The sequence below is a fragment of the Larkinella ripae genome (assembly GCF_054780775.1).
Genome location: NZ_BAAGVR010000001.1, coordinates 228,756 through 286,426, shown reverse-complemented (window position 1 = coordinate 286,426; position 57,671 = coordinate 228,756). Strand labels below are relative to the sequence as shown.

The 57,671-nt window shown below is 53.8% G+C and carries 50 protein-coding genes and 1 pseudogene (1 of these 51 only partly in view); 27 read left to right on the top strand and 24 right to left on the bottom strand.

Features of this window, described 5'->3' with window-relative positions; genetic code table 11:
- Window positions 1-24 precede the first annotated feature (24 nt).
- A complete protein-coding gene (locus ACYVHX_RS01285; protein ID WP_460669781.1) occupies window positions 25-1,440 on the bottom strand; it encodes a RagB/SusD family nutrient uptake outer membrane protein in 1,416 nt (471 codons plus the stop codon).
- A gap of 13 nt (window positions 1,441-1,453) precedes the next feature.
- Window positions 1,454-4,537 carry a SusC/RagA family TonB-linked outer membrane protein gene (locus ACYVHX_RS01280; RefSeq protein WP_460669780.1) on the bottom strand — a complete coding sequence of 1,028 codons (3,084 nt, stop codon included), beginning with the start codon at window positions 4,535-4,537 and terminating at the stop codon, window positions 1,454-1,456.
- Window positions 4,538-4,943: 406 nt separating this feature from the next.
- Here ACYVHX_RS01280 and ACYVHX_RS01275 point away from each other — a divergent pair, with 406 nt between their 5' ends.
- The 16 genes and pseudogenes from ACYVHX_RS01275 (at window position 4,944) to metK (ending at window position 26,074) form a co-directional block, all read left to right on the top strand.
- Entirely contained in the window at window positions 4,944-5,975 is a 1,032-nt protein-coding gene (locus ACYVHX_RS01275; protein ID WP_460669779.1) for a LacI family DNA-binding transcriptional regulator, read from the top strand.
- 10 nt (window positions 5,976-5,985) lie between these two features.
- Window positions 5,986-6,381: a hypothetical protein gene (locus ACYVHX_RS01270; protein ID WP_460669778.1), complete on the top strand. Its 396-nt coding sequence runs from the start codon at window positions 5,986-5,988 to the stop codon at window positions 6,379-6,381.
- Between the two features lie 80 nt (window positions 6,382-6,461).
- Complete coding sequence (locus ACYVHX_RS01265; protein WP_460669777.1) at window positions 6,462-8,573, top strand: right-handed parallel beta-helix repeat-containing protein; 2,112 nt, start codon at window positions 6,462-6,464, stop codon at window positions 8,571-8,573.
- Between the two features lie 332 nt (window positions 8,574-8,905).
- Window positions 8,906-10,174 carry an SGNH/GDSL hydrolase family protein gene (locus ACYVHX_RS01260; RefSeq protein WP_460669776.1) on the top strand — a complete coding sequence of 423 codons (1,269 nt, stop codon included), beginning with the start codon at window positions 8,906-8,908 and terminating at the stop codon, window positions 10,172-10,174.
- Between the two features lie 370 nt (window positions 10,175-10,544).
- Complete coding sequence (locus tag ACYVHX_RS01255) at window positions 10,545-12,188, top strand: TldD/PmbA family protein (protein ID WP_460669775.1); 1,644 nt, start codon at window positions 10,545-10,547, stop codon at window positions 12,186-12,188.
- A gap of 99 nt (window positions 12,189-12,287) precedes the next feature.
- Window positions 12,288-13,637 carry a TldD/PmbA family protein gene (locus tag ACYVHX_RS01250; protein WP_460669774.1) on the top strand — a complete coding sequence of 450 codons (1,350 nt, stop codon included), beginning with the start codon at window positions 12,288-12,290 and terminating at the stop codon, window positions 13,635-13,637.
- A gap of 214 nt (window positions 13,638-13,851) precedes the next feature.
- The gene (locus ACYVHX_RS01245) at window positions 13,852-15,492 is read left to right on the top strand and encodes a TldD/PmbA family protein (RefSeq protein ID WP_460669773.1); all 1,641 of its coding nucleotides are present in this window, start codon (window positions 13,852-13,854) and stop codon (window positions 15,490-15,492) included.
- Window positions 15,493-15,629: 137 nt separating this feature from the next.
- Window positions 15,630-16,967 carry a TldD/PmbA family protein gene (locus ACYVHX_RS01240; protein WP_460669772.1) on the top strand — a complete coding sequence of 446 codons (1,338 nt, stop codon included), beginning with the start codon at window positions 15,630-15,632 and terminating at the stop codon, window positions 16,965-16,967.
- 115 nt (window positions 16,968-17,082) lie between these two features.
- Window positions 17,083-17,700: a DUF4159 domain-containing protein gene (locus ACYVHX_RS01235; protein WP_460669771.1), complete on the top strand. Its 618-nt coding sequence runs from the start codon at window positions 17,083-17,085 to the stop codon at window positions 17,698-17,700.
- A gap of 3 nt (window positions 17,701-17,703) precedes the next feature.
- Window positions 17,704-18,681 carry an AAA family ATPase gene (locus ACYVHX_RS01230; protein WP_460669770.1) on the top strand — a complete coding sequence of 326 codons (978 nt, stop codon included), beginning with the start codon at window positions 17,704-17,706 and terminating at the stop codon, window positions 18,679-18,681.
- A 98-nt stretch (window positions 18,682-18,779) separates the two neighbouring features.
- On the top strand, window positions 18,780-19,640 hold the full coding sequence (locus ACYVHX_RS01225) for a DUF58 domain-containing protein (protein WP_460669769.1): 861 nt from the start codon (window positions 18,780-18,782) through the stop codon (window positions 19,638-19,640).
- Window positions 19,640-19,852, top strand: a pseudogene (locus ACYVHX_RS01220) (BatA domain-containing protein); the annotation flags it as partial. The gene ACYVHX_RS01225 and the pseudogene ACYVHX_RS01220, both read left to right, overlap by 1 nt.
- Before the next feature lie 45 nt (window positions 19,853-19,897).
- Complete coding sequence (locus ACYVHX_RS01215) at window positions 19,898-20,833, top strand: BatA domain-containing protein (protein WP_460670421.1); 936 nt, start codon at window positions 19,898-19,900, stop codon at window positions 20,831-20,833.
- Window positions 20,830-23,106, top strand: coding sequence for a hypothetical protein (locus tag ACYVHX_RS01210; RefSeq protein WP_460669768.1), 2,277 nt, complete (start codon window positions 20,830-20,832; stop codon window positions 23,104-23,106). The genes ACYVHX_RS01215 and ACYVHX_RS01210 overlap by 4 nt, the downstream gene beginning before the upstream one ends.
- Window positions 23,103-24,764, top strand: a complete 1,662-nt coding sequence (locus ACYVHX_RS01205; RefSeq protein WP_460669767.1) for a hypothetical protein — start codon at window positions 23,103-23,105, stop codon at window positions 24,762-24,764. The genes ACYVHX_RS01210 and ACYVHX_RS01205 overlap by 4 nt, the downstream gene beginning before the upstream one ends.
- Before the next feature lie 56 nt (window positions 24,765-24,820).
- On the top strand, window positions 24,821-26,074 hold the full coding sequence (gene metK, locus ACYVHX_RS01200; RefSeq protein WP_460669766.1) for a methionine adenosyltransferase: 1,254 nt from the start codon (window positions 24,821-24,823) through the stop codon (window positions 26,072-26,074).
- Between the two features lie 80 nt (window positions 26,075-26,154).
- Here the strand turns inward: metK and ACYVHX_RS01195 are convergent, their stop codons facing one another.
- From ACYVHX_RS01195 to ACYVHX_RS01160, 8 genes are all read right to left on the bottom strand, one after another.
- A complete protein-coding gene (locus ACYVHX_RS01195; protein WP_460669765.1) occupies window positions 26,155-26,529 on the bottom strand; it encodes an HPF/RaiA family ribosome-associated protein in 375 nt (124 codons plus the stop codon).
- Between the two features lie 261 nt (window positions 26,530-26,790).
- Complete coding sequence (locus tag ACYVHX_RS01190; RefSeq protein WP_460669764.1) at window positions 26,791-27,651, bottom strand: SDR family oxidoreductase; 861 nt, start codon at window positions 27,649-27,651, stop codon at window positions 26,791-26,793.
- A 15-nt stretch (window positions 27,652-27,666) separates the two neighbouring features.
- Complete coding sequence (locus tag ACYVHX_RS01185; RefSeq protein ID WP_460669763.1) at window positions 27,667-28,521, bottom strand: SDR family oxidoreductase; 855 nt, start codon at window positions 28,519-28,521, stop codon at window positions 27,667-27,669.
- A gap of 238 nt (window positions 28,522-28,759) precedes the next feature.
- Entirely contained in the window at window positions 28,760-30,154 is a 1,395-nt protein-coding gene (locus ACYVHX_RS01180) for an alkaline phosphatase family protein (RefSeq protein WP_460669762.1), read from the bottom strand.
- 159 nt (window positions 30,155-30,313) lie between these two features.
- Window positions 30,314-31,549 (bottom strand): metabolite traffic protein EboE, encoded by a 1,236-nt coding sequence (gene eboE, locus ACYVHX_RS01175; protein WP_460669761.1) that lies wholly within the window; start codon window positions 31,547-31,549, stop codon window positions 30,314-30,316.
- Window positions 31,546-32,694 (bottom strand): 3-dehydroquinate synthase, encoded by a 1,149-nt coding sequence (locus tag ACYVHX_RS01170; RefSeq protein WP_460669760.1) that lies wholly within the window; start codon window positions 32,692-32,694, stop codon window positions 31,546-31,548. Before ACYVHX_RS01170 ends, eboE begins: the two co-directional genes overlap by 4 nt.
- Before the next feature lie 93 nt (window positions 32,695-32,787).
- The gene (eboC, locus tag ACYVHX_RS01165) at window positions 32,788-33,663 is read right to left on the bottom strand and encodes a UbiA-like protein EboC (RefSeq protein ID WP_460669759.1); all 876 of its coding nucleotides are present in this window, start codon (window positions 33,661-33,663) and stop codon (window positions 32,788-32,790) included.
- An 84-nt stretch (window positions 33,664-33,747) separates the two neighbouring features.
- Complete coding sequence (locus tag ACYVHX_RS01160) at window positions 33,748-34,680, bottom strand: TatD family hydrolase (protein ID WP_460669758.1); 933 nt, start codon at window positions 34,678-34,680, stop codon at window positions 33,748-33,750.
- A 197-nt stretch (window positions 34,681-34,877) separates the two neighbouring features.
- Here ACYVHX_RS01160 and ACYVHX_RS01155 point away from each other — a divergent pair, with 197 nt between their 5' ends.
- Window positions 34,878-35,525, top strand: coding sequence for a DUF4136 domain-containing protein (locus ACYVHX_RS01155; protein WP_460669757.1), 648 nt, complete (start codon window positions 34,878-34,880; stop codon window positions 35,523-35,525).
- 83 nt (window positions 35,526-35,608) lie between these two features.
- Complete coding sequence (locus ACYVHX_RS01150) at window positions 35,609-36,280, top strand: hypothetical protein (RefSeq protein ID WP_460669756.1); 672 nt, start codon at window positions 35,609-35,611, stop codon at window positions 36,278-36,280.
- Window positions 36,281-36,346: 66 nt separating this feature from the next.
- Here the strand turns inward: ACYVHX_RS01150 and ACYVHX_RS01145 are convergent, their stop codons facing one another.
- The 3 genes from ACYVHX_RS01145 to rpsU form a co-directional block, all read right to left on the bottom strand.
- Complete coding sequence (locus tag ACYVHX_RS01145) at window positions 36,347-37,099, bottom strand: EboA domain-containing protein (protein ID WP_460669755.1); 753 nt, start codon at window positions 37,097-37,099, stop codon at window positions 36,347-36,349.
- Window positions 37,100-37,135: 36 nt separating this feature from the next.
- A complete protein-coding gene (locus ACYVHX_RS01140) occupies window positions 37,136-38,023 on the bottom strand; it encodes a tyrosine-type recombinase/integrase (protein WP_460669754.1) in 888 nt (295 codons plus the stop codon).
- A 112-nt stretch (window positions 38,024-38,135) separates the two neighbouring features.
- Window positions 38,136-38,333 carry a 30S ribosomal protein S21 gene (gene rpsU / locus ACYVHX_RS01135; RefSeq protein ID WP_038120545.1) on the bottom strand — a complete coding sequence of 66 codons (198 nt, stop codon included), beginning with the start codon at window positions 38,331-38,333 and terminating at the stop codon, window positions 38,136-38,138.
- A gap of 253 nt (window positions 38,334-38,586) precedes the next feature.
- On the opposite strand from rpsU, the gene ACYVHX_RS01130 reads away from it, so the two are divergent.
- Window positions 38,587-39,510, top strand: coding sequence for a Ppx/GppA phosphatase family protein (locus ACYVHX_RS01130; protein WP_460669753.1), 924 nt, complete (start codon window positions 38,587-38,589; stop codon window positions 39,508-39,510).
- A gap of 82 nt (window positions 39,511-39,592) precedes the next feature.
- A complete protein-coding gene (locus ACYVHX_RS01125; protein ID WP_460669752.1) occupies window positions 39,593-40,081 on the top strand; it encodes a PaaI family thioesterase in 489 nt (162 codons plus the stop codon).
- Window positions 40,082-40,168: 87 nt separating this feature from the next.
- Here the strand turns inward: ACYVHX_RS01125 and ACYVHX_RS01120 are convergent, their stop codons facing one another.
- Window positions 40,169-40,921: an SDR family NAD(P)-dependent oxidoreductase gene (locus tag ACYVHX_RS01120; RefSeq protein ID WP_460669751.1), complete on the bottom strand. Its 753-nt coding sequence runs from the start codon at window positions 40,919-40,921 to the stop codon at window positions 40,169-40,171.
- Between the two features lie 139 nt (window positions 40,922-41,060).
- Between ACYVHX_RS01120 and ACYVHX_RS01115 the strand changes: the two genes are divergently transcribed.
- Together ACYVHX_RS01115 and ACYVHX_RS01110 are read left to right on the top strand one after the other, a co-directional pair.
- Window positions 41,061-42,254, top strand: coding sequence for a dipeptidase (locus ACYVHX_RS01115; RefSeq protein WP_460669750.1), 1,194 nt, complete (start codon window positions 41,061-41,063; stop codon window positions 42,252-42,254).
- Window positions 42,255-42,461: 207 nt separating this feature from the next.
- Window positions 42,462-44,294 carry an LTA synthase family protein gene (locus tag ACYVHX_RS01110; RefSeq protein WP_460669749.1) on the top strand — a complete coding sequence of 611 codons (1,833 nt, stop codon included), beginning with the start codon at window positions 42,462-42,464 and terminating at the stop codon, window positions 44,292-44,294.
- A gap of 71 nt (window positions 44,295-44,365) precedes the next feature.
- Here ACYVHX_RS01110 and ACYVHX_RS01105 read toward each other — a convergent pair whose 3' ends face one another.
- The 7 genes from ACYVHX_RS01105 to sufC form a co-directional block, all read right to left on the bottom strand.
- Window positions 44,366-44,791 carry a BrxA/BrxB family bacilliredoxin gene (locus tag ACYVHX_RS01105; protein ID WP_460669748.1) on the bottom strand — a complete coding sequence of 142 codons (426 nt, stop codon included), beginning with the start codon at window positions 44,789-44,791 and terminating at the stop codon, window positions 44,366-44,368.
- Window positions 44,792-44,955: 164 nt separating this feature from the next.
- On the bottom strand, window positions 44,956-45,267 hold the full coding sequence (locus ACYVHX_RS01100; protein ID WP_460669747.1) for a DUF59 domain-containing protein: 312 nt from the start codon (window positions 45,265-45,267) through the stop codon (window positions 44,956-44,958).
- An 11-nt stretch (window positions 45,268-45,278) separates the two neighbouring features.
- Entirely contained in the window at window positions 45,279-45,728 is a 450-nt protein-coding gene (locus tag ACYVHX_RS01095) for a SufE family protein (RefSeq protein ID WP_460669746.1), read from the bottom strand.
- Window positions 45,725-45,976, bottom strand: a complete 252-nt coding sequence (locus ACYVHX_RS01090) for a type II toxin-antitoxin system RelE/ParE family toxin (protein ID WP_460670406.1) — start codon at window positions 45,974-45,976, stop codon at window positions 45,725-45,727. Before ACYVHX_RS01090 ends, ACYVHX_RS01095 begins: the two co-directional genes overlap by 4 nt.
- A 95-nt stretch (window positions 45,977-46,071) precedes the next feature.
- Window positions 46,072-47,310 (bottom strand): SufS family cysteine desulfurase, encoded by a 1,239-nt coding sequence (locus tag ACYVHX_RS01085; protein WP_460669745.1) that lies wholly within the window; start codon window positions 47,308-47,310, stop codon window positions 46,072-46,074.
- Window positions 47,311-47,455: 145 nt separating this feature from the next.
- On the bottom strand, window positions 47,456-48,775 hold the full coding sequence (gene sufD / locus ACYVHX_RS01080; RefSeq protein ID WP_460669744.1) for a Fe-S cluster assembly protein SufD: 1,320 nt from the start codon (window positions 48,773-48,775) through the stop codon (window positions 47,456-47,458).
- A 92-nt stretch (window positions 48,776-48,867) separates the two neighbouring features.
- A complete protein-coding gene (gene sufC, locus ACYVHX_RS01075; protein WP_460669743.1) occupies window positions 48,868-49,623 on the bottom strand; it encodes a Fe-S cluster assembly ATPase SufC in 756 nt (251 codons plus the stop codon).
- A 202-nt stretch (window positions 49,624-49,825) separates the two neighbouring features.
- Between sufC and ACYVHX_RS01070 the strand changes: the two genes are divergently transcribed.
- The 5 genes from ACYVHX_RS01070 (at window position 49,826) to ACYVHX_RS01050 (ending at window position 54,887) form a co-directional block, all read left to right on the top strand.
- Complete coding sequence (locus tag ACYVHX_RS01070) at window positions 49,826-51,289, top strand: arginine deiminase family protein (RefSeq protein WP_460669742.1); 1,464 nt, start codon at window positions 49,826-49,828, stop codon at window positions 51,287-51,289.
- 18 nt (window positions 51,290-51,307) lie between these two features.
- Entirely contained in the window at window positions 51,308-52,240 is a 933-nt protein-coding gene (gene ctlX, locus ACYVHX_RS01065) for a citrulline utilization hydrolase CtlX (RefSeq protein WP_460669741.1), read from the top strand.
- A 334-nt stretch (window positions 52,241-52,574) separates the two neighbouring features.
- Window positions 52,575-53,018 carry a MarR family winged helix-turn-helix transcriptional regulator gene (locus ACYVHX_RS01060; protein ID WP_460669740.1) on the top strand — a complete coding sequence of 148 codons (444 nt, stop codon included), beginning with the start codon at window positions 52,575-52,577 and terminating at the stop codon, window positions 53,016-53,018.
- A 178-nt stretch (window positions 53,019-53,196) separates the two neighbouring features.
- On the top strand, window positions 53,197-53,916 hold the full coding sequence (locus ACYVHX_RS01055; protein WP_460669739.1) for an SDR family NAD(P)-dependent oxidoreductase: 720 nt from the start codon (window positions 53,197-53,199) through the stop codon (window positions 53,914-53,916).
- A gap of 47 nt (window positions 53,917-53,963) precedes the next feature.
- On the top strand, window positions 53,964-54,887 hold the full coding sequence (locus tag ACYVHX_RS01050; RefSeq protein WP_460669738.1) for an SMP-30/gluconolactonase/LRE family protein: 924 nt from the start codon (window positions 53,964-53,966) through the stop codon (window positions 54,885-54,887).
- Between the two features lie 115 nt (window positions 54,888-55,002).
- Here the strand turns inward: ACYVHX_RS01050 and ACYVHX_RS01045 are convergent, their stop codons facing one another.
- The 3 genes in view from ACYVHX_RS01045 to ACYVHX_RS01035 are tightly spaced (at most 27 nt apart) and all read right to left on the bottom strand, a layout consistent with a single transcriptional unit that may run on beyond the window.
- Window positions 55,003-55,506 (bottom strand): hypothetical protein, encoded by a 504-nt coding sequence (locus tag ACYVHX_RS01045; RefSeq protein ID WP_460669737.1) that lies wholly within the window; start codon window positions 55,504-55,506, stop codon window positions 55,003-55,005.
- A gap of 27 nt (window positions 55,507-55,533) precedes the next feature.
- Window positions 55,534-57,015 (bottom strand): SusD/RagB family nutrient-binding outer membrane lipoprotein, encoded by a 1,482-nt coding sequence (locus ACYVHX_RS01040; protein WP_460669736.1) that lies wholly within the window; start codon window positions 57,013-57,015, stop codon window positions 55,534-55,536.
- 23 nt (window positions 57,016-57,038) lie between these two features.
- On the bottom strand, window positions 57,039-57,671 hold the end of the coding sequence (locus ACYVHX_RS01035) for a SusC/RagA family TonB-linked outer membrane protein (RefSeq protein ID WP_460669735.1). It continues 2,499 nt past the right edge of the window; only the last 633 of its 3,132 coding nucleotides appear in the window; its start codon lies beyond the right edge, outside the window; it ends in the stop codon at window positions 57,039-57,041.

Below are 57,671 nucleotides of genomic sequence, written 5' to 3'. Positions count from 1 at the left end.
TACCGCTGCGCGGCTGCCGGCGGATCAGTAGCCCGGATTCTGGGGCAGTAGATTGGGATTGAGCATAATCTCGGTGATGGGCACGGGCAACAACGGTTTTTTATCGACGCCCAGCACGGTTTTGGCCCGGCCCGTTCGGAGCAGGTCATACCAGCGGTGCCCTTCGAAGCACAATTCCACGAAGCGTTCCTGCTCAATGGCCAGCAAAACCGCATCGCTGGCGGTGGCCGTCGTATTGGGCAGCCCGGCCCGGTTTCGGATGCGGTTCACCAGCGCCACGGCTTCGGCGGTTTTGCCCAGTTGGGCCAGGGCTTCGGCCTGCATCAGCATCACGTCGGCCAGCCGCAGGAACAGGTAGTTGCTGTCGCCAAAGCGGGCGTTGCCGACCACCGTTCCCGGGTATTTGGCCACCGTCGGCAGGTTCGGAAACTGGTCGGTTTGCGGATTGCTCAGAAAAAAGCTGGCGGCTTTCCGCACGTCGCCCGGTTCGAAAGCGTCCACCAGTTTAGGCGACGGAATCAGCGTCTGGTTGCCACCGGTCTGAACCTTGCTGCTGCGGGGCAGGAAGTAGGCCGACAACCCGTTGGTTTCCTGATTGGCGTTGCTGTACTGCAATTCAAAAATGGATTCGGTCGTGTTTTTCGTCGTAAACAGCGTACCGTAATTGGCTCCCGACACCAGCGAATAGGTCGGATTGGCGAGCACTTTGGCGGCATAATCGGCGGCCAGTTGCCACTCGTTGGTCTGGTTGTACGAACTCCGCCACAGATAGACTTTGCTCAACAGCGCCTGCGCGGCTCCCTGCGTGGCCCGGCCCCGGGTTTCGACGGCCGACGCATACGAAACCGGCAGCATTTTCTCCGCTTCCGTCAAATCGCTGATGATCTGATCCTGGATCTTGTCGGCGGGCGTGCGGGGCAATTGCAAATCCTTGTCGAGCGAATTGGTGGGTTCGAGCACGAGCGGCACCGCACCCCACAGCCGGACCAGAAAGAAGTAGTTGAACGCCCGCAGAAAATACGCTTCGCCCATGATCCGGTTTTTAACGCTGGTGATGGACGGACTCTGGATGGTGGGCACCTGCGCCAGCACGTTGTTCACCCGGTTGATGCCTACGTAAAAGCTGCCCCAGGTCGCAAAACCGCTGCTGTTGCTGATGTTATCGTTCTGAAAGTCCAGCACACCCGGATCGGTCACGCCGATGGTTTCAACGGGCACTTTGAGGTTGTCGGCGCGGGCATCACCCCAGACCACCCGGCGCGTGTCGTCGCCCTGCAGGGCGTCGTAGGCGGCAAGGATGGCGGCTTCGGCATCGGCGGCATTCTGGAAAAAGGAGCCCGAGGTCAGGGCGCTGGGCGGCACCTGATCGAGCACGCCGGAACAACCGCCCGCCAGACTCAGCAAGCCGGTGGTCACTAGGGGATAGAGGAATTTTTTCATGGTCGAGGGTTGGTTAAAAGCCCAGATTGACGCCAAATGTGAAGGTGCGAACCTGCGGGTAGGTGCCCAGGTCGATGCCCTGCAGCAGGGGCAGGCTGTTGCGGAAGTTTACTTCGGGGTCTAAGCCGAGGTAGTTCGTGAACGTGAACAGGTTCTGGCCGGAAACGTACACCCGCAGGCTTTCGGCTTTGATGCGTTTCAGCAGGGCCGAGGGGACGCTGTAGCCCAGGGTAGCGGTTTTGATGCGCAGGTACGAACCGTCCTCAATCCAGCGGCTGGACGGTACGCCGTTGCGGGCGATGGTGCTGGGTGTGCCGCGCGGCACGTCCGTGATGTCGCCCTGTTTCCGCCAGCTCCGCAGCACTTCGGTGGTGGCCGCGTTGTACACGAAACTGCGGTTGGATGCCTGCCGGGTCTGGTTGTAAATGTCGTTGCCGTACGACCACTGCATGAAAACCGACAAATCAAAGCCTCTGAACGAGAAGCTGTTGGTCAGTCCGCCGGTGAATTTCGGGTTGGCGTTACCGATGATGGTGCGGTCGTCGGCGTTGATCACCCCGTCGCCGTTCAGGTCCACGTAAATCATGTCGCCGGCTTCGTAGAGCGGCCCGGTTTTGCTGCCGTCGCGCAGGTTGGCGGCTTTGGCTTCCTCCGAAGTCGCGTAGACCCGACCCGTATAAACCAGGCCGTAGAAGATGCCGATCGGTTCGCCCACGCGCCCGATGCCGACGGGCCGTTCGCTGAAATAAACCGCATCGGCGCTGGCCTGAATAATGTCGGCGTTGTTGTTGGAGAGCGTGACGATCTTGTTCCGGTTGAACGACAGGTTGAAATTCGTGCTCCATTTAAAACCGCCTGCCGATCCGGTGAAATTCTGGCTGAAGATGCTGAATTCCAGTCCTTTGTTTTGCGTATTGCCCACGTTTTGCAGCGCCGAACTGAAACCGGAGGTCGTGGGTAAATTCACCGACAGCAGCAGATCGTTCGTCTTTTTCAGGTAGGCGTCGGCGGTGAACGCGATGCGGTCGTTCAGAAATGAAACGTCAATCCCGATGTCCGACTGCGTGGTCGATTCCCAGCTCAGCGACGGATTCGGCACCGCCGACAGGGCAATTCCGGACTTGCCGATGTAATTGCGCCCGGTGCTGTACAGGCCCTGCGCCCCGTAATCGCTGATGGACTGGTTGCCCACCACGCCGATGCTGGCCCGCACCTTCAGATCGTTGATGAAAGGCAGTCCCTGCATGAATGGTTCCTGCGAAAGCCGCCAGCCCGCCGAAACCGAGGGGAACAAACCGTATTGATTATCAGCCCCGAAGCGCGACGACCCGTCCCGGCGCAGGGTGGCCGCCAGCAAGTATTTATCGTTGTAGCTGTAGTTCACGCGGGCATAATACGACACCAGTCCCCAGGCCGATTTGCTGCTGGACGCGCCCGTGGCGGTGGCGGCTGCGTTCAGGGTCGGAATGTTGTCGGTGGCGCCCTGATTGGCCGCTGCCGACAGGTTGAACGAGCGCGTTTCCTGCACGCTGTAGCCCACCAGCCCCGATAGGTTGTGCTGCCCGAACGCCCGGTTGTAGTTCAGCGTGTTCTCACTGATCCAGCTAAAACCGTCGCCGTAGGAAGCCGTTGCGGGCCGGGCGGCCCCGCCCTGAATGGTGCTGGGGATGAAATTTTCGTCGCGGGTGCCCGAATAATCGATGTTCAGCGTGGTGCGGAACGTCAGGTTTTTCAGGATTTCATAGTCGGCGTAAACGTTGCCGAGCAGCCGGTTCACGACCGCAAACGAAACGCTCTGCGTCGCCAGCGCGACCGGATTCGGGCGCTGAATCTGATCGACGAATGTATACGAACCGTCGCGGTTGTAAACGGGCGAGAAAGGCAGCATCCGGAGCGCATTGGTCAACACCGCATTGTTGTCGTCGCCCTCCGGAACGCGGTCGCGCTTGGCGGTGGATACCAGAATATTTGCACCGGTTTTGAAGCGCGACGACGCCTGGTGGTCGATGCTGAACCGCCCGCGGTAGGTTCGGTAGCCGGAACTGATGACCACGCCTTTCTGATCGTAGAGCCCCAGACTGGCCGCGTAAGTGGTTTTGTCGTTGCCGCCCCGCAGTGAGAGTTCGTAGTTGGAAACCGGGGCGGTGCGGAACAGTTCGTTTTGCCAGTTCGTATCGTAAACCGGCGCGTTGCCGTTGAACAGCGTATCCAGCCCCAGCCGGACTTCGGCCACGCCCGCGTTTTGCACCGCGTTCAGGATGTAATCGCGTTCCTGCGCGGCATTCAGCATCGGAATCTGTTTGCGGACTTCCGCAAAACCGGTGTACGCATTGAAGTTGACGGACGTTTTGCCCGCCTTGCCGCGCTTGGTCGTGATGATGATGACGCCGTTGGCCCCGCGCGCGCCGTAGATGGCCGAAGCCGAGGCATCTTTCAGCACTTCCATCGACTGAATGTCGTTGGGATTCACCACGTTGATGTTGCCCGTAATGGGCACGCCGTCAACGATGTACAACGGGCTGTTTCCGGCGTTCAGGGACGTGATGCCGCGTACTTTGACGGTAGAGCCACCGCCCGGCGAACCGCTGTTCTGCACAATTTCGACCCCGGCCACCCGGCCCTGCAAGGCTTCGACGGGACCCGCCACGGGCAGGTTTTCGAGGTCTTTGCCTTTTACCGACGCCACCGAACCGGTCAGGTCCCGGCGCTGCTGCGTGCCGTAGCCAACCACCACGATTTCGCCCAGGGCTTTGGTGTCGGCTTTCAGCGTCACGTTGATCGTGCTGCGGTTGCCAACGGGCATTTCCTGTTTTTCATAGCCCACGGAACTGAACACCAGTACGGCTTTTTCGTCGGGAACGCTCAGGCTGTACTGACCCGATTCGTTGGTGGTGGTACCGAGCGTGGTGCCTTTCACGGCAATGGTAACCCCCGGCAGCGTTTCGCCGGTTTCGGAAGCAACCGTTCCCTTAATCAGCAGCGCACGGGGGTTGGCGGTGGAGAAAGCCGGTTTTCGGGCCAGCAACGGGTGCCGGACGGCGGATGAGAGCAGGAGCGCAACAAGCAACCACCTTGCCGTTTTTAAAGGTATTTTCATTGTAGTAACCGGGTTGGAATAGTGCAAATTTTTGGAATTCTTGGTTCGGGTTTGGGGGACTCGGTCCTTTACGGACCAGTTGCCCATCCGTCCGTTTTAATTGAATTATTTCCGAATTTAAGTGAAGGAATCGCAGACTGCGAAATCAAAACGCCATTCGCGAGACCGGTTTTCCGAAAAAACGTTACCGGAAACGTTGCCGAAAACGAAAAGAAAGAAACCCGTGCGTTAAAACCGTTCCGAGAAGGAACGACAGGGGCTCTGCATCGGAAACTACGAAAAGTGAAACCGGGTCTGTCCTGAAAGTAGCCGTACCGGGGAAGAGCGGCCCGGAGAAAAACCGGTAAAACCGGGCGGGGTAAGCTCCCGGTGGTTATCTTTAAAAAGTGAAGAATTCCTGAACCGTATGCGAAGTAAACAACCCACCATCTGGGATATCGCCATCAAACTGAACGTGTCCATTTCGACCGTTTCGCGGGCGTTGCGGAATGCACCGGACATTAATCCGGAAACCAAAAAAGCCGTGCTCGATCTGGCCCACGCGCTGGACTACCAACCCAATACGATTGCCACCAGTTTGCGGAAAAACAAAACCGACATCATCGGTGTGCTGGTGCCGGAGTTTGTGCACGCCTATTTCCCCAGCGTGATTCTGGGTGTGCAGGAAGTGGCGAATGCCGCCGGGTACAAGGTCATGATCGGCCAGTCAAACGAGTCACTGGAAATCGAAAAGCACAATTTGCAGGCCATGCTGTCGAGCCGGGTCGATGGACTGATCATGGCCATTACGCGGGAAACTACCGAATATGAGCACATTCTGGCGGCCCAGCGCAAGGGTCTGCCAGTGGTGTTTTTCAACCGGATTGTCGATGAGTTGCCCGGTTCCAAAGTGCTGGTGGATGATTATCGGGGGGCGTTTCGGGCGGTCGAACACCTGATCCGGACGGGCTGCCGCCGGATTGCGCACCTGGCCGGTCCCGAAAACCTGACGATGAGCCGAAACCGCCTGAACGGCTACATCGACGCCTTGAAAGCCCACCGGTTTCCGATCGACGAAACCATCATCATGCATTCGGATTTTGTGGAAGGCAAAGCCCGGTTTTACACCCAGCAACTGCTGGACCTGCCCGCCCGGCCCGATGCGGTTTTTGCCGTCAACGACCCGACGGCCATCGAAGCGCTGGTGTGCATTCAGGAGAATGGCCTGGCGATTCCGGGCGATATGTCGCTGGTTGGTTTTTCCAACGCGCCCCACAGTGCTTTTGTGACGCCCCCGATGACGGCGGTGGTGCAGCCGACCAACGAAATTGGTCGCGTGGCCGCCCGCTTGTTGTTCCGGCAAATTGCCGAAGGAGCCGCTTTTGTGCCCGAAACGCAAACGCTGGATACCGCGCTGGTGATTCGCAAATCGACGCATCCGGTTTTAAAAACCGCATAACCACGCATCCATGAACAGGTTGATCCGAAATGAGCGGTTTCTGAAAAAAGTGTTGTGGCTGGATGCGCTTCTGGGCGGTTCAACGGGCCTGATCGGCTTGCTCTTTGCTTCATCCCTGACCCGTTTTTTAGGGTTTTCGACGTCCCTGATTCTGGGCATTTCCAGCATCACATTCGGCTATGCAGTGGTCGCTTTTGTGCTGGTGCGGCAAAAACCAACGTCCGTTCGGTTGCTTACGGTTCTGGTCGGTGCCAACTGGACGTGGGCGGTCATCAGCGTGGTGCTGTTTTTCCTGCATTGGACCTGGGCAACCTCCTGGGGCGTTTTGTTTCTGGCGCTGCAACCCCTGGTGGTGGGTGGCCTGGCCTTTGTGGAAGGCAATCAGATTGAAAAAGCAAACCGGTGAAGGTTTCCCGGGGATTTGCGGTCGATGCGCTAGTAAAATACCGGTTTGAGCCGCTTTTATGCCCAGGACATTCCTGAACCATGCGCAAAACCGTTCCCCTTTTCCTGCTGGCCGGACTCTGGCTGCTGGCCGCTGAATCCAGTGCTCAAACGCTGTACGTGGCGCCTTCCGGTCATGACAAAAATCCCGGTACGCTGCAAAAACCGCTGGCCACCCTGGCGGGGGCCCGAAACCGCGCCCGGCTGTTGCGGCAGCAGAAACCGCCCGTGAAACCCCTCGAAATTGTGGTTCGGAAAGGCGAGTACCTGCTCAATGAACCGTTACTGCTGACGCCCGAGGATTCGGGTTCGGAAACCGCCCCGCTGGTGTTCAGGGGCGAAGCGGGCAGCAGGCCGGTTTTTTACGGCGGAATGCGCCTGAGCGGTTTTGTCAAAGTGTCGGACAGGCTCTGGAAAACCGAGGTGCCGGAAGTCCGTCGGTATGGCTGGCTGTTCGAGCAGTTGTATGTCAACGGGCAGCGGGCCACGCGCGCCAAGACGCCCAACGACGGTTTTTTTCAGCCGAAAGCCATCACCGAAACGGTTTTGAACAAAGGAACCGGGCGGGCGTCCGATTTTGCCGCGCAGAAAATCACGGTGCCGCTGGAAAGTTTATCCGGTTTTGACAACCTGACCGAAGCGGAGGTGAACCGCACGGTGGTAACCTTTTACCATAACTGGGACAACACCCGCAAACCCGTTCTTTCGATCAGCCCGGCGGACACGGCCCTCTACATTACGGGCGAGGGCATGAAGCCCTGGAATCCGATTTCGAAGCATTCTTTATTTGTACTTGAAAACCTGAAAACCGCCTTGGATGCACCGGGTGAATGGTTTCTGGAACCGACCGGCACGCTGTATTACTCTCCCCGCCCCGGCGAAACCATCGACAAGCTGACTTGTTTTGCGCCCGTCAATGAGAAATTTGTGATCGTCAAAGGGGACGAAAAAAACGGGAAGCGGGTGAAAAACATCCGGTTTGAAAACCTGTCGTTTCAGGTGGCGGGGTACCAAATGTCACCGTTTGGGGTAGAACCCGTACAGGCCGCGGCTCCGGTCGAAGCGGGCATTCAACTGGATTTTGCGGACCGGGTCAGCCTGGTCGACTGCGAAATTGCGCATACGGGCGGCAACGCCGTCTGGTTCCGACGCGCCTGCGCCAACGGGCGGGTGGAGCGCTGTTACCTGCACGACCTGGGTGCGGGCGGGGTCAAAATTGGCGAAACCGTCATCCGGCCCGATTCGTCGGAACTGACGCACCACATCACGGTCGATAACAACATTCTGCGGTCGGGCGGCCACGTTTTCCCCTGTGCTGTGGCGCTGGTGATTTTCCACGGTCGCGATAACGCCCTGACACACAATGAAGTGGCCGATTTCCGGTATTCCGGCGTGTCGGTCGGCTGGGTGTGGGGCTACGCTTTCAGTCCGTCGAAACGAAACCAGGTCGAATACAACCACATCCACCATCTGGGCTGGGGCGTTTTGAGCGACATGGGCGGGGTTTATACGCTCGGTGTGTCGGAAGGGACTGTGGTGTCGAACAACGTCATTCACCACATTTACGCCTTCGATTACGGCGGCTGGGGCTTGTATACCGATGAGGGTTCGACGGACATTGTGATGGAAAACAACCTGGTGTATGCCTGCAAAAGCTCCGGTTTTCACCAGCATTACGGCAAAGACAACATCATCCGCAACAACATTTTTGCCGACAACCTCAAGGCGCAGTTGCAGGGCACCCGCGCCGAGCCGCACCGCTCGTTTTCGTTCACCAACAACATCGTGTACTTCACCAGGGGCACCCTGCTGAGCAGCAACTGGAACAAGTTCAATCTGGCGTCCGACCAGAATTGTTACTGGGATCAACGCTCAAAAAAAGACCTGAAATTCGGAAAACTGGCCGTGCAGGAATGGCAACAGGAGGGCAAGGACCAGCATTCGATTGTGGCGGATCCGGGTTTTGTCAATCCGGAAGGCTACGATTTTCGCTTGCAGAATACCGAGGTGGTGCAACGGATTGGCTTCAAACCGTTTGATTACAGCCAGGCGGGGGTGTATGGATCGGCGGCCTGGAAAAACAAAGCCCGGTTGGACTCGGAAGTGGCGCAGGAATTTGACGAGATGGTGGCCCGGCACGAGAAAAAACCGTAGTCGATTTCCGGCATACCGAACCGCAGGCTATCGCAGCGCCTTCCCGAGAGACGTCAGCCCTTTGCTCCTGTGTGCGGCTACGGTTTTCGGGGTGATCAGGAGTTCCTGGGCAGTCAGCTGGTATTTCAAACCGGTTCATTATGAACATTTTCTGGTTCTGGGGCGACATCCGGCAGATGACCTCCTCGAGTATGAAACCAGTGCCCATTCCGGCATGAAGCAAAATCCGGGCTCTCAATTGGCCATTTCATCATAGGCTGGTGGTGTAAAAAGGGTGTTCTACGGAGTAAAAAACCGTCGGAATGACCTTTTTTGTCCAGATCCCTTTGTGTATGCGTTTCATTTTCGTTGTTATTTTTTCGATTGCGCTGACCGGCCTGTCCGGTTTTGTTCAGGCGCAGACCGATAGCTTGTCCGAAAACCGGGCGTTTCTGGGGCGGAATGGGTTGCCCAATTTCTTCGGGAAGCTGCAAAAGGGCGGGCCGGTTTCCATCGCGTATTTTGGGGGCAGCATTACGGAAGCCGGCAACGGCTGGCGGGAACAATCGCTCCGGTGGTTTCAGCAGCAATACCCGAAAGCCAGCCTGACGCACATCAACGCGGCCATCGGCGGAACCGGCTCCGATCTGGGGGTTTTCCGGTTGCAGCAACACGTGCTGGTGCACAAACCGGATCTGGTATTCGTCGAATTTGCCGTCAACGATAGCGGGCAGCAGCCGGAAAAGATTCACAAGGCGATGGAAGGGATTGTCCGGCAAATCTGGCGGAAAAACCGGCGCACCGACATCTGCTTTGTCTACACGCTGAACGCTCCGATGGCCCCGGTTATGCTGGAACGCCGGATGCCCAATTCCGTGCGGGCGATGGAACAGATTGCCGGTCACTACGGCATTCCGTCGGTGCATATGGGCCTGGAAGTGATTCGGTTGGATCGGCAGGGAAAGCTGGTTTGGGGAGGTAAAAAAGAGGAGCATCCGGATAAGACGGTTTTTGCCCCCGATAAAACGCACCCGTATTCCGATACCGGCCACCGGCTGTATACGGAAGCCCTGACCACAGCAATGCCGCAAATCGCCACCGCCGGAAAGCCCGGTGCACATGCCGTTCCGAAGCCGTTTGTGTCGGACAATTGGGAGAATGCGCAGATGATTTCCGTTCAAACGTTACCCCGACAGGGCGACTGGCAGGTGCTAACGCCCACCACCGATACCGTGGCCCGGCAGTTGAAAAACCGCTTTCCGTACCTGATTAAATCAAACCAGCCGGGCGCGTCGATTCAGGTGAAATTCAAAGGCACCGTCGCGGGCCTTTACGACGTCATCGGCCCGGGATGCGGGCAGTATGCCGTGACGATCGACGGCCAGCCGGGTGCGTTGCAGCCCCGGTTTGACAGCTTCGCAACCTACTACCGTTCGCATTATTTCTTCCTGCCAACGCTGGACGACCGGACGCACACCATTACCCTGACGGTTTCGCCCGAACCGCTGGACAAAGCCGCCATCCTCCAGAAACGCAACCAGACGATCACGGACCCGCGCCGGTATGCCGAAAATGCCGGCTATGCCAGCCAGCTCCTGGTCATCGGGAAATTGGAAAAATAGTCTCCATTTTTTCCACTATCTCCGGCAACCCCGGGCGGGTTGACTGGGGTGCGGGGCATCCTGGGATGCGAGGTTGGACGCCTTGCTACTGGGGCGAGTTCCCCGGCCTGCTTCCCCGCACGGCGTACGGTTATTCACAGTCAAGCCTTGCAGGTTTGGGGCAGGAGGGGCGCTCCGATGAAGGCTGAAATGGGAAATTGCCGTCATGGTTAAAACCGGACCACTGTTTGACCTTTGAGCTATTTTTAACCCTTTCCGTAGGCTTAAATTGTAGCAATTTGCCAATAGCATTGTGCTTTTTAGCGGAATGCGCATGATAAATCCGCAGGCTTTTCTAACTTTCGACTTTACTAACTCCATCAACAAACCAATGAGAAGACGGGATTTTATCCAACTCTCTGGCCTGGGAATGGGCGCTCTGATGGGCAGTTCGATCCCGGTTTTAGGCAACTCCGTTCCGCTAGCCCAACTTCTGGAGACCCGTGCCGATGCCGCCCTGAAGAAAACGCTGGCCGACGTTGGCCTGAATGCGGCCAAAAGTAAAGGCGCGACCTACGCCGATGTACGGATCGGGCGGTATTTGCAGCAGTTTCTGTTTACGCGGGAATTGAAGGTGCAGAACATCACCAACGCGGAGTCGTACGGCGTGGGCATTCGGGTGATTGCCAACGGTACCTGGGGCTTTTCGGCCACCAGCGACGTACGGCCCGAAGCCATTGCCAAATGCGCCGAAACCGCCGTGGCCATCGCCAAAGCCAACGCCAAAATCCAGAAAGAACCCGTCGATCTGGCTCCGCAAAAGGGAGTTGGCGAGGTGAGCTGGAAAACGCCCCTGAAGAAAAATGCCTTTGAGGTGCCGGTGCAGGAAAAAATCGATTTGTTGTTAAAGGTAAACGATGCCGCGCTGAAAAACGGAGCCGGTTTTGTAACGTCCAACCTGTTCTTTATCAACGAACAAAAGTACTTTGCTTCCACGGATGGCTCGTACATCGATCAGGACATTCACCGCATCTGGCCGACGTTTACGGTAACCGCCGTGGATCGCCAGGCCGGAAAGTTCAAAACCCGCGATGCGCTCAGCTCACCGATGGGCATGGGCTACGAATACCTGGACGGCTCGGCGACGGATAAAATCGCCGGTCCGAACGGCCTGATCAGCTACCGGAATTCCTACGACATGGTGGAGGATGCCACCGTCGCGGCCCAACAGGCGAAGGAAAAGCTAACGGCCAGGTCGATTCCGCCCGGGAAATACGACCTGGTGCTGGACCCCAATCACCTCGGGCTGACCATTCACGAATCGGTCGGACACGCCACAGAACTGGATCGTGTACTGGGCTACGAAGCCAATTATGCCGGCACCAGTTTTGCCACGCTGGACAAGTGGAAAACCAAAACCTTCAACTACGGCAGCAAGCTCGTCAACATTGTGGCCGATAAAACGCAGCCCTATACGCTCGGAACCGTGGGCTACGACGACGAAGGCGTTCCGGCGAAGGAATGGAATTTAATTAAAGACGGTATTCTGGTGAATTATCAGGCCATCCGCGATCAGGTTAAAATACTGGGCGGCACCGAATCGAACGGCTGTTGCTACGCCGACAACTGGGATTCGATCCAGTTTCAGCGGATGCCGAACGTGTCGCTCAAACCGAGCACCGAAAAACGTTCGGTGTCCGACATGATCAAGGGCGTGGACAAAGGCATCTACATTCTGGGGCGGGGTTCGTATTCGATTGATCAGCAGCGGTACAACTTCCAGTTCGGCGGGCAGGTATTTTACGAAATCAAAAATGGGCAGCTTGCCGGTATGCTCGACGACGTGGCGTACCAGTCGAACACGCAGGAGTTCTGGAATTCCTGCGCGCAGCTTTGCGACAAAGACGATTACCGGACATTTGGTTCGTTCTTCGACGGCAAAGGACAACCTTCGCAGATCAGCGCCGTCTCGCACGGGTGCCCCACCACGCGCTTCAACGGCGTCAATGTCATCAATACCGGTCGGAAGATTTGACATCGGTCTGCGGTTTTCAGTTTTCGGAAGTTGACGCGAGAAGATGCAGGAGTCAGCTAACCGTAAACCCCAAACCGTAAACCGTAAACTTTAAAGATAATGGCGATCCTAACGAAAGAAGAAGCAAAAAAAATACTGGATAAAGTGCTGGGGTATTCCAAGGCGGACGAAACGAGCGTGAGTCTGAGCGGAAACCGGACCGGTAACATCCGCTATGCCCGCAATACCGTCTCGACGAGTGGCGAAACCGACAACCTGGCGCTGGCGGTCACCGCCGTGTTTGGCAAAAAAGTAGGCTCGGCGACCATCAACGAATTTGACGATCAATCGCTGGAAAAAACCGTCCGGCGGGCGGAGGAGATTGCCCGGTTGGCCCCCGAAAACCCGGAGTACGTGCCAATGCTCGGGCCGCAGAAATACATTGAAACCGCGTCCTACGCCGGGAGTACGGCCAAAATCAATCCGGAATTTCGCGCACAGGCGGCTTTTGACAGCATTGAACCGTGCAGCAAAAAGAACCTGACGGCTGCCGGTTACATGGAAGATACCACCGGTTTTTCGGCCATTGCAAACAACAAAGGCTTGTTTGGGTACAATCCGTTTACATCCGTCGATTTTTCGGTAACCACCCGAACGGCCGATGGCACCGGATCGGGTTACGCAGCCCGGGATGTGAACGATGTGTCGAAACTGAGTACGAAAGAAGCGACGGAAATCGCCATGCAGAAGGCGCTGGCTTCGGTCAACGCCAAAGCCCTGGAACCGGGGAAATACACGGTGATTCTGGAGCCAACGGCAGCCGGTGACCTCATTGGCCTGATGATGAATAGCCTGGACGCCCGGAATGCCGAAGAAGGCCGGAGTTTTCTGAGCCGCAAAGGGGGCGGAACGCGGCTGGGCGAGAAGTTCTTTGACGAACGCATCACGATTTATTCCGATCCGGCGAATGTCGAAATTCCGGGTTCGCCTTTTGTGGGCGGGGGTGGTGGCCGGTTTGGCGGTGGGGGAGTCGATGGACGACCGCAGGAAAAAACGCTGTGGGTCGAAAACGGCATCATCAAAAACATGAGCTACTCCCGGTATTGGGCGCAAAAAGCGGGCGTCAAAGCGGTGCCGCCCTCCAGCGGGTTCATCATGCAGGGCGGAAATCAGTCGCTGATCGATTTAATTAAAAGTACCCAAAAAGGCATTCTGGTAACCCGGTTTTGGTACATCCGCGCCGTCGATCCGCAAACGCTGCTGTATACCGGCCTGACCCGCGACGGCACGTTTCTGATTGAAAACGGGAAGATCAAGCATCCGGTCAAAAATTTCCGGTTCAACGAAAGTCCGGTGATTATGCTCAACAATGTGGAGGCTTTGGGCAAACCCGTGCGGGCGGGTGGCGTTCTGATTCCGCCGATGAAGATCCGCGATTTTACGTTCAGTTCGCTGTCGGATGCGGTGTAAATAACTGATCGGCCTGTATCATTAAATATCCTCCAGATTGGGGGAAGGTGAGCGGACACTTATTTCGCATTTTTATCGACCATCGAAAACCGGCTAATCGATTGTATCTTAGGCAAGCCAAAAGACATGAATTGCTTTTCTGGCCGAATCGTTACAGAAAACGGTTTCGGATTTCGTTTCCTTTTTACCGTATCACTTTATTAACAGACAGACTTTGAACCGTCGAGATTTTATTCAACTAAGCGGCTTGGGGGCCGGCGCCTTGCTTTTACCCGGTGGCTCGGTTTTCGGTCGTTCCGTCGCGCCGGAAGCGTTGCTGGAACCCGGTGTGGACGTGGCCGTCAAAAAACGGCTGGCCGACGCGGCTCTGAATGCCGCCAAATCCAAAGGGGCCACCTATACCGACGTTCGGATTGGCCGGTATTTGCAGCAGTTTGTAACCACCCGCGAAGACAAGGTGCAGAACATTGTCAACACCGAGTCCTACGGCGTGGGCGTGCGGGTCATTGCCGATGGCTGCTGGGGATTTGCGTCGGTGGTGGACGCCAAAAATGAAGCCCAAACGGCCAAAGCGGCCGAAGAAGCCGTCGCCATTGCCAAAGCCAACGCCCGCTTGCTGAAACAACCCGTGCAACTGGCTCCGCAAAAGGGCTTTGGGGAAGTAAGCTGGAAAGCGCCCATCAAAAAAAACGCGTTTGAAGTTCCGATCAAGGAAAAAGTGGATCTGCTGCTGTCGGCCAACGACGCGGCCCTGAAAAACGGCGCCAATTACGTCAACTCGGTGTTATTCATGGTCAACGAACAGAAGTATTTCGCTTCCACGGATGGTTCGTACATCGACCAGGATATTCACCGGATTTGGCCCACGTTTCAGGTGACGGCGATTGATCCGAAAACCGGCAAGTTTGAAACCCGGGGCGAATTAAGCGCGCCAATGGGCATGGGATACGATTACTTACAGACCAATCCCGGCGACAAAATAACCGGCATTACCACCCGCTACAACAAGGGCTACGACATGCTGGAAGACATCACGGCGGCTGCCAAACAGGCCAAACAAAAGCTGACGGCCAAGTCGGTCGAAGCCGGAAAATACGACCTGGTGCTGGACCCGTCGCACCTCTGGCTAACGATCCACGAGTCGGTGGGTCACCCGCTCGAACTGGACCGCGTGCTGGGCTACGAAGCCAATTTTGCCGGAACGTCCTTCGCCACGCTGGACAAGTGGAAAACCAAAACCTTTAATTACGGCAGCAAACCGGTCAATCTTTTTGCCGACAAAACGCAGGTTGGTTCGCTGGGCGCCGTGGGGTGGGACGATGAGGGCGTGGCCTGTAAAAAATGGGATCTGGTGAAGGATGGTACGCTGGTGAATTACCAGGCCATTCGCGATCAGGTGCACATCCTCGGCGAAAATGAATCGCAGGGCTGTTGCTACGCCGATAGCTGGGGCACCGTGCAGTTTCAGCGCATGGCGAACGTCTCGCTGGCGGCCGGTAAAACGCCGTTGTCGGTAGAAGAGATGATCAAAGACGTCAAAAAGGGCATTTACATCATCGGCGACGGTTCGTTCTCGATTGATCAGCAACGCTACAACTTTCAGTTTGGCGGGCAGTTGTTCTACGAAATCAAGGACGGGAAGATTGCGGGTATGCTGAAAGATGTGGCCTATCAGTCGAACACGCAGGAATTCTGGAACTCCTGCGTGCAGATTTGCGACGAGAAAGATTACCGTCTGGGCGGTTCGTTCTTTGATGGCAAGGGCCAGCCGATGCAGGTCAGCGCAGTGTCGCACGGCAGCTCCACCGCCCGTTTCAACGGTGTGAATGTGATTAATACAGCAAGAAAAATCTAGTTTACAGGATACGGTTTTGGGTCTAGGGTTGGCTGGCGCCCGATTTTAATGCGTTAGCTGAGAATGCGTCAGCTAGCCGTAGCGACGGCCCGGCGAAAACCGTAAACCCAAAACCGTGAACCGAAAACCGTACTAATATGGCAGTTCTATTGTCCGAAGCAGACGCTAAAGCCTTGCTTCAGAAAGTGCTCAAGTATTCAAAAGCCGACGAGTGCGAGGTGAATCTGTCGGGCGGAGAGCGGGGCAATATCCGCTACGCCCGCAATGAAGTTTCGACGAGTGGCGCCATGACGAACCAGAATTTGCAGGTTCAGTCGTCGTTTGGCAAAAAAGTGGGCGTTGCGACCATCGACGAATTCGACGACGCTTCGCTGGAAAAAGTAGTTCGCCGGTCGGAAGAACTGGCGCAACTGGCGCCCGAAAACCCGGAATATATGGGCGTGCTGGAACCGCAGCAATACCTGAAATCAACCGGTTTTTTTGAAGCAACGGCGAAAATTACGCCCGCGGCCCGGGCCGAAGCCGTCGCCAAAAGCCTGGAAACATCCGGTAATCAGAAGCTGACGGCGGCCGGTTTTTTGGAAGACAACCGGGGCTATTCGGCCATGATGAATTCCAAAGGCCTGTTTGCCTATTACCCCAGTACCAATGTAAACTTTTCGCTGACTGTCCGGACCGACGACGGCACCGGGTCGGGCTACGTGATTCGCGGTTTCAGCGATTTTTCGAAACTGGACACGGCTGCGGCTTCCAAAATTGCGGTTCAGAAATGCCAGGGTTCGGTGGGCGCCAGGGCGCTCGAACCGGGAAAATACACGGTGATTCTGGAACCGACGGCGGCTGCGGTTTTGCTCGAAAACATCTTTTTCAGCATGGACGCCCGCAGCGCCGACGAAGGCCGGTCGTTTCTGAGTAAACCGGGTGGTAAAACCAAGCTGGGCGAAAAGATTGTCGACGAGCGGGTGACGATTTACTCGGATCCCACCAATCCCGATTTACCGGCCGCTCCGTGGTCGGGTGATGGCCGGGCGCAGGAAAAAGTCAACTGGATTGAAAAAGGCGTGGTCAAAAACATGGCTTATTCCCGGTTTTGGGCGCAGAAGAAGGGCGTCAAAGCCGTGCCTTTTCCAAACAACGTCATCATGGCGGGCGGAACAGCCTCGCTTGAGGACATGATCAAAAGCACCCAGCGCGGGATTCTGGTGACCAAACTCTGGTACATTCGCTCGGTTGATCCGCAGACGCTGCTGCTCACCGGCCTGACCCGCGACGGTACGTTTTACATTGAAAACGGCAAAATCAAGCACCCGGTTAAGAACTTCCGCTTCAACGAAAGCCCGGTGATCATGCTCAACAACCTGGAATCCCTGGGTAAACCGGAGCGGGTGGTCAGCACCGAATCGGACGCCAACTACCTGATCCCACCCATGAAAATCCGGGAATTTACGTTCAGCTCGCTTTCGGACGCGGTGTAAAGAGCGTATTTCGCGGAGTTGAGCGGAGTTTTAGGGAGTAAAGCAGAGCCTCTGCTGACCTCTGATTCGCTCTGCTTAACTCCGCGAAACAACTTTTTAACTTCATCATCGCATTTTGAAACCATTCTTTTTCACGCGCATCCAGTATACCTCCGGCGATTGGGATACGGACCAGCGAATGCCCTCCAATCTGCTGCATTCACTGGTTGAGTACACCACCATTCCGGTCGATGAAAAGGAAAAAGTGGTGCAACTGACGAGCAACGAAATCTTTAAAAGCCCGTTTTGCTACCTGAGCGGCCACAAACTGGTTGAGTTTTCGGCGCAGGAGCGGGACCATTTCAGGCGCTACGTGCAGAATGGCGGTTTTGTGTTCGTGGACGATTGCAACCACGACATCGACGGTCTGTTTGCCAAGTCGTTCGAGCAGGAAATGGTCCGGACGTTTAGCCCGAAAGCGTTGCGGAAAATTCCGAATACGCACCCGATTTACCACAGCTTTTTTACCTTTGACGAAGGCCCGCCCACCACAACCTTCGAACTGAACGGCTGGGGCGATGACCTGGTCCACGATTACCTCAAAGCCATCTCGATCAACGGACGCATCGGCGTTCTCTACAGCAATAAGGATTACGGTTGCGAATGGGATTACGACTTTCGCAACAAACGCTTTCTGGCCGAAGATAACACCAAATTCGGGGTCAATATTGTTACCTACGCATTAACCGCCTGACGATTGGAAACCAACGAACTGACGCACTATAAAACACTCGTAGCCAAGCTTCCGCGCCTGAAGAAAGAGATTGGGAAAGTGATTGTCGGACAGCACAAAGCCATTGATGAAATTTTGATTGCCCTGCTGGCGGGCGGGCATTGCCTGCTGGAAGGGGTGCCGGGGCTGGCCAAAACGCTGATGGTGAAGACCATGGCCGATGCGCTGGAAATGAACTTCAAACGGATTCAGTTTACACCGGATTTGATGCCGGGCGATATTGTCGGTACGGAAATTCTGGAAGAAGATCACCAGACGGGCCGGAAATTTTTCAAGTTCAACCGGGGGCCGATCTTTGCCAACGTGGTGCTGGCCGACGAAATCAACCGGACTCCGCCTAAAACCCAGGCCGCTTTGCTGGAAGCCATGCAGGAATACAAGGTGACGTATGCCGGCACCGACTACGAACTGCCCCGGCCTTTTCTGATCATTGCCACGCAAAATCCCATTGAGCAGGCCGGAACCTATCCGTTGCCGGAAGCGCAGCTCGACCGGTTTTTGCTGTTCATCAGGCTCAGCTACCCGACTGAGCAGGAAGAACTCAACGTGCTGAAAAGCACGACGGGAACCGCCCGTCCGGAATTGAAAACCGTTCTGAGCGATCAGGAAATCACGGATTTGCAGACCCTGACGCGGCAGGTGCACATCAGCGACGAACTGATCGGGTCCATCAATAAACTGGTTCGCGCGACGCGACCCGAAAGTAGCTCGTCGGCGTTTGTAAAACAGTGGTGCGATTGGGGCGCGGGCCCCCGGGCCGGGCAGGCGCTGGTGCTGTGTTCCAAAGCCCGGGCGGTTTTGCACGAGCGGTTTTCGGTGATTCCGGAAGATATTCAGACGCTGGCGTATCCGATCCTGCGCCACCGCATCGCCCTGAATTTCCGCGCCGAAGCCGAAAACGTGACAACGGATCAGGTAATTGGTGAATTATTGAAAAAATAGCGGTTGCACGGAGTGTGAAAGAGTTAGACGAACATTATTATAAGAACTCCGCTTAACTCTTTTTCACTCCGCTGAACTCCGCGAAACAATGCTTCTCTATGCTAGCCACGGATCTCATCAAACTCAACAACCTGCAACTCGCCGGGAAACTGGTGAGTGAGGAGGTCTTGCTGGGAATCCACGCCAGTAAACGGTCGGGCATGGGGACCGAGTTCGAGCAATACCGGCATTACGAATCCGGCGACGATCCCCGGCGCATTGACTGGAAACTGTTTGCCCGGACGGAGAAACATCTGGTGCGCGAATCGGCGACGGAAAGCAACCTGCAAGTCCGGTTTTTGCTGGATTTATCCGGCTCCATGAACTACAGCGAACAGAGCGTGAGCCGGTTGGATTACGCAAAAATCCTCCTGGCCTCACTGGCTTATCTGGGGTACCGGCAGAACGATCAGATGAGTTTGTATGGCTTGCAAAAGGGTTATTTGCAGACTTTGGTTCTGTCTGGTAAACAGGTTTTTCAACGGATCTTGTTTGCCCTGCAAAAAGCCGAAGCCGCCGGACCGTGGTTGCCAACCCAGGCGCGGTTTCCCGAGTTTCACCAGAGACAAAAAGAGCTCTTGATCATGGTTTCCGACTTCCTGCAAGTGGAAGACGAATGGCTGACTCTTATTAAAAGTGTTGCCAGCCCGCGCCGGGAAATCGTCATTTTTCAAGTGCTGGGAGAGCAGGAATTGAATTTTAACCTGAGCGGTTTTTACCGTTTTAAAGACCTGGAAACGGGTAAAGATAGGGAAGTCCGGGCCGAAGCAATTCAGGAAACATTTCGTCAATCGGTTGCGGACTACCTTAAAAAACTGGAGGATGAATTACGGCTTCCGCACGTACATTTAATTCGGGTATCGCTCAGCGAACCGGTTGCCGGAGTCCTGAAGAATTTTCTGACCAGAAGACGCGTATAATGGAGTTGTTGCAACCATCCATGCTGTGGGGAATCGGGGCGGTAATCATCCCGGTGATCATTCATTTCTGGCATCAGAAAAAGGGCCAGGAATGGGCGTGGGCGGCCATGCGCTGGTTGCAGGAGAACGATCAGCAGCTACAGCGGGGCATCCGGCTCGACAATTTGCTGGTCTTGATTCTGCGGTGTCTGCTGGTGATTTTACTCGCGGTTTTGCTGAGTCAGCTGCGGATCAAAGAGTTGTCAGGATCGTCCAAGGTGCAGAAAATTCACTTGGTTCAGCCGGATCAATTTGTTGCTGATAATTTCCGGTTTGAACTGACCGAAGCGCTGAAGAAAGGCGAAGCGGTTTACTGGATTAAGGCCGTGCCGGAACCACTTAATAATCTGGTTCAACGGGCCAGTCAGAAACAATTTAATTCGGTTTTATTGCAAGCGTCAATCAACGCCTTTTTAAATAAAAATACCGAGCTTCACCTGTATTTACTGAACGATCAACGCTTAGCCGAGGCACCGTTTATTCGCGTTCCGGCTACGTATCAATTGCACACCATCGTTGATTCAATCCGCCGGGAACCAGGAAAGTATATCGCAGTTTCAGAAGCGAAAAACGTATTCATTGATCCTTCGAATAAGCTGGTGAATCGGCCTGTGGTCGTGTCTGATAAAGGGCTCCAGCCGGTTCCGGTTCATTCGGGTCGTATAAAAGCCTGGGTTACCTTTCGAGATAAGGCGGAGCAGCAGACGGTTTTAGCCGCTCTCCGTGCATTTTCGGAAGTGTATGCGCTCGATTTGGAAATTCGTACCGACGGAAAACCCACTCAGCGCGTTGATTGGATTTTAACGGATGGGGAAATAGACAAACGGTTTCCGCAAACCCTCTACGTTATTACGCAAAAGTTGCAGGTACCGACGACTGGCAATGTAATTTATGCGGGCGATAAATTTAGTATTCAGACGACCGAAATGGCCCGGACCGGGCAACTACCGGAATGGTTGGGAGAGCTTTTTGTTCGGCATTTTAATCTTAAATCAGGCTCATTTCCGCTGAGCCCGGAAGAGCTTAAAACCGTGTTTATAACCACCGCCCAGCCCGAGTCGAAGCCGTCGGAACCAAGCCGGAAAGGATTGCTGCTGGCGTTTGTTTTAGTGATTGGTGCAGAACGCTGGATGGCATTGAAGAGAAACGCATGAACGAACTGAAGCGCACTTTATCGGTCATTCGATACCAGTTGGTTGCCAACGCCCTGCTGAAGAGTTTGTTGCTGGCAATTGCACTTGGTTTTGGCGCACGAATCGCCGGTTTTTCGCTGCCGATAGCGGTTTTTTCGGGCTTGCTTGGCTTCGGTTTGGGAGCCTGGCTATCCCGGCTTTTTGACAACAAAAAACAGCAGGCGATTGCTATTTTTCACCGCACGGTTGGTGACGCTGAATACAGTTTACCCCTACTGGATAAAACGGAATTAAACATTGCCGAACAGCTTCAGGTCGCCCGGTTAAACGAACGCATTCAAGTCGTTCCGATGCCGGCGAAACAAGTTATTTCGCTTGTCTTTTCAAAAACCGGCTTATACAGTTTACCAATCTTGTTTTTAGGGCTGATTTATTACGGGTATCCCCGGCTGCAACCGATCCCGAATGATCCGAAAAAACGTGCCCACTCCCTTCCCGCGATGGGTGAAAATAACCAACCCGTTGCCCCGGTTTTTCAGTCAGCCTCGTTGCAGGTAAAACCGCCGGCTTATACGGATTTGCCGACAAAAGAAGGACCGGATCTGAACGCAGTGGCCGTCAGTGGGTCCCAGTTAAAATGGCGGGTGAAGTTCAGTGAACACAAGCAGCTGGCGGTTTTTTTGGTCAATAGTCGGGGAGAGGAACTGGCTTTTACTAAAACAGGCGGTTTTTTTGAGCGCCAGGACCGGCTGGTTAGCTCCGGTGTTTATGCGGTGAAAGCGTACTGGAAATGGTCAACCGGCAAAGATTCGCTGGTTTACCAGTCTGACTTTTATCGCCTGGAAGCGCAGGCCGATCTGGCCCCGAAAATCCAGCCGGATTCTAAAGAAGTATACCGGTTCCATTTTCTGAAAGATGATAAAAACTTGCGGATTTCGGCCCGGATATCGGACGATTTTAAAGTACAGCAGACGTTTATCGTCGCCACCCTAGCGCGTGGTTCGGGCGAGAATGTAAAGTTTCGTGAGCTGAAGTTTCCGTTGCCGCAAACCAACTTCAAAGATGCGCGGCTGAGCAAAATCATTGATTTGAAAGCCCTCCATTTTGCACCCGGCGACGAGCTTTATTATTACTGGGCCGCTATTGATAACAAAAAACCGGAAGCCAATTTTGCGAAGTCAGACACGTATTTTGTCGTCTACAAAGATACGGCCCGGGTAGAAGAAGCCGAGCTGGCGACGATGGCGGTCAATATTATGCCGGAGTATTTCCGGAGTCAGCGGCAGATTATTATCGATACCGAAAAGCTGATTGCCAGACGGAAAAAATTACCGGCAAAAGCGTTTAAAAGCACGTCCAACGAAATTGGCTTTGACCAGAAAGTGCTGCGGTTGCGGTATGGTCAGTACCTGGGCGAAGAGTTTGAAAATTCGATTGGCGGGCATGATTTAGCGCCGGACGGAAATGTGCTGGAAGGTTTTATTCACAAGCACGATACGGAAGCGGAAAAGGATGCCCCGAAATCGTTTGCGTTCAAGATGATTGAAAAAGCGGAGGAATCGCAAAAAAAGGAAGTTCCCGCTCCCGATCCGCACGGACACGATCACGAAACAAAGGCTTCGGCGAACGAAAATAAAGATCCGGTTGCGGCTTTAATGGAGCAGTATATTCACGCGCACGACGACGGGGAAGCCAACACTTTTTACGAACAATCGACGCGCAGTTTGTTGAAAATGGCGCTGGAGCAAATGTGGCAATCCGAGCTTCATCTGCGGTTATACGAACCGGAAAAAGCCCTGCCTTTTGAAAATAAAGCCTTGATTTATTTGAAAGCCGCGCAGCACAAAGCGCGGACGTTTGTGAAGAAAAGCGGCTATGATCCGCCACCCATCAAAGAGAAGGAAACCCGGCTGACCGGTGAGTTGAAAAAGGTCAATACTGCTTTTAAACAAACGCGAATAGATGACTCGTTTCAGCGGGAAGAGGCCGTGGGTAAGGTGCTGGGTTTTCTCGAATTAAAAACCTTAGATTCCCGCCAGCGAATTGTTGTTCAAACCCTTGGTTCATCGCTCACCAACGAAATTATCAATAGTCGATTAGCCAACTGGTCGGTCATTACGGGTTTGCAGAAACTAGGGTCGGGGAAGGCCCTTTCCCCAAAAGAAAAACAGGAGTTAAAAACAAAATTATACGCGCTGACCGAAGCGGCATCCCGCAATAACCGGCAACTCAAAACCGGGTCGTATGCCAGTGAACGAAAACTGGAGCAATCCTATTGGCGTCATTTAAAATGAGTGGATTTGATCGCATTACGCTTTCTTTTAATTCGTCCGAACTGCTTGACTGGATCATCGCGGTCGTGTTAGCGATACTCCTGCTGATCCAGATTTGGCTGGTTGTTAAAAATCAGGCCTTGACGGCACAAAGAAAAGGGGTTCGGCTGGGTTTAAATAGTCTGCTATGGCTGATTCTGGTCGGTTATTTTCTGGAAATAAGCTGGGTTCGGAAGGGTGATAATCAATCCCTTATCCTGGCGGACTCCAGTGTGCCGGATGCGTACGTAAACCGCCTGCAAGACAGTCTGAAAATAGCGGAAACCGCCCGGGTGAGCGATTTTAAAACACCGGTTTTTCGCACCCAACTGGCCGACGGAACCGTGGACGCCGTGACGCTGGTGGGCTCTGACTTTACGCCGGATATGCTGGGACAGTTGAGTCGGCAAACGTTGAGCTGGATTCCGTATGCGCCGGAGGGCCAGCTCCAGCAGCTTCGGTGGCAGGGAATTATCCGCCAGGGGGAGTTACAAACGATCAGTGGTCGCATCCAATTAGGCGAGAAACAGGTGATTAAGGCTCGCTTTGGCAATCAGACCCTGGATAGCCTGGAGCTGCCGGTCGGACCGAACACCTTTCGGCTTGAGTTTCCGGTTTTTTCGCAGGGCCGAACGGCCGTCGAGCTAGTGCTGAACCAAAAACCGCTGGATACCATTCGCTTTTTTGCCCGGAAACCGGCGCCGATTTCCTATCAATTTATTCTGGATAGCCCAGATTTTGAAAGTAAAACGCTGGCCGACTGGCTGGGAAAAAAAGGGTATTCGGTGGAGTTGCTTTCAACGATCGCCAAAGACATCCGGAATCAGGTGAACATCAACCGGGCAAAGGCACCGGATGTGCTCATTACCAGTCCGGAAAATGCCGCGAATCCGCTGGTTAAAAAAGCCATTACGCAGGGAAAGCCGGTTTTGTTCATGAACGTTCAGGAGCCGGAACTGGTGGCAAAAGCCATTAATCAGGCGGTGGGGACGACCTGGAGCGTGAAGAAAATTTCCAACGAAGCCACGGTTTCGCTCGGAACCGGTATTCAGGGGCTGCCGTACCAGTTCAGGGACGCGGGCAATCAGTTTCGGGTCAAAGGGTATCCGGTTGCCGTTCAGAAAACGACCGCCAAGATCGGGTTGAGTCTGGTGAGCGAAACGTTTCCGTTGAAACTGGGCGGAGACAGCCTGGGGTATGACCGGGTCTGGACGTCTATTCTCTCTCAGTTACAGCCGGTTTTTAACGACAACATCCACCTGGACGCCCCGGTTTTTCCGGGAATCCGATCCGCCATCCGGTTCAACAACCTGTCTTCCAGGCCCGTTGCGGTTCGGATTGGGAAAGAAAGCGTCAACCTGACGTATTCGGCCATCAACGGTTTGTCGGCGGAGGCAACCTACGCGTTCGGCCGGGCCGGCTGGCAGCCGTTTCAGGATTCGCTGGCCCTTTACGTCAGTGATCAGCAGGCGGGTTACGGAAACCAGTTAATCAGCAGGTACCTGCGCGCCCGTTCGGTAACCGGGACAAAAACCGGGGCGCAACCCGCCCAGCCCGCCAAAATTCCGGACTGGATCTGGCTGCTGCTCATCCTGGGTAGTTTGACCGCGCTTTGGGTCGAGCCTAAATTTAGCATTTGACCTGTTGTAAAATTCCAGTAGCTTTGCAACAATTTTGGTCTTAAATCGTACGTATAATGCCCTATCTATTTACGTCAGAGTCTGTCTCTGAAGGACATCCTGATAAAGTTGCGGATCAAATTTCCGATGCATTGATCGATCATTTTCTGGCCTATGATCCCTCCAGCAAGGTCGCCTGCGAGACCCTGGTTACAACCGGTCAGGTGGTGTTGGCGGGTGAGGTGAAAACGACTACCTACCTCGATGTTCAGAAAATTGCCCGGGAAGTTATCCGGCGGATTGGTTACACCAAAAGTGAATACATGTTTGAAGCCGACTCCTGCGGTATTCTGTCCGCGATCCACGATCAGTCGGCTGATATCAATCAGGGCGTAGAACGCGCGAATCCGGAAGATCAGGGCGCGGGTGACCAGGGCATGATGTTTGGCTACGCGACCAACGAAACCGACAATTTTATGCCGTTGCCGCTCGATCTGGCCCATAAGATTCTGCAGGAAATGTCGTATATCCGGAACCACGAGAACGATATTCTGACCTACCTCCGCCCGGATGCCAAGTCACAGGTAACCATTGAATACAGCGACGACGATAAGCCGGTTCGCATTGATACCATTGTGGTTTCTACGCAGCACGACGATTTCGGTACGGACGCCGTAATGCTCGAACGGATTCGTGAAGATGTCATCAACATTGTCATCCCGCGCGTAAAAGCAAAGCTGAAACCCGAATTGCAGTCCCTATTTACCGGCGATATTACGTATTACATCAACCCGACGGGCAAATTCGTCATCGGCGGACCGCACGGCGATACGGGTTTAACGGGTCGCAAAATTATTGTTGATACTTACGGTGGGAAGGGTGCACACGGCGGTGGTGCTTTCTCGGGCAAAGATCCCTCAAAAGTAGACCGTTCGGCGGCCTATGCCACGCGGCACATTGCCAAAAACCTCGTGGCTGCCGGTCTTTGCGACCAGGTGCTTGTGCAGGTTTCCTACGCCATCGGTGTTGCCAAACCGTGCGGTTTGTACGTAAATACCTACAATTCGGCTAAAGTAGACTTAACCGACGGTGAGATTGCGGCCAAAATTGAAGAATTGTTCGACATGCGTCCGTACGCCATCGAGCAACGTCTGAAACTCCGCAACCCGATTTACTCCGAAACCGCAGCCTATGGCCATATGGGCCGTCAGAACCAGGTGGTGAAAAAAGTGTTTGGCACCAACGGGAGTACAAAAGAAGTAGAGGTTGAGTTGTTTACGTGGGAAAAACTCGACTACGTTGATCAGGTAAAAGAAGCGTTTGGTTTATAACGGTCTGCGGATTAAAGTCCGTGGGTATAAAACAAAAAAACCGTCTTTTCGAGACGGTTTTTTTGTTGGAATCGGGTTGACTAAAAATCGATGTCCTCATTGACAACGTCGGCTTCCACCAACTCCTTCGATTCCTTAATCTGCTGGGCAGAAATATTGCGCTGTTTATCTTTATGACGCTTCAACTTGTTTTTCAGGGTGTCAACCACCATATCCGTCGCTTCTTCAAACGTGGTGCCTTGCTGGCGGACAAAGATGGAATCACCCGGTAAGAACAGTTTAACCTCGAAAATCTTCTGTTTAATTTTACTGGTATCGCTTCCCTCCAACCTCAAATAAACTTCGCCACTCACAATCCGGTCGTTGAAGGTGTCTAATTTGTTAAGCTTCTTCTGAATGAAGTCCAGCAAACTTTGGTCTGCGGAAAAATGGACGCAATGAACTTGAATTCTCATACGTGTCACATGGTTTAAAGTTAAACAAAGAACCCACGGACTACCTAAGTTTCAAAAATCAATTGACAGAAGCAAGAGCCTGCCCGAAATATCCAACTTAGGGGATTGTCCAATTTTATGCGAATGTTACCTCACAATTCAAAACCGTCATTTATCGTACCAATTGGTATTCGCACGGTTGTGAAAGTTCTTCTTATTATCTAATTCCAGAATCTGATAAATCCGGAAATTTACGGTTTTGGGTCTGCTTTTAACCGGTTTTCAGGTGTTTACGACTTCACCGCCGTTGACGTGCATCACTTGCCCCGTCGTGTAGGAAGCGTCTTCGGAAGCCAGGAAAACAAAGGCCGGCGCCACCTCGGCGGGTTGCCCGACGCGCCCCAGGGGCGTATCTTTTCCGAATTCGGCCACTTCTTTTTCGGTTTTGGTGGACACGATCAGGGGTGTCCAGATCGGACCGGGCGCCACCGCGTTAACCCGAATGCTGCGTTCCACCAGATGCTGCGATAAGGAGCGCGTGAAGGCCGTGACCGCTCCTTTCGTGGAGGCATAATCGATCAGCGCCTTGCTGCCCCGGTACGATACCACGGAAGTTGTGTTAATGATGCAGTCGTAGGCCCCCATGTGCGGCAAAGCCTGCTTGACCAGCCGAAACATGGCCAGAATGTTGAGCTCGAACGTTTCGGTCAACTGCTGATCCGTGATGTCCGTAAACTCCTTTTGTTCAACGTGGTTGGCCGCGTTGTTGACCAGAATATTGAGGTGATGGTACTCGCCGATTACCTGATCAACTGCTTGTCTGATAAACGAGGCATTTCGCAGATCTCCGGCAAGGAGCAGGCAGCGCCGTCCTTCGGCTTCGACCAGCGCTTTGGTTTTCTCGGCATCGTCCTGTTCGCGGGGAAGGTACACGATTGCCAGGTCGGCGCCTTCCCGCGCAAAATGCACCGCGACGGCCCGGCCAATGCCGCTGTCTCCACCCGTAATCAGGGCAATTTTGTCCTGTAACCTGCCGCTTCCTTTGTAGTCGTCCCGGATGTAGATCGGTTGCGGATGCATCAGCTTCTCCAGCCCCGGCTGCTCGTCCTGGTGCTGGGGCGGTGTGTCCAATTCTAAGTTCATCGTCATGTACGGTTTTCAGGCGTTAATAATCGTTCCGCCGTTGGGGTGGAGGGTCTGACCGGTCACGTAGGTAGAATCGTCAGACGCCAGATACACGTAGGCCGGAGCTACCTCGCTGGGCTGGCCGGGACGCTTCATCGGTACGTCTTTGCCAAACTGGGCCACTTGTTTTGCATCCACCGAAGCCGGATTCAGGGGCGTCCAGATCGGACCGGGTGCTACCCCATTGACCCGGATTTTCTTTTCGGCCAGGTTGGACGACAAAGCCCGCGTGAAACTCATGATGGCTCCTTTGGTCGCCGAATATTCCGGCAGATCGGCCCGGCCCTGATAAGCGGTTACCGACGTGGTGTTGATGATGCTGTCGCCTTCGTGCAGGTGTTTCACAGCCGCCCGCGTAACCCGGAAAAACGAATAAATATTGATTTCAAACGTGTTCACCAGATCATCGTCGGTCATGTCTTCAAACCGCTCGTGCGCCAGTTGCAGACCGGCGTTGTTCACCAGAATGTTCAGTTTGCCAAACCGCCGGACGGTATCTTCCACCAGTTGCTCGCAATACGCCGGATTGCGCAGGTCGCCCGGCAGAAGCAGGCACTGCCGGCCTTCGTCCTGCACGAGTTCCCGCGTTCGCTGCGCATCACCTTCCTCGCGTTGGGTATACGCAATGGCAACATCGGCGCCTTCCCGCGCGAAATGCACCGCGACGGCCCGGCCAATGCCACTGTCTCCACCCGTAATCAGGGCCACTTTGCCCTTCAATTTCCCCGAACCAACATACGTATACCGAATTACTTTCGGCTGCGGGTCCAGTTCGCTTTCCAAACCCGGCTGCACGTCCTGGTGCTGGGGCGGAATCTTCGTTTCCATACCGTTCAGTTGTGTGTTGAGTAAACCAGAAAGTTGCTTTTAGACCAGGGAGAGGAGATGAAGGAGGCAAGACAAAACAAGGATTTCGTTACATCGCTACCCCCAGCCCTTCACCTTTCCTGTCTCTGTTTAAACAACCCAATCGCTGCGGTTTCGGCCGAATTCTATTATTTAATGGGCCAATAAAAAACCGCACGCTGGCCAGCGTGCGGTTTTCCAGAAAGAGAAGCAGCTAAAATCAGGCGGTTTTTTGGGGTACGTCCGCCGTCAGCGCTGCCCAGATTTTGTCATACACCTCAACGGCCTGCAACGGTTTTTGGGACGAAAATTCTTTGCGCGACGCCACAAAAACCGGGTGGTAAGCCGTTGGCGTGCCGACGCGCCCGTGCGATCCTTTGATCAGCGTAGCGTCCAGCGGAATGACGTTCATCAAATACCGGAAGCCCAGTTTCTTGCGAATCAGTTTGTAACCGGCTTTCAATTTGATCATCGGATTGGCCGGGTCCATAAACATTTCGACCGGATCGTACCCCGGTTTGCGGTGAATATCCACCAGCCGGGCGTAATCCGGCGCTTTCGCATCGTCGGTCCAGTAATAGTACGTAAACCAGCTTTCAGCGTCGGCCATCACAACCAGCTCACCGGAACGTTCATGGTCAATGTGGTACTGCCGTTTGCCCGCTTCGTCCAGAATCCGGTCAATGCCGGCGGTTTTTTCCAGAATCGCCCGAACCTGGGCGGCACAGGACGGGTCGTTGATGTAAATATGGGCCACCTGATGGTCGGCGACGGCAAAAGCCCGCGACGCGCCCGCGTCGAGCAGTTCCAGCCCCTGTTCCACCCGAACATTGATCAGCCCGGCTTCCCGGAACAGGCGGTTCAGGTGAATGGGCTTGCTGACGTTCGTAATCCCGTATTCCGACAGAATGATAATTTCGGCGTTTTGCCGTTCGTAGTGCTGGATCAGATCCCGAAGCACGTCGTCAATTTCGTTCAGTTCTTTCGAGATCCGGCCCAGATCCGGGCCGAATTTTTGCAGGCAATAATCCAGATGCGGCAGATAAATCAGCGTCAGCGTCGGGTTATGCCAGCGGTCCACGAGCAGCGACGCGTCGGCAATCCAGCGGGTCGATTTGATGTTGGCGTTGGGGCCCCAGAAACTGAACAGCGGAAAGGTGCCCAGCGCATCCTGAAGCCGGTCGCGCAGATCGGACGGGTGGCTGTAGCAGTCGGGCGCTTTCACACCGTCGGCGTGGTACTGGGGGCGCGGTGTTACCGAAAAATCGGCCGAGGAATACATATTGTACCACCAGAACATCTTGGAAACCGTAAAGGACGGATCGAGTTGCCGGGCGCGTTCCCAGATTTTCTCGCCACCCACCAGTTTGTTCGACTGCTTCCAGAATTTAACCTCGCAATCGACCCGGTCGTACCAGCCGTTTCCGACGATTCCGGTTTCGGTGGGCCATTTACCCGTCACATACGTGGATTGAACCGCCGTGGTGACGGCAGGCAGCATCGGTTCGATGGACGAAAGTTGCTTATCCGACACCCACTGTTTCAGGAAGGGCGTATGCTCACCAATCAGCGAGGACGATAAACCCACCACATCGATTACTACGGTTTTTTTCATAACAGAGTGTAATGAAGAACAAAACCTGCAAGGTCCCTGCGATCGCTCCGGCGGCCCGCCTTGCGGTTTATAATGGTTGTTGAAGAGCGATTGATCAATAGCGACTAATAAATGTAGAAGTTTAAAGGCGCACGCAGCCACTTCGACATTCAATACTCGTTATTCATTATTCGCTATTTTGTCTAATACCCAGCCTAATTCCCGCCCGATTGAATCATTCAACCGCATTTTCAAGTCTTCGGGTAACACTTCCCAGGTGTAGGTTTCCACTTCCAGCTGCTCCGTAAATGGTTTTTCACGCTGCAAACGGAGGACTTCGAGAATATCGTCCTGCGTCGATTGCAGCAAACCGTAGTCGTTGACGAACAGCGGTACGTGAAAATGCGACCGCCATTCGACGTGCGTTTTGTTAAAAGCCAGCAGAGCTTCCGGTAAATCCGGAAACCGCAGCAACTCGCCGGTTTCATTTCGGGCCACGACCTGATGCAGGTACGTCGGTTCGTTGAACTGCCTGAATTGATCGAGAACCGCTTCCCGGCTGTTTCGTTCCACCGGAAATGTGGCTTTCAAAGCCGCGCTGATCTGAATTTTTCCGACGTTCAGGTCGTTATCCTGCAATTTTTTCAGGACCTCTTCCGGGCGTTCGTAACCGACGGCAAAATGGCAAATGTCGTAACACAGCTGGACGTGTTCGCGCAGAGCAGCTTCGCATTCACCCGCCGAAAAGCCAAACTCATCGTTCAGCCGTTCGATGCCGATCGGCAGCAAATACAGGTTGAACCATTCGATGAATTCGTCGGCGGTTTCCAACAATCCGTCGGGTTCGGGTTCGAGGTCGAGGTGGAGGCTGATGCCTTCCTGCTGCTTGATCCGCACCAGTTCTTCCACCACCGTCAACAGGCGTTGGGTCGTCGCTTCAAAAGCCAGATCGCGCTGGTCCGGATTCCCCCACTGAAACCAGTAGCGGTAGGAGAGGGGCGAGGTCGAAATACCGGCTTCGGTGATGCCGCCCGACGTGCGAATGGGCAACAGGGCCGTCAGCAAACGGAAAAGCCGGATGGTGTAATCGACCCGTTCGGGCGTGCGCCAGTCGGGGGCGTGAACCTGATCCTTGACGCGGGTCCGGTGGAAACCGCCGTACGGAAAACCGTTCATCGTGAAGACGTAGCTGTCGTTGTCGGTCAGCCACTGTTGAAACTCCCGCAGGCGTCCGGGTTGCGCCAGTTCCTGACTGGCAATGTTCGACAACCGCAACCCAATGCCGAAAGGTGCATCGGGCGAGAGCTTTTGTTTCAGCGCCGGAATGGCCTGTTGCAGCGCAATAAAGTGTTCGGCCCAGTGCTCACCGGCATGAATGTTGGTGCAATAACCTAAATGTCCGAGCGGAGTCTTCATGCGGGCTGGATTTCGGTTTCCTTTAAAATACTGATCGCTTCGCGAATGCGGTTTTGGTCCATGGTGTGAACCTCAACGCCCGTTCCGATGGCGGTCAGCAGCATAATGGTCAGTTGCCCGCCCAGGTGTTCCCGGAATTCATTCAATCCTTTCAGTATGTCGTCGCCTTCCAGCGCCGGGTGGAACAACGAAAAACCGAGTGCCCGTTCCAGGTTCAGAATGCGGTTGGCGTCGGCTTCGCTGAGCCAGCCGATGCGCTGCGAATACAGGCTGTCGAGGGCAATGCCGATGGCGACGGCTTCACCGTGACGAATCTCAAAATCAGTGAGTTGTTCGAGTTTGTGGGCGCTCCAGTGGCCAAAGTCCAGGGGCCGCGACGACCCCATTTCGAACGGGTCCCCACCGGCGATGTGGTTCAGGTGCAATTCGGCGCAGCGGTGAACCAGGTAGTGCATGGCCTCCAGATCGCGGGCGGCCAGTTTTTGGGCGTTGGCTTCGAGCCACTCAAAGAAAGGCCGGTCTTTGATCAGGGCGACTTTGATGGCTTCGGAAATGCCCGCCCGCCAGTCGCGGTCGTCGAGGGTTGTCAAAAACTGAAGGTCGTTAAAAACCGCAACCGGTGGCGCAAACGAGCCCAGAAAGTTCTTCTTGCCGTGGTAATTGACCCCGTTTTTGACGCCGATGCCCGAGTCGTTCTGGGATAAAACCGTCGTCGGAATCCGGATGTGCCGGATGCCCCGGTGTGAAATGGCGGCTACGTAGCCCACCAGATCGAGCACCGAACCGCCCCCGATGGCAACCACGTACGAATGCCGGTCGATGCCGTAGCGATCCACGGCGTCGATCAGCTGATCGACCAGCGCCGGATCATTTTTGGCTCCTTCACCACCGGGAATGACGATTAAATCCGGGATAAGGTCGACAAGCGTGGTCGTGGAGAAATACGACTTTATCTTGGTGAGTAAATCGGAATGACTGGCCGTAACGCCTTCATCCACAATAAATAAAAGTTTTTTGCGAAAGCCTTCTGAATGGTGCTTTTTCAGGAAATCAAGTAGGGCAGAGTTCGTTGGTTCAAACAGCCGGTCGGAAAAATAGACCTCGTACGTAAACCGGACGCTGAACGATTGGTGAAGGGTATTCATTCCTCGCAATGATGTTGATAAACTGTAAAGGTACTTAAAAAACAAACCCGACGGTTCGTCTTTAAGAACACGCAATGAAACGGAACCGTTCGGTTAGGTGACCGCAAAAACGTTGGCCAGTAGCCGCGACAACGGCAGTAGACAAATCACCAGCATCGCCAGCGGAAACGACGCGAAAGCGGCCACCCAGGCGGCATTCATCACGATCAGGGACAAAACGCCGGCTTTGACGGCCATGCCGATGTTGCGGCCCGTCGGCTCACGGATGGCCTGCCAGAGGGGCGGAAAAATAAAGTAGCCGAACAGGATGAGAAAAGGAATGGCGGTTCCCAGTTGGTTTTGTTGCTGGGCAATGGCGCCAATGCAGCCGATAACCAGGCCGTAGAGCAAACCGGCTATTCGCAGAATACCGGCATTGCCACCGTGCACCTCGCCCCGGCTAATCATCGTAATGGCCGCAATGTAGACAATCGGAATGACGCCCAGCGACGCCCAAACCGGCACCTGATCGGGTAGAATGCTGATGCCCAGCACCAGATTGAGTCCCCGGCACAAGCCCATGTTCAACGGCCCGACGATGGCGTTGTGCTTCCCGAATTTGTCATACACCACCGAGGCAATGGCAATGGCGATGGCCAGCCACCCCGCCGTTGGATTCACCAGCCAGGCGGCTCCAATGCCAACCGCAAACAGGAAAAGGGCCAGGGACGTTGCGGCTCCCAAACTCACCTGTCCGCTCGGAATGGGCCGCTCCGGCCGTTCAACGGCATCCAGTTCGGCATCGAAAACATCATTGAACACGACTCCGCCCCCGTACAGCCCTACCGTCGACAGGCACAACCAGCCCACCGGTGCCGGATCGGCATCCAAAATCAGGTAATAGCCGGCAATGGCCATCCCGGCCATCACATCGGCAACGGCAGTGATCAGGTTGGCCGGGCGGGTTAAACGAAGAAGCGGAAGAAACATGATTGAGAATGATGAAGGATAAACGATGAACGATGAATTGTCGGCGTCGGCTTAGTTCATCGTTCATTATTCATAACTCATCATTTATTTTATGATCGTTGAGGATTTGTCCACGCGCGGGGCCTGACCTCCGCGGAGCACGGAACTGCCGTTGTAGCGCTGGCTCTGGTCGATGTCGATGGGTTGGTCGAGGTCCTCGATGGCGAGCTGGCCGCTCTGGGCAAAAGCCGTAACGGCGTTCTGGAAGGTTACCAGGCGGATGGTTTCGTCGGAAATACCGCGTTCTTTCATCAGGGCTGCGGTTTTGGGCAGCGCCAGCGGATCACTGATGCCCCAGTCGGCGGCCGAGTTGATCATGATGCGCTCCGGACCGTATTGCCTGACCACTTCCACCATGCGCTCGTTGCCCATTTTGGTAAACGGGTAAATCGTAAAACCGGCCCAGAAGCCGCGATCCAGGACTTCCTTGACGGTTTCTTCGTTGTTGTGGTCGACAATCACCAGGCCGGGGTCCAGCCCGTGCTCCAAAGCGATGTCCATGCTGCGGCTGGTGCCTTGTTTTTTATCGCGGTGGGGCGTATGAATCTGAACGGGCAGATTGGCTTCTTTCGCCAGTTCGAGCTGCGCCCGGTAGTATTTTTCTTCCAGCGGAGTCTGGTCGTCGAAACCGATTTCGCCCACGCCGACAACGCCTTCCTTATAGATGAACAACGGCAGAATTTCCATCACCTGCTCGGCCAGGGCTTCGTTATTGGCTTCCTTGGAATTCAGGCCAATGGTGCAATAGTGCCGGATGCCGAACTGCGACGCCCGAAACCGCTCCCAACCCACCAGACTGGCAAAATAATCGCGGAACGAGTCAACGCCCGTCCGCGGCTGCCCCAGCCAGAAAGCCGGTTCGATCAGCGCAACGATGCCCGCGTCGGCCATCGCCTGGTAATCATCGGTGGTGCGGGATGTCATGTGCACGTGCATGTCGAAGAACTTCATGCCCCGTATGGTCTCTAAAAAACTCATGATTTTAATCGGCGTATGGAAAAAGCAAAGGTAGTTGGCCCGCAACCGAGTTGCAAGCAACACGATAACCGATGGCCGGGCGAATTGATGAAAAAACGATTAAGTTTTATCAAAACCGCAGCCTGAATCGTTAGTTAAATAGATGGTGCCCCGGGCATCGGCTGATCAAGTTACGTTACACCATTTGCGAAGGAACTATGAAAAGTAAATTTCAGATTCTGCTTTGGTTGGGGATATGCGGAGGAATGGGAAGTGGAATCAGCTCCTGCCGCCCCGACCCCATCAGCGACCTGACACCGGAAGACAGTCAGGTGTTTATTACGAACCGCGACCGTTCGATCAATTTCGCCAGTTATAAAACGTTCAGTTTGCCGGATTCGGTGCTTGAAATTTCCAACGATCAGGCGCAGCTTTCGATGACCGGGCTGGAACCGCCCTTTCTGAGCCGTCTGGCGCAGGAACTGACCAGCCGGGGTTTTCAGCGCGTTGAGCGGAGGGACAGCACGGACTTGGGCGTGGCCGTTATGCGGATCAACAACAGTTACGTGGGTGTAAATTCGATGCCGTTTTCGTCCTATTACCTGGATTACTGGGGATACGGCGGTTTAGGCGGCTGGGGCGGTTACAGTCCCTATTACCCAAACTATTATTCGCTGTACGAAGTCAGTGAATCGTACTGGATGATTCAGTTAATCGATTTGAAAAGCCCGAATACAACCGACCAGGAGCTGAACGTTATCTGGCAGGCCCAGATTCGGGGCAGCGGTATTTTTGATGCCGCTTCCATCGATTCCATGCTGACCCGGGTGTTCGAGCAATCGGCCTATTTGCGGGTTAATCAATGAAACTTTTGAACAACGATGCAAGACGAGAGAAGAAAGCTTCATTTCCCAAGGCTCGCTTTTCCGGTCTTTAGCCGCCGAAAATCATGAACAGAAAACTCATTTTCAGTTTGATAGGAATGCTCTGGTCCATCGGGGTCATGGCGCAGCTTTCCACCGACCCGGACGATTCGAAGCGCAGCTTTTCGACGAACCTCTATACCGATTACGTGTCGGGCCGGGTAACGGTTTTTTACGGAGCCGCCCTGCCCATTGGCAGTCAGTCGAATTATATTGACAAAACCGGTAGCCGCAATTTTGCGGTAGCAATCGAAGCGATGTTTCCGGGGCGGTTTTCGGTCGGCGGGCGCATTGGACAGCAGTATTTCAGCCAGCGCCTGCCGCGTCAGGTTTATTCGTTTGACGATGGTTCCGACATTTCCGCCGTTCAGACCCGCACGCTGACCATCGTGCCGCTGATGGCCATCGGATCGGTTTATCTGAACGACATCCAGGCCACCTTTCGGCCCTACCTTCAAATCGGTGCCGGGGGTGCTTACGTCGATTATACGAAGTATTACGGCACCTTGAGCGATCAGAAAACCGGCATCCGGGGGGCGCTGGCTCCGGCCATTGGAGCAAAGTTTCAGTTTGGCAAAGGCAACAACTTCGGGGGGGAAGTGCAGGCGCAGTATCAGAATGTATTTTTTAAATACAACGAGCTGAACAACAGCACCAACCTTTTGCTGTCCGCCGGTTTGTCGTATCGGTGGCTCTAACCGCATCCACAAACGGTAGCCCGTGTTTTTGGCCACTTCGAGCGATTTAGGCCCCACTCACCCGGGCTAAACGGGGCCGCCCGCCGGCCCTTGAATCTGGAAGAGGCCTTCGAGTTCGACCCGGTTTTCTTCGGTGACGAAGGGGTGCACCAGCGTCCAGAGTTCGGGGTGAATGCTGCGACCGGCGGCCCGGCGTTCCCGGGCGTAATCAATGGCGATGCGGGCCAGCTTTTCGTTGGTCCGGTCCCGAAAACCGGTGATCTGTTCAACGGGTTTGTCACTGAAGAACGCCTTCATAATCAATTGATTCCAGGCGGGTTCGTCCAGCTGCTCGCCCGGAAACGGGTTGTGAAGCATGATTGCTTCCTGCACCGGGCCCATGTTGCTCCGCACGGCCTCCGTCGCCAGAAACCGCCAATGTTCCGGAAACTGCAAAACCGGCAGGGCCGAATACAGGGCCACCAGTTCGTTTATCTCCGCAGCCTTGAACAGATTTTCGAGGGTGCTGAAGTAGGTCGTCTGATCATCGGCGGGAAGCTGCAACAACCACCAGACGCGCGCCAGCCGGTCGAGTGACCAGCCATCGACCGTAAAACCGGGTCGAAGATTCTGGATTTCCTGCGCCGTTGCGGGCGGTAGCTCAATCGCCTGCTTTCCAACAAAGCGCGGAATGGTCGTAAAAACGCGGTAGAAAACCGCCGGTGTGGGTGTTTTCTGGTAACTGTCAGCCTGTTCAGTGAGGTACGTAACGGCTTTTTCGGCCTGGGGTTGCCGTTGAATCAGGTCGAGGAGGGCGTTGGAAAGCGCAGATGCATTCATGCCGTAAAGGTAGCAAGCAGATCAACGCCGGCCAACTCACCCGGCTTTCGGATGCGCCTGGTTGTAGGCTTTCTTGAGCTTGTCGATGGTCGTGTGGGTGTAGATTTGCGTCGCGGCCAAACTACTGTGTCCGAGCAAATCCTTGATGGCGTTCAGATCAGCGCCCCGGTTGAGCAAATGGGTGGCGTAGGTATGCCGCAGGACGTGCGGACTTTTCTTTTCCAGGGTTGTCACTAGTTCGAGATACCGTTTTACAATCCGCTGAATCAGAACCGGATACGCCTTGACGCCCTGGTCGCTCAGGATCAGAAAAACCGGGTCGGCTTTGGCCCCAAATTCGGTTTCTTTCGTTTGCTGGTAACGCTGAATCAGGTCGAACAGCGGACCGGGAACGGGAATGATCCGGTGTTTGTTCCGTTTACCCAAAACCGTAATCGTTTTTTCGTAGAGATTCACATCGGCCCTTTTCAGACCGACGAGTTCGGCCAGCCGGATGCCGGTGCCATACAGCAGTTCGAGCACCAGCTTGTCGCGCAATCCCTTAAAATCCTCCGGAAAATCGACTTCGTCCAGCAGGGTTTCCATCGGTTTTTCTTCCACAAAAACCGGGATTTTTTTGCTGGTTTTGAGCGCCGATACTTTCAGCATCGGATCGGCGGCAATGGCTTTCCGACGAAGCAGAAAACCGTAAAAACTCCGCAGGGTGGCAATTTTCCGGTTCACGGAGGTTTTGTCCAGGCCCGACTCCACCAGGCTCACAATCCACGAACGAATCTGGTGAAACGTGGCCTGTTCGGGTTGTTCCAGCTCGTAGTCGCTTTTCAGATACCCCTGAAATTGCTCGATGTCAATTCGATAGGCCGTCAGCGTGTGGTGGCTCAGGCGTTTTTCGTAGCGGATGTGTTCGAGAAAAAGCGAAACCATAAGGCAAAACGGAAGAATTTAGGACAAGATAAAATAAAAAAAGCAGTAAGCCTATGCCTACTGCCAACCCATGCAGGTGTCGATGTTGCCGCCAGACGACGGTAACGGGAGACTATGCTTCGCTGTTGCTGCCGTACATTTTCTCGCGGTAAACTGCTTTCAGGATCTCCTGACGACGTTTGATCGACGGTTTCTGGAAAGCAGTCCGGGAACGCAGGGCGCGCAATACGCCGGTTTTTTCAAATTTCTTCTTAAAGCGCTTGAGGGCTTTGTCAATTGACTCGTTTTCTTTGACGTTTATGATAAGCATATCCTGCTATTCGTTAATTTTCTGATATCAAACGGATTGCAAAGATAGATGTCCGGCAAGAAAAAACCAATAGTTTTGTGCGAAATGATTAACGGTTGGAGGGGTAAAAATGTTGGAATAGCATAAATGATTATACCAGTTCATCAGGAGAGGCCTCTAGCTGTAGGCGAAAGACCTGATCGGTTAAAGCCATCCAACTGGTTTAACCATTTTTCAACCATTCAATCATTTCAACCATCCAGCCATTTACTGCATGAAACAGGCCGTTATTGACCTCGGAACAAATACCTTTCATTTGATGATTACGGATGCGGGACAGACGCTTTTCCGGGAAAGCCGCCCCGCTAAAATTGGAAAATCCGGGATTAATCAGGGCTTTATTACCGACGAAGCCACCGAGCGGGCTCTGGTGGTGTTGCGGTATTTTCGCGAGGTTCTCGATCAGCATCAAATCCCGGCGGACCAGGCAGTTGCCATTGGCACCAGCGCCATCCGGAGCGCGGGCAATCAGGCGGAATTTATCGAATGGGTTCGGCGGGAAACCGGCATCGTGATTCGCTCGATCTCGGGCGACCAGGAGGCCGCTTACATCTACGCCGGGGTGCGGGCGGCCGGAACGCTGGACGAACAGATGGCGCTCGTGGTTGACATTGGGGGCGGGAGCGTCGAGTTCATCTTGGGTACGGAGCAACGCATTTACTGGAAACAGAGTTTTGAAATCGGCGGCCAGCGGCTGCTGGAGCGGTTTATGGAAACCGACCCGATCAGTCCGACGGCGGTGGGCCGCATGAACCGGTATTTTCAGGAACAACTGTTGCCGCTCACCAATGCGGTTCATCAGTATGCCCCCGCGGTGCTGGTGGGTTCGTCGGGTTCGTTCGATACGCTGATCGATATGCAGTTCATGCACGAAAAAGGCCACTGGCCCGACGCCGGCCAGACCGCGTTTGCATTGCCTCTGAAAGCCTTCTACCGGTTTTATGAATTGCTGCTGGTCCGCAATCAGGCCGGACGGATGCAACTGCCGGGCATGATTGAGTTGCGGGTGGATATGATTGTGGTCGGCGTTTGCCTGATCGACTACCTGCTGCGTACCTACAGGATTCAACAGATTCGGGTTTCCACGTATTCTTTGAAAGAAGGGGTGTTGGCGGAGCACGTTGCGTCTAAAAGCTGAAAGTTTTGCTAAAAACCGGGTTGTTCAGCACATGGAGTTTGCATTTTAATGCGTTAATTTAGCCCCAAACTTCAATATACTGATGGCAATAGAACGAGAACGGTCGTATAACTGGGAAGACCCGATGCAGGGCGCACAGGCCGCCAAAAATATGTCGGGCCTGGCGTATTTACAAAGTATTCTGGACGGTGAAAATCCGCTGCCGCCCATCTGCCAGACGCTGGACTTTGATCCGGTGGCGATGGAAGACGGCAAGGCGGTTTTTTCCGTGATTCCTTCCGAATTTCATTATAATCCCATTGGCGTTGTGCACGGCGGCTTGTTGAGCACCCTCTGCGACTCGGCGATGGGCTGCGCCATTCATACCAAGCTGGATGCGGGCGTGGGCTACACCACCTTGGAGCTGAAAGTCAATCTGGTCCGGCCCGTGACGGCCAAAACCGGCCGGCTGGTCTGTACCGGAACCGTCATTCATGTGGGCCGCAGCGTGGCCACCGCCGAAGCGCGCGTCGAAGACGATCAGGGCAAGCTCTACGCCCACGCGACTTCAACCTGTATGATTTTGAAATAAAAGGAGGAAGGGAGGAAAGGAGAGAGGAAGAAAGGAAAACCGCCTTGTCCTTCCTCCTCTCTTCCTTTCCTTCCTCCTTTTCTCCACCTACTTCCTATAAATAGTAGTGGCGGCTGCCTGAGCGGACGCCAGGATGGTCAGGTCGGCGATGGTGACGTGGGGGGGCGCGGTCACGGCGTACACCACGGCGTCGGCGATGTCGCTGGCGGTCAGGGGCGTAAATCCTTCGTATACTTTGGCGGCCCGGGCTTCGTCGCCTTTGAACCGCACCAGCGAAAACTCGGTTTCGACGGCACCGGGCGCTACGTTCGTGATTTTGACGCCGTATTGGGTCAGGTCCAGTCGCAGGCCTTCGCTCAGCGCTTCGACGGCGGCTTTTGAGGCACAGTAGACCCCACCATTGGCGTAGGTTTGTTTGCCGGCAATGGAACTGATGTTGACAATATGGCCGCGTCCGCGTTCGACCATGCCCGGCGAAACGGCTTTGGTGACATACAGTAAGCCTTTCACATTGCCATCGATCATGGCATCCCAGTCGTTCGCATCGCCTTCGTGAATCGGGCCCATGCCGTGGGCGTTTCCGGCGTTGTTGATCAAAATATCGATGGCTTTCCACTCCTCAGGCAGTGATGCAACGGCGGTTTCGACGGCAGCCCGGTCGCGAACATCGAATGCAAGGGTGTAGCAGTCCGATTGCTGGCTGAGCATTTCCTGCAATTCAGCCAACCGTTCCTGCCGCCGTCCGCACAAAATCAGGCGGTAATTGAGTTTGGCAAACGCATTGGCAATGGCCAGACCGATGCCGGAAGTTGCACCGGTGATGAAGGCTGTTGGGTTCATGAGAATTTGAGTAATTAAGAACGTAATGTTCGAAAAATTGGACAAAGTAAAGCCATACCGGCTTGGGTAAGGAATTAAGCGGCTATAATACCACTATTTCAACGATTCTTTTCTAACTTGGGCGATAGACTCTTTGTTGATGAATTTCATTTTTTCGTTTCTTCTACTACTAGTTATCTTCCTGACGCCTTCGGATCGGCTGAGCCGGAAAGCGCATAAAATCCACCAGCGCATCCTGACGCTCGATACGCACGCCGACGCCCCGATCAACATGGTGAAAGACGGTTTTGACGTTGGCGAGCGGCACGATCGGGTGCGCGACAAGTCGCAGATCGATTTTCCCCGCATGAAGGAAGGCGGCATGGACGCCATGTTTTTTGCGGTTTATATGGCCCAGGGTCCGCGCACGCCGGAAGGCCATGCCGAAGCGAAAGCCAGAGCGCTCCGGATTTTTCAACGCATTCACGAAGCCCTGAAGAAACACCCCGATCAGGCCGAACTGGCCACGACAGCCGCCGACGCCTACCGCATTGAAAAAGCCGGAAAACGGGCGGTTTTTATCGGCATGGAAAATGGGTATCCGGTGGGCGAAGACCTGTCGCTCCTGAAAACGTACTACGATCTGGGCTGCCGGTATATCACGCTTTCGCACTTTGCCAATAATGCCATCTGCGATTCGGCCACCGACCCGGATGGCCCCCAGCACAACGGTTTGAGTCCGTTCGGGCGTCAGGTTGTGCAGGAAATGAACCGACTGGGCATTTTGATCGATATTTCGCATGGGTCCGACAAATCGTTTTATGACGCCTTGGAGCTGTCGAAAGCACCGCTGATTGCGTCGCACTCCAACGCCCGCGCGCTGTGTAATTTTCCGCGAAACATGACCGACGAGATGATTCAGGCGCTGGCCCGGAAAGGGGGCGTCATTCAGGTCAATTTCGTGAGCGATTACCTCCGAAAACCGTCGGACGAACACCGCCAGGCCCTGAACAGCGTCCGGATGTCGGGCGTTGGGCGCGTGGTTACGCCGGAGATGCGGGCCCGGCTGGACGCCAGGGAGGACTCGATCCAGAACCGGTATGCCTACGAACGCGCCAGTGTTGCCGATATTGTCAAACATATTGACCACATTGTCCGGCTGGTCGGAATCGATCACGTCGGTATTGGCAGCGATTTCGACGGGGGCGGGAGCGTGACGGGGCTGGAAGATGTCAGCCAGATTGAAGCCCTGACGCTGGAGTTGGTTCGCAAAGGCTATTCGGAGAAAGACATCGCCAAAATCTGGGGCGGCAATTTGCTGCGGGTGCTGGAGCAGGCCCGGGTCAGCCCGTAGCCGGCCGGTTTTTGCCCGCTGTTTCCTTGTACTACTCGTTATTTCATCCTTTCATTCCACTCTTTGAGCGGTCCAAACGCCATTTTCGTCGCGCCGTTTCGGGGATGCACACGGGCAACCGGCCGGGCGGATAATTTCGTGGACTACGAAGTTTCGCGCGTTGCCTGACGACTTCGCAGGTACAAAACCGTTAACTACTTGTGCTGTATGAAAAGTCGGTTGCTCATCAGTGTGGCCTGCCTGATCGGCTGGACCTGTTGGCTGCTGGTCTGCCGCGTTCTTTTTTTGGTCTACCAACCGCAAACCAGTCAGTTAGACGCGTCCACCATTCTGGGGATTTTTGCCAACGGCCTGCGCATGGATCTTTCCACCGCCGGTTATCTGACGGTGGTACCGGCTTTTCTGGTTGCGTTATTACCCGGTTTATCCCTGAAGAAGCTGGCCCGATTCCTCCGGATCATTTTGTTGATCGAGCTGATCGTGGTGTCGCTGATTACCGTGGCCGATCTGGAAGTCTTTCGGGCCTGGGGATTTCACCTGGATAGTACGCCCCTGCATTATCTAAAAACACCGCGCGAGGCAGCCGCTTCGGTGGCGTCCTCGCCCTTGCTGTTGCTGGTTTTTTTGTGGATTGCGCTGGTTCTTACCGGTGATTATTATTTTAATCGCCTGCTGCAACGGCTGACGGTTCAACTGCGGCCGGTTCAACGCCGGAAGGCGACGCCCGTGCTGCTGGCGGCCACGGCGGCTCTGGTTATTCCCATTCGCGGTGGCAACCATCTGGCTCCGATGAACGTCAGTACGGTTTATTTTTCCCCGCTTGCCTTTGCAAACAGTGCCGCCGTAACACCCCCGTGGAATTTCATGCAGGCTTGTCTGGAGCAGCAGAAGTACGCTTCCAATCCGTACCGGTTTTTTCCGGATGGTCAGGCCCAGCGCACGTTACAGGCACTGAATCAGCCCGACGGCAACAACCGGGCGCTGCTTTCAACGCCCAATCCGAATGTGGTTGTGATTGTCTGGGAAAGCCTGACCGCCAAAGCCGTTGCGGCTCTGGGCGGGCGATCGGGGGTTACGCCGGAGTTTGAAAAACTGACGAAGGAAGGGCTGTTGTTCCGGCAGGTTTACGCCAGTGGTGACCGCAGCGAAAAAGGGCTGATTGCGCTGCTGAGCGGTTTTCCGGCGCAGGCCACGGCCTCCATTATGACGCTGCCGACCAAAGCGGCCAAACTTCCGGCCCTGGGCCGGTGCTTCAAGAAAGCGGGCTATCAAACGGCCTTTTACTACGGCGGTGAAACCGAATTTGCCAACATCAAATCGTATCTCTACCACAATCAATATGATCGGATTGTTGCCAAAACCGACTTTCTGCCCAGCCAGTGGAATTCGAAGTGGGGCGCGCACGACCATGTGGTGTACAACCGGCTCCTGTCGGATCTGAACGACGCCAAACCGCCCTTCTTTACCACCTTGTTTACGCTGAGCAGCCACGAGCCTTTCGAGGTGCCGATGCCTGCGGTAATGCCGGACGATGATGAAGAATCCCTATTTTTGAATTCGTTGCATTACGCCGACCGCAGTCTGGGGGCATTTATTGCGGAGGCTAAGAAACAACCCTGGTGGAACAATACACTCCTCATTATCACGGCCGACCATGGTCATCAGCTGCCGGTGCTGGCGGGCGACCGGATGCGGGATTTCCACATTCCGATGCTGTGGCTGGGGGGCGCGTTGAAGGCCAAACCGCAGGTGATCGATCGGATTGGCTCCCAGACCGACCTGGCCGCGACCTTGCTGCATCAATTACAGTGGGATGCCCGGGCGTTTACCTGGAGTCGCGATTTGCTGAATGCTCAAAACCGGCCGTTTGCTTTTTTTGCCTTCAATAACGGTTTCGGCGTCGTTCAACCGCATCGCCATTTGCTTTTCGACAACACGAGCCGTCAGCTGATTTCCACGGCAGGACGGGTTGAAAAACAGGATCTTGAGTTGGGAAAAGCGTACGAAGAAGAATCCTACCGGGCTTTTCTGAATTACTAGGTACCGGCGTCCGATAAAAAACAAAAAACCGGTAAAGTGGCTTTACCGGTTTTTGCCTGAATACGTATTACTTAGGCTTTTTCGCAAAACTCTTCGAACGCCATTTCCAGGTGTTGCGCAATCATCTGCGCCGAACGACCTTCGATGTGGTGCCGCTCGATGAAGTGGACCAACTCGCCATCCTTGAAAATACCGATGGAGGGCGATGACGGCGGATAAGGCAGCAGATATTCGCGCATCCGGGTTGTTGCGTCAAAATCGACCCCGGCAAAAACGGTTACCAGTTTATCCGGCTTGAGGTCGCTCAGGGCAAGAGCCGCTTTTACGCCCGGGCGAGCCGCACCGGCCGCGCAGCCGCAAACCGAATTAACCACGACCAGCATGGTGCCTTCGGCGTTTTCCATGACCTCATCAACTTTCTCAGCCGTATTGAGGTCCTCGAACCCGACGCTGAGCAGCTCATCTTTCATCGGGGCAACCAAATGTGGAGGATACATTGTATTACGATTAAAGTGTACAGTAAATGGTTAATGTTAAATGGCTGGATTGGTAAAAATGGTTTGATGGATGAATGGTGAAAATTGGCTGGATGGTTTTCGATCCTTGAACCAGACGGGCCATTCAACCGGTAAAACCGTTTTTAACCATTCAATCGTTCATTTTACATAAATCCTAATTCCAGTTTCGCGACTTCCGACATCATTTCGGTCGTGTAAGGCGGATCGAACGTTAATTCAACGCTTACATCATTGACGCCTTCAATGCCACGGACTTTGGCTTCGATCTCGCCCGGAATCGTTCCGGCGGACGGGCAGGAGGGCGAGGTGAGCGTCATCAGAATGTAAACGTTGTTGATCGGAAATATTTTGATTTCGTAAATCAGCCCCAGTTCGTAAACGTCGACCGGAATTTCCGGATCGTACACTTCTTTCAGGGCTTTGACGACTTCTTCTTTCAGTTCGGACTCGTTCATGACAGTTTCCATTAAAGCGTTGACTGCCTGGCAGTCTGGTTTTGGCCCGCTTGTGCGCCGGCAAATTGTTTCATCTGTTGAATCATCGAAGCCAGCCCACCGGCGCGTCGGGACGTTACTAAGGTACTCAATCCGATTCGCTCAATGAAATACAGGTCGGCCTGGGCAACGGCTTCCGGTTTTTCGCCCGACAGAATCCGGATCAACAAACTCACCAAACCTTTGCTGATCTGGGCCGTTGGTTCGCTGTCGGCTTCAAAATGTACCGTGTTGTCCTGCATCTCGGAATGCAACCATACTTTCGACTGGCAACCCCGGATCAGGTTGGCATCCATTTGGTATTGTCCCGGCATGGGTGGTAATTTTTTGCCCAGATCAATGATGTATTGCGTCTTATCGAGCTGATCGTCAAAAAGATCGAACTCCTCGATAATTTCGTCCTGTTTTTCGTTGATTGTCATTCTATTTGGTCTAGCTCACCGGCGGAATGCCTGATGGCTAGGATTGTCATTTTATTGTGCAGATAAAGGTACAGTACTCTGTACTTTCCGACTACGCTTTTACGAAAAAAACCGGTGCCTTTCTCCGGCACAATCCGACCCATTTCGGGACCAGTAACCCAAAGCGTCAATTTCCTGTCTAATCCATCAACCCACTGTTCGGCATAGCCTAAAGTGGGGTGGAATCGTACTGCAAGGCATCCTGAAATTCTTCTTTTGCTTCATCCCGTGAGATTTTCGGCGGAAGGTTCTGAAAAGCTTCAAGGATCGTGGTTGTCGTAAGGATGGATGGTTCGGATTACGATTACAGCATCATTTTCTGAACCCGGTGTAACCCCTGCACCAGCCGGTCGATCTCTTCTTTTGTGTTGTAAACCGCAAAGGAGGCCCGGGTGGTTCCCGTAATGTTAAACCGGCGCATCAACGGCTGGGCGCAATGGTGTCCCGTCCGGACGGCGATGCCCTGCTGATCGAGAATGACGCCGGTGTCCTGGTGGTGAATCCCCTCCAAAACAAACGAAACTACGCTGATTTTTTCCTGTCCCTGACCAATAATCCGCAAACCATCGATGCTTTTCAGGGCGTCGGTGGCGTATTCGAGCAGGCTGTGTTCGTAAGTCGCCACTTTTTTCTTACCCAACCGGTCGATGAATTCCAGCGCGGCATACACCGCGATAACGTCGGCAATGTTTGGCGTTCCGGCTTCGAATTTATACGGCAGATCATTGTAGGTGGTTTTTTCAAAGGTCACTTCCTTGATCATTTCGCCACCACCGCGCCAGGGCGGCATCGAATTCAGCACATCCCGTTTGCCGTACAACACGCCCATGCCCGTCGGGCCGTAGAGCTTATGCGCCGAGAAGACGTAGAAATCGGTATCCAGCTCCTGAACGTCGATGTCGATGTGGGAACTGGCCTGCGCGCCATCCAACAGCACTTTCGCACCGACGGCGTGGGCTTTTTCAATGATGGTTTTCACCGGGTTGATGATGCCCATGGCGTTCGAAACGTGTACCACCGAGACGAATTTGGTTCGTTCGGAAAGCAACTTTTCGTATTCTTCCAGAATCAGATCGCCGTTGTCGTCGATCGGAATCACCTTGAGCACACAGCCTTTTTCTTCGCACAGCATCTGCCACGGCACGATGTTCGAGTGGTGTTCCATGGTGGTGATGATGATCTCATCGCCTTCCTGTAAAAACCGCCGACCGTACGTTTGCGCCACCAGATTAATACCGTCCGTGGTGCCGTACGTGAAGATGATCTCTTCGCCGTGAGCCGCATTCAGAAACTGCTGAATGGCCCGGCGCGACGCTTCAAACGCCGACGTGGCCTTCTCGGCCAGCGTATGAATGCCGCGGTGAATATTCGCGTTGTAGCCCTCGTAATACCGGGCCAGCGCGTTAAGAACCGGCAGCGGTTTTTGCGTTGTAGCCGCGTTATCAAAATACACCAGTTGCCGACCGTTCACAACCTGATCGAGAATCGGGAACTCCTGGCGAATGGCTTGTATATTCAGAATTTCGTGTGGGGCGATTTGCATAAAATCAGGATAATCTGTCAAAGAATAACACGAAATGGCGGGAAATGGTGCTTAGAAAAAGGAATATCGACAAATAGACGTTGCCTAACAAATACTGAAGTTTCGTTTCGATATTCGTTAGGCAACGTCTGTTCGTCGATATTTTCTACCGGGCCAGCTTGGCCTGAATCCGGCGCTCGATCTGCTCGCGCAGGGCGTTGATTTTGATTTTCTGGATGACATCCTCCGCAAAGGCGTACATCAGTAGCGACTGGGCCTCTTCCTTCGGAATCCCGCGCGAACGCATGTAAAACAGGGCTTCTTCGTTCAGCTTGCCGGTGGTGGTACCGTGCGAACATTTGACGTCGTCGGCAAAGATTTCCAGTTGCGGTTTGGTGTTCATCGTGGCTTCGTTCGAAAGCACCACGTTTTTGCACGACTGATAGGCGTTGGTTTTCTGGGCGTCCTGCCGGACGAAAATCTTGCCATTGAAAACCCCCGTTGACCGGTCTTCCAGAATCCCTTTATACAATTCGTTGCTGTGCGAATTCGGTTTCTGGTGATCCACCAGCGTGTGGTTGTCGATGTGCTGGCGGCCGTTCGGGAAATATAAACCGTACATGTGCGCTTCGCAGTTCGAACCGTCGAGGGTGATGTTCAGGTTGTTGCGAATAAAACCGCCATCCAGCGTTACCGTCGCCGAATAAAAATGGCTGTTGTCTTTCTGATCCACCTGCGTTGTGCCGATGTGGTAGGCCATGTCCGATTCGTTCTGGATTTTGTAATACTCCATCCGGGCCTCCTCAGCCAGCACAATTTCCGTCACTACGTTGGTAAAACTGGCCTGATCGCCGAGCGTCCGGAACGATTCGGCAACTTTGACCTCCGCGTTGCTGTTGACAATGAACAGGTTACGCGGTTGCGAAGCTACGTTCATCTGCCGGGCATCGGAAATGAAGCGCAGAATGGTCGGCGCTTCCACGGTGGTGTTGGCCGGAACCTGAATCACAACGCCTTCATCAGCAAAAGCCGTGTTCAGGGCCGTAAAGGCATTATCCTGGTAGTCCGCATATTTAGCAAAATACTGGCCGAGCACATCCGGCATGGTTTTCATGGCCTCCGTCAACGGGGTGATCGAAAGCTGCTCCGCCGGACTGACAATTTTCGAAAGTTCGGGCTGATACCGGCCATTCACAAAATACAGCACATTCCCCTCCAGGCGCGATGCTTCCAGTTGGGCCAGATCGTCGGCAGTAATTTGCGAGGCCGCGTTGAATTCAAAGACCTCTTTAATTAAACTGTTGACATTCGTGTATTTCCATTCTTCGTGCTTAACAGTCGGAAAACCCAGACGGTCGAACTGGTTGAGGGCTTCGCGCCGAACCTGGTGCAAAGCCGACTTGCTGGCCCCGTTCATCCGTTCTTCGGAGGTCCGAAAATCGGCCAACAGCTTGGATTTGAGATCGTTATTGGGCTGATTAGTCATTCGTGAATGAGGAGTTATGAATGAGGCAGTATGAATTGAAACTTGTCAGCGTTGGCCAGTCAATCCATCACGCAGCATCCATACTTATAAAATTAAACCGTTTCTACTTCGGCTTTGATCCAGTCGTAGCCTTTTTCTTCCAGCTCCAGCGCCAGTTCTTTCGGGCCGGATTTTACGATACGACCTTTGTACAGAACGTGAACGTAGTCGGGAACGATGTAGTCGAGCAGGCGCTGGTAGTGGGTGACCACGATGGTGGCCCGCTCCGGCGAACGCAGTTGATTGACGCCTTCGGCCACAATCCGCAACGCATCAATGTCCAGGCCCGAGTCGGTTTCGTCCAGGATCGCCAGTTTCGGTTCGAGCATGGCCATCTGGAAGATTTCGTTCCGTTTTTTCTCCCCACCCGAAAACCCTTCGTTCAATGACCGGCTCAGCAAAGACTGGTCGATGTTGACGAGCTTCATCTTTTCTTTCATCAGCTTCAGAAACTGAACGGCATCCAGCGGTTCCAGACCCCGGTATTTCCGAATTTCGTTCATGGCGGTTTTCAGGAAGTTGGTCGTGCTGACCCCCGGAATTTCAACCGGATACTGAAACGCCAGAAAAATGCCTTCAGCCGCCCGTTCTTCCGGGCCCATTTCCAGCAGATCTTTCCCGCCAAAAGTGACGCTTCCGCCGGTTACGTCGTAGTCTTCACGACCGGCCAGCACCGACGCCAGCGTACTTTTGCCGGAACCATTCGGCCCCATAATCGCGTGTACTTCACCGGCTTTGACGTCCAGATTAATACCCTTTAATATCTCTTTACTGCCAATGGATGCTTGTAAATTGCTAATAGTTAGCATAACGGAAGGATGATTACTCTTTTAATTAAACCGCAAAGGTAATGAGATGTCGTGTAAGCTACACGATCTGATAACAATTTAGAGTCGTTAAAAGTTGACGCTCACCGGATTTCGTTTGCGTATTCGATCCGGCTTTTTTTTTCACTACCCAAAGCCTTACCTTGCAATTCGAAGAAGTAAACACGTTTTGGTCATTGGTTCTATGCAAAATGGTACTCAGCAGGCTCGCACGCAGGAAATCAGGGTGACATCGGAAGTGGGGGCATTGAAACGCCTGCTGATTCACAGCCCCGACCGGGGGCTGGGAAAAGTCATTCCTTCCAAAGCGCAGGACTGGCTTTTTGAGGACATCGTGCATCTGGAGACGATGCGCAAAGACGAATATGATTACTACGTAAAGATTCTGCTCTATTTTCTGGACCCGGATAAAATTCGCGGCAAGCTCGCCGAAATCACCGGGGATGCTGAACGAAACTTTTTCAAACCGGACCATCCGGCCTATTTCCGTTCCGATGCCGTGATCGACCTCCAGTTCCTGCTGACCGAGATTCTGGAAGATGAGGTCATCCGAACCCGGCTGATTTCGGGCATTTGCGCCGTGGAGCGCTGTAGCTTTCACATTCAGAATCAGTTGTATACCTTTGAACCGGTCGAATTATCCAAGATTCTCATTTCCGGATCATTGCCCAACCGGGCGATGTTGTTTGCGCCCTTGCCGAATTTCATCTTCACGCGCGACATTGGCATTGTGATCAACAGCCATATTCTGCTGAATAAACCGGCCAAGCTGGCCCGAACCCGGGAAGCGCTTCTGGCGCAGTATATTTTTTTCTATCACCCCTTGTTCAGCCGCTACCGGGATAAAATCATCGAAATTCCGGACAACGAACATCATTTTCTGCTGTCCGACAACGACAGCAGCCACGACCTCACGCGCTCGACACTCGAAGGCGGTGATGTGATGATGGTTGCCCAAAACCATTTGCTGATCGGGTGCAGTGAACGAACAACGCTCTATGCCGCCCAGCAGGTGATCCGGTTGCTGTTTGAAAAAGAAGTCGTGGAAAAAGTGACGATTATCCAGATTCCCAAAAAACGGGATTACATGCACATCGACACGATTTTTACGCAGGTCAAACGCAACGTCTGGGTGTTGCTGGGGTCGCTGGGCCGCACGGGCGATGAAGCCAGGAAACGGGATCTGCTGCATTTTCTGGCGCCGAAAGATGCGTCGGAAGATCTGCGGATTATTCAGTTTACCAAAGGGGCGGAGCACAAACCGGTTTCGTTTGAAAACCTGGAGGATTTGCTGGCGGCCATTAGCCGGGACGATCTGGGGTGTACCGAACCCGTGCGGTTTATCTATTCCGGCAACAATGAGTTTCCGTTTGGCGCCCGCGAACAGTGGACGGACTCGTGTAATCTGCTGGCGTTGAAAGACGGCGTGGTGATCGGGTACGACCGAAACGATAAAACCCTCGAAGCCTTTCGGCAGGCCGGTTTTGAGACGGTTCAGGCGGTCGATTTGCTGGAACGGTTTGAGCGCGGAGAGGCCGATCCGGAAACGCTCGAAAATACCTTTATTCTCTTGCCCTCGGCAGAATTGTCGCGGGCGCGGGGCGGTTCCCACTGCATGAGTTTGCCCTTGTTACGGGCCGAGATATAAACTAACTAGCCTAACCCTATGCAATCACAGACGACATCGAATCTACTCATGATCAGGCCGGTCAGGTTTGGTTTTAATGAGCAAACCGCCGAGAGCAATGCGTTTCAGAACAGCGCGCTGGCGAGGGAAAACCGGCAGCTTGCGCAGGACAACGCGCTTCGGGAGTTTGATGAAATGGCCCGGCAGCTGACCGCGGCCGGCGTCAACGTCATTGTTTACGAAGATACGCCCGAACCGTATACGCCGGATTCTATTTTTCCCAACAACTGGGTATCGTTCCATTACAGCGGTACGGTGGTGTTGTACCCGATGCAGGCCCCCAACCGCCGGCTCGAACGGCGGTTGGATATTGTCGATGACCTCGCCCAAAAATACCAGGTTGCCAAGATCATCGACCTGACGCAGTTTGAGCAGGAAGGCAAATACCTCGAAGGAACCGGCAGCCTGGTGCTCGACCGCATGAAACGGGTCGCTTACGCCTGTTTATCGCCCCGGACCAACGCCGATGTGCTGGCCGAATTCAGCAACCGGACCGGTTATAAGGTGGTTACATTTTCGGCGGTCGATGGGGCCGGAATCCCGGTTTACCACACCAACGTCGTGATGTGCATTGGCGATGTTTTTGCGATTGTGTGTCTGGCGGCCATTGCTGACCCCGACGAGCGGCTGATGATTCGGCAGTCGCTGGTGAACAGCGGAAAACACGTGATCGACATCACGCTGGATCAGATGGCGCACTTTGCGGGAAACATGTTGCTGGTCATGACTCGGAAGGGACAAAAACTGCTTATTATGTCAACGCAGGCTTTTCAGGCACTGACGGCCCGGCAACGCGATGAGTTGGATGATTTTGCTACCTTGTTCCATTTTGACCTGTCGACGATCGAAGGACACGGAGGTGGGTCGGCGCGCTGCATGATGGCCGAAATCCATTTACCCAGTAAAGAATGATGCCGATCAGATTATAATTCGATAATATAAACGTAAAATCATGTGAAAAAACCGGGTCCTTTCACGAATTGAATAGTATCAGATAATCTCCGAAAAATAGGATAAATTCCCGATTAGATTGAATCTAATATACCGTTTAATAATTTAATTGTATCAACAACTATTTCGGCTTTTTGAATTCTCTGATAAACTAGTGTCATTTGTGTTAATAAGTTGGCAGCAATCCAATGGCGGGCTAAAAAACAATTGCTTTGACAAACTAATTTTAGCTAAGTTCGTTATATTTATAAATCGGTTACAAAAATCTTTTTGTGTTTTTTAAACCCTAGCAATCATGATCGCAGAGAAAAAACGTGTATCTAAGTACAGTAATTGCCTGAATTTCACGGCAAATGCCCTGGCGAGGGTAATGACCAACATTTCTGATGATGAATTCGGCCGGTTGGGCCTGACGGCATCTCACGCTTTTGTGCTGAAAGAAGCCATCGAAAACCCCGGTATTCAACCCAAGGAATTGAGTGGAGAATTACACCTGACGCCGTCAACCATCACCCGACTGATTGAAAAGCTGGAGTTGAAGAAACTGGTGGAGCGGAAGATTGAAGGGAAACACACGCTGGTGTATGCAACCGAAAAAGGAATTGCAATGCTGCCCGACATCAAGAAAGCCTGGGATAATTTAATGCGTCGGTATGCCGAAATTTTGGGCGATGAAAGTTCCCGCCGGATGACGGACATGATCTACGGAGCGGTAAAAGCACTCGGAAAAGATTCTTAAACGCCTTGTTGACAGTTTCCTGGACCAGGGCGGTTTTGATAAAGCACTGATCAATCGGTTGCCCAACGCGGGAATAGAAGACGTTTTTTAAACAATTTCGATGATTGAATTGTAGAATTGATGGGGTAATGCGACAGCAGAAAACCGACGACAGTTTTATGATTCAATCATTGAAATTATGAACACCAATCACGAGAAAGTTGCTTTAGTAACCGGGGCCAACCGTGGACTTGGGAAAGAAATTTCGCAACAATTGTGTAAGCAGGGCTATGCGGTTTTCATGGCCTCCCGCGATATAGAAAAAGGCCGGGACGCCGTTCAGGAATTATGTGGACAAGGCTACGAGGCTGTTTTCCTTCATATGGATGTTACCGATCCGGTCAGCATCAAAAACGCTTTCGGAGCCTTCTCCCAAAAAGCGGATCATTTAGACGTACTCATCAACAATGCCGCAATTCTGGAAGAATCCGACCGGCACGTTAGTATCTGCAAACTGCACATTGAATCACTGGAGCGCACGCTCAAAACGAATCTCTTGGGACCCATCATGGTGATTCAGGACTTTCTGCCGTTTCTGGAAAAAAGCAAAATTGGCGGTCGCATCATCAACATGACCAGTGATCTGGGTGCGCTCTCGAACATGCGCGATGGGTATCCGGCTTACAGTCTCTCCAAAACCGCTTTACACGCAATGACCAGACAATTTTCGGCTGCGCTGGTGGGGAAAAATATAGCCGTGAGCTGCGTCAATCCCGGCTGGGTGAAAACCGCTATGGGCGGCACCGGTGCCAACCGATCGCTGGAAAAAGGCGCCGAAACCGCCGTTTGGCTGGCGACGGAAGCTCCGTTGAGCGAGACCGGGAAGTTCTGGAAAGACAAACGGGAGGTGCCGTGGTAAACGGAATCTGCTATCTTTGCGTATTCCTGAACCTTAATCCCATTTCCATGAATCTGAGTCGAAAAACCGGTTTTCTTCTGGCCGCGTTGATGCTGGGTGCGTTCCAAAGTTTCAGCAGCGGGCTGGTTGCGGGTGGAGCCGATTCCGTCAAAGTAACCGCGCCGGGAGCAACACCGAAGCAGATTTCCAGTCAGTTTAAATTTACGGAAGGACCGGCCGTCAACAAAAAAGGCGACATCTATTTCACCGACCAGCCCAACGATAAAATCTGGAAATACGATACCGACGGCCAACTATCCTTATACATGGACAAAACCGGTCGGTCGAACGGCCTGTATTTTGACAAAAAAGGCAATCTGATTGCCTGCGCCGACGAGAAAGACGAACTCTGGTCGATTAGTCCGAAAGGGAAAGTGACGGTTTTACTGACCGGTTTTGAAGGCAAGCGACTCAACGGCCCCAACGATTTGTGGATTGACCCGAAAGGCGGTATTTATTTCACCGATCCGTATTACCAACGCGATTACTGGGAGCGCAAAAAACCGGATATCGAAGGCCAGAAGGTTTATTATCTGCCCAAAGGGAAAAAAGAACCGGTGGTGGTCGATGGCGATCTGATGCAGCCCAACGGGATTGTGGGAACGGCCGATGGTAAATTTTTGTACGTGGCCGACATTCGGGCCAGCAAAACGTACAAGTACCAGATCAACGATGATGGTTCTCTAACCAATCGCCAGTTGTACGTGGAGCAGGGGTCGGACGGAATGACAATCGATCAGCAGGGAAATATCTATCTGAGTGGCAAGGGCGTGACGGTTTACAGTCCGGCGGGCGAAAAACTTCAGAACATTCCGGTGCCGTCGCGCTGGGTTGGGAACATTTGCTTCGGCGGTAAAGACCGAAAGACCCTGTTCATCACCGCCACGGAGTCGGTTTATACCCTTGACATGCAGGTGAAAGGGGTGGAATAGAACGGAAGCAAGCGGGATGTATCCATCCGATTTAAAGAATCGAGATCCGATAGCAATAAAAGCATAAAAAAACCGCCCCGATCAAGGGCGGTTTTTTTATGACAGGCAGAATGGTTTATGCCAGAATCCGGATGCGAACCGGCTGGGCAACAATCTGGGAGCCATCGTCCAGTGTGACCAGGAACATAAACGCAATTTCCCGAACCGGGGTTGCTGGCGTAATGGGCACGGCGGGCCGTTTTGCCGCAAAATCTTTGATCGTGGTGGTGAAGTCTACTGTCGTACCGCTTCCGGCAATCGGAGCCGCGATGTAGTTGGTAGCAACCGCGTTCAAGGTAGCTACGTTGATGCTGGTGGCGCCAGCCGCTACCCGGGTGATTTCCTTGATGGTCCGCCCGCTGGAAGCCGGAATCGACAGCGTGACTTTGATGTTACCACCGGCTGCCGTCGAAACTTCGTAATACGGATCAAAACCGTAGGTAGTGGCCCCCGTGTAGGTCACGGGTACGTCCGGCCGGTTGTCCTGCACCAGATCGCTGTAAACGTAATCGTCTTTACAGGAAACGCCGGCCAGCACGATCACGGAAAGCAAAAGAAATTGAAACGCTATTTTTTTCATGATAATAGTCAGTTAACGAATGAGCGATTAATCAACATCCCACCACAGTTTTACGTTGGATTGCGGACCCGGATTGGGGAAATTAGGGTTCCGCTCGATTTCCTGCGTGATATAAGCCGCGCGCACCGGACGGGTTCCATCAACCCCTACGGCGTTTTGCGAAGCGGTCAGACGCGGATAACCGGTCCGGCGCAGGTCGTTCCACGACTCCAGGCCGTTGCCCGTCCAGGCAATCCATTTCTGCGTGATAATCTGCTCAAGTTTCTGTTCGTTTGTTCCCGTGAGGGTCGCCACGTTCGGGTTGGCGGTCAGGTAAGCCGCAATGGCGGCATCCGTGATACCGGCCAGCTTCATCGAGGCCGTGATGCCTTCGGTATATAGCGTCTGCGGATCACCCGGCGTGCCGAGGATCAGCGCCGATTCGGCCAGAATGAACGCCCGCTGGAAGTTGGTTACCAACCGGACCGGCCCTTCGCCCTGCGTACCCGTTATGTACGGCGCATACCGTGACCAGGTGGTCGTTGGCGTGGGTAGAACCCCGTTGTAGCCGTTGTCGATGGTTACGTAATCGGTTGACGGTTTGGTGAAGAAAACCGGCAGACGCGGGTCGGTTTTAGACGCATCCGTCGCACTCGGACGAAGCACGTTCAGGAAACGCGTGCTGAGAATCAGTTCATTGCTGAAGGAGCCAAAAACCGCCAGGTTCCAGATGGCGCTCGTACTGCCGACGCTGCTACCAAATTTGACGTTCAGATCCTGCGCGTTGGTGGTGATATATAGGTTGGTGGTCAGGACCTCCGTGATGATCTGCTTCGCCAGCGCCGGTTCTTTGTCGCTAATCGTGTTGGCCATTTTCAGCATCAGCGTATAACCGGCGCGTTTCCAGTTTTCGACGTTCCCGGCGTAAACGATATCTTCAGCACCCGGTTTTGGGGTGGTAGTCGCATCCAGGTCTTTAATGCCTTCGCGGACCAGATCAAACAGACTCTGAATGCCCAGCGACTGATTGCCTTTGTAGATATCTTCCTGCTTGTCGAGCCGGGGCTGGATAAACGCTTCGCCCTGCAACGCCTGCGAATACGGAATGTCGCCCCAAATATCGGTTGCCATGCTGAAGGTATACGCCTTCATGATTTTCGCGATACCGGTGTAGATTTTCGCATTCCGCTGGTCGGCAGATTCAATGAGTTTCTGATAACCCACCAGCGCACCGCCGTAGATATCGAAACGCCACTGGTTGCCAAAATCGGCACCGTTGGTATTGAACCGATCCCAGGTAGCCGGGCTTCCACCCGCACCCGACAGGTAGTTTACCACCACCGACGCAAACCGGTTGAGTTCGCCATTGTTGGCAAAAGCCGAGCCCGCCAGGGCCGACGGCAGCAGAACGGCGGGGGTCACCTCCGTCGGGTTGTTCGGCGTCACGTTGACGTCGAGGTAGTTGCTACAGGCACCCATGGAAAGCAGTAGGGGCACCAACAGAAATTTTTTATAATGGATGAGCTTCATTGTCAGAATAATGATGAAGGTGATTAAAACGTAAACCGCAGGTTGACCCCGTAATTCCGCGTGTTGGGAATACCGTTCAAATCAAGTCCCTGAATGTTACCGGCACCTTGCGTGTTGGTTTCGGGATCACCGAAATAATTGGGTGAATAGAACCACAGGTTACGGCCACTGACCCCTACCGAAATAGCCCCGAATGGCGTTTTACCAATCAGGTTGGCCGGAATGCTGTAGTTCAGTGCGATTTCGCGCAGGCGGTAAACGGTCGCGTCGAAAACGGCTGCTTCCGAAGCCAGACCACCGAGGTTGGCCCAGTAGTTCTGCGAGCTAACCTGAATGTTGTTCGGCGTATACGATTTCGAACCGTCGGCATTGGTTACTTCAATAACACCCGGTAAGATGCGGGGCTGTTCCCGGTCAACTCCGGTGACGGCCAAATGGCCCTGACCCCGTAAGTCAACCGCACCGAACGAGTACAACTGACCACCCTGGCGCGTGTCAAACAGAACCGACAGCGACAAGCCTTTGTAGCTGAAGGTGTTGTTCAAACCGGCGGTCCAGTTCGGGTTCGGGTTGGAGATAACCTGTCCGGCAATTCCCGGTACGAACAAACCCGTGTTGGGGTTGATCAGGTAGTCACCCTGTGGGCTGCGGGCGTT

Bases quoted from the DNA above. Each gene is read 5' to 3' on its own strand.
- ACYVHX_RS01285 (WP_460669781.1), bottom strand. From the start codon at position 1,440: ATGAAAAAATTCCTCTATCCCCTAGTGACCACCGGCTTGCTGAGTCTG.
- ACYVHX_RS01280 (WP_460669780.1), bottom strand. From the start codon at position 4,537: ATGAAAATACCTTTAAAAACGGCAAGGTGGTTGCTTGTTGCGCTCCTG.
- ACYVHX_RS01275 (WP_460669779.1), top strand. From the start codon at position 4,944: ATGCGAAGTAAACAACCCACCATCTGGGATATCGCCATCAAACTGAAC.
- ACYVHX_RS01270 (WP_460669778.1), top strand. From the start codon at position 5,986: ATGAACAGGTTGATCCGAAATGAGCGGTTTCTGAAAAAAGTGTTGTGG.
- ACYVHX_RS01265 (WP_460669777.1), top strand. From the start codon at position 6,462: ATGCGCAAAACCGTTCCCCTTTTCCTGCTGGCCGGACTCTGGCTGCTG.
- ACYVHX_RS01260 (WP_460669776.1), top strand. From the start codon at position 8,906: ATGCGTTTCATTTTCGTTGTTATTTTTTCGATTGCGCTGACCGGCCTG.
- ACYVHX_RS01255 (WP_460669775.1), top strand. From the start codon at position 10,545: ATGAGAAGACGGGATTTTATCCAACTCTCTGGCCTGGGAATGGGCGCT.
- ACYVHX_RS01250 (WP_460669774.1), top strand. From the start codon at position 12,288: ATGGCGATCCTAACGAAAGAAGAAGCAAAAAAAATACTGGATAAAGTG.
- ACYVHX_RS01240 (WP_460669772.1), top strand. From the start codon at position 15,630: ATGGCAGTTCTATTGTCCGAAGCAGACGCTAAAGCCTTGCTTCAGAAA.
- ACYVHX_RS01225 (WP_460669769.1), top strand. From the start codon at position 18,780: ATGCTAGCCACGGATCTCATCAAACTCAACAACCTGCAACTCGCCGGG.
- ACYVHX_RS01210 (WP_460669768.1), top strand. From the start codon at position 20,830: ATGAACGAACTGAAGCGCACTTTATCGGTCATTCGATACCAGTTGGTT.
- ACYVHX_RS01205 (WP_460669767.1), top strand. From the start codon at position 23,103: ATGAGTGGATTTGATCGCATTACGCTTTCTTTTAATTCGTCCGAACTG.
- metK (WP_460669766.1), top strand. From the start codon at position 24,821: ATGCCCTATCTATTTACGTCAGAGTCTGTCTCTGAAGGACATCCTGAT.
- ACYVHX_RS01195 (WP_460669765.1), bottom strand. From the start codon at position 26,529: ATGAGAATTCAAGTTCATTGCGTCCATTTTTCCGCAGACCAAAGTTTG.
- ACYVHX_RS01190 (WP_460669764.1), bottom strand. From the start codon at position 27,651: ATGAACTTAGAATTGGACACACCGCCCCAGCACCAGGACGAGCAGCCG.
- ACYVHX_RS01185 (WP_460669763.1), bottom strand. From the start codon at position 28,521: ATGGAAACGAAGATTCCGCCCCAGCACCAGGACGTGCAGCCGGGTTTG.
- ACYVHX_RS01180 (WP_460669762.1), bottom strand. From the start codon at position 30,154: ATGAAAAAAACCGTAGTAATCGATGTGGTGGGTTTATCGTCCTCGCTG.
- eboE (WP_460669761.1), bottom strand. From the start codon at position 31,549: ATGAAGACTCCGCTCGGACATTTAGGTTATTGCACCAACATTCATGCC.
- ACYVHX_RS01170 (WP_460669760.1), bottom strand. From the start codon at position 32,694: ATGAATACCCTTCACCAATCGTTCAGCGTCCGGTTTACGTACGAGGTC.
- eboC (WP_460669759.1), bottom strand. From the start codon at position 33,663: ATGTTTCTTCCGCTTCTTCGTTTAACCCGCCCGGCCAACCTGATCACT.
- ACYVHX_RS01160 (WP_460669758.1), bottom strand. From the start codon at position 34,680: ATGAGTTTTTTAGAGACCATACGGGGCATGAAGTTCTTCGACATGCAC.
- ACYVHX_RS01155 (WP_460669757.1), top strand. From the start codon at position 34,878: ATGAAAAGTAAATTTCAGATTCTGCTTTGGTTGGGGATATGCGGAGGA.
- ACYVHX_RS01150 (WP_460669756.1), top strand. From the start codon at position 35,609: ATGAACAGAAAACTCATTTTCAGTTTGATAGGAATGCTCTGGTCCATC.
- ACYVHX_RS01145 (WP_460669755.1), bottom strand. From the start codon at position 37,099: ATGAATGCATCTGCGCTTTCCAACGCCCTCCTCGACCTGATTCAACGG.
- ACYVHX_RS01140 (WP_460669754.1), bottom strand. From the start codon at position 38,023: ATGGTTTCGCTTTTTCTCGAACACATCCGCTACGAAAAACGCCTGAGC.
- rpsU (WP_038120545.1), bottom strand. From the start codon at position 38,333: ATGCTTATCATAAACGTCAAAGAAAACGAGTCAATTGACAAAGCCCTC.
- ACYVHX_RS01130 (WP_460669753.1), top strand. From the start codon at position 38,587: ATGAAACAGGCCGTTATTGACCTCGGAACAAATACCTTTCATTTGATG.
- ACYVHX_RS01125 (WP_460669752.1), top strand. From the start codon at position 39,593: ATGGCAATAGAACGAGAACGGTCGTATAACTGGGAAGACCCGATGCAG.
- ACYVHX_RS01120 (WP_460669751.1), bottom strand. From the start codon at position 40,921: ATGAACCCAACAGCCTTCATCACCGGTGCAACTTCCGGCATCGGTCTG.
- ACYVHX_RS01115 (WP_460669750.1), top strand. From the start codon at position 41,061: ATGAATTTCATTTTTTCGTTTCTTCTACTACTAGTTATCTTCCTGACG.
- ACYVHX_RS01110 (WP_460669749.1), top strand. From the start codon at position 42,462: ATGAAAAGTCGGTTGCTCATCAGTGTGGCCTGCCTGATCGGCTGGACC.
- ACYVHX_RS01105 (WP_460669748.1), bottom strand. From the start codon at position 44,791: ATGTATCCTCCACATTTGGTTGCCCCGATGAAAGATGAGCTGCTCAGC.
- ACYVHX_RS01100 (WP_460669747.1), bottom strand. From the start codon at position 45,267: ATGAACGAGTCCGAACTGAAAGAAGAAGTCGTCAAAGCCCTGAAAGAA.
- ACYVHX_RS01095 (WP_460669746.1), bottom strand. From the start codon at position 45,728: ATGACAATCAACGAAAAACAGGACGAAATTATCGAGGAGTTCGATCTT.
- ACYVHX_RS01085 (WP_460669745.1), bottom strand. From the start codon at position 47,310: ATGCAAATCGCCCCACACGAAATTCTGAATATACAAGCCATTCGCCAG.
- sufD (WP_460669744.1), bottom strand. From the start codon at position 48,775: ATGACTAATCAGCCCAATAACGATCTCAAATCCAAGCTGTTGGCCGAT.
- sufC (WP_460669743.1), bottom strand. From the start codon at position 49,623: ATGCTAACTATTAGCAATTTACAAGCATCCATTGGCAGTAAAGAGATA.
- ACYVHX_RS01070 (WP_460669742.1), top strand. From the start codon at position 49,826: ATGCAAAATGGTACTCAGCAGGCTCGCACGCAGGAAATCAGGGTGACA.
- ctlX (WP_460669741.1), top strand. From the start codon at position 51,308: ATGCAATCACAGACGACATCGAATCTACTCATGATCAGGCCGGTCAGG.
- ACYVHX_RS01060 (WP_460669740.1), top strand. From the start codon at position 52,575: ATGATCGCAGAGAAAAAACGTGTATCTAAGTACAGTAATTGCCTGAAT.
- ACYVHX_RS01055 (WP_460669739.1), top strand. From the start codon at position 53,197: ATGAACACCAATCACGAGAAAGTTGCTTTAGTAACCGGGGCCAACCGT.
- ACYVHX_RS01050 (WP_460669738.1), top strand. From the start codon at position 53,964: ATGAATCTGAGTCGAAAAACCGGTTTTCTTCTGGCCGCGTTGATGCTG.
- ACYVHX_RS01045 (WP_460669737.1), bottom strand. From the start codon at position 55,506: ATGAAAAAAATAGCGTTTCAATTTCTTTTGCTTTCCGTGATCGTGCTG.
- ACYVHX_RS01040 (WP_460669736.1), bottom strand. From the start codon at position 57,015: ATGAAGCTCATCCATTATAAAAAATTTCTGTTGGTGCCCCTACTGCTT.